A 46,193-nucleotide genomic window follows, 5' to 3' on the forward strand; every position below is an offset into this window, starting at 1 on the left:
CCGCACGCAGGGGGAGGTGGAGACGGACAGTGCCGCCCCCGGGCCCGGGAGGGCTCGGGGGCGGCACCGGTGTCGGTGTGCAGGTCGCCTCTCGGCGAGTGGCACGACGCGGCTCCAGCCGAACGGTATTCCGCGAAGGCAATTAGGTGAGGCCCGGGGACACTGGACACACCGACACCTGACTCAACCGGGGACCCGCCGCCGGTGTTCCGACCCGCGCCATGACCGCCGTCACAGCCCCGGCGACCACTTCCGCGCGCGGCCCGGCGACGTTTCACCGGTTCGGACGCGGGTAGCTGACCGTCGTGACCGACGACGCACCCGTGACGGACGCGCCCGTGGTCGAGGAGCCGGACATCCGGCGCCTCGACGACCTCCTCGAGGATCTCTACCACGGCCAGGAGCGGATCAGTCAGGCGGACATCTACCGCCGGGCCGTCGCCGCCGAGCTTCCCGCGCAGCTCCTCACCCGCATGGCCGCCCTGCCCGAGGGCGAGTACGCCGTGGACGAGGTGGCCGACCTGCTCGGCGGTTCGGTCACCTGACGCCAGGGGGCCGGGACCGGCACGGCCCCGGCGGGCCGTGACGACCCGTCGTGGGGCGAGACCGCCGCCCACCCGTCCCCCGGGGGCGGACGGCCTTCCGCACCGGAGGCCGACGAGCAGTGAGGAGAGCGAGATGTCCCACCACGAGGAAGAGCACGAGAAGCTGCCGGCACTCGGTCAGCCCCCCGAGGGCCGGGACACCCTGCCGGAGCCCGACTTCGCCAACGAGCACGACCGCACCGCGGTCGACCGGGACGTCATCACCGGGGCGGACGCCGACGAGCGCGAGCCGGAGGCCTCCCGCGGCTGGGCCGGCCAGGACCACGGCACGACCCCGACCTGAGGACAGCCACGACGAAGGGGGCCGGCCCGAGCGCCGGCCCCCTCCGTCGTACGTCGTCAGTCCTCGTCGTGGTCGCCGCCCTCGGCGGCCTGCTGGGCCACCGCGTACGCCATCTGGAGGAAGTCCGAGGCGGCCACGGCGGTCAGCGCGGTCGCCACCAGACGGGTGAGCCGGGGGGCGAGCACCAGGCCGCCGGTGAACCCGGTGGCGACCCAGACGGCGAGGCAGAACGGGCAGCTCAGCAGCTCCCCGATCGCGTGCCGGGTGGAGCTGCCCTGGTCACGGACCTGCTCCATCACCTCGCCGCTGCCGATCGGCTTGTCGTACCGGGTGAACGGCGCCCGTAGGGGGCTCGTCACCGCGTCCTTCGTCAGCAGCCGGCTCAGCTTGTGGGTGGCGATGCTCAGCAGCACCACGTCGGCCGGGGCGGGACGCTCGGGGACCGGACGGCCGGTCGCCCTGACCAGACCGGCGATGCCGGCGGTCACCCCGGCGTAGGTTCCCATCGCCGCCAGGTACCCGCCCAGCGGTCGGTGTTCGTGCGGCGCGTACGCCTGGCGCAGCCGCGCCACCTTCTCCTTCAGGGCGGTCACCCGGTCTCCTCGATCCTCTCGGGTGCGGTCCGGCTCAGCCGGCCTGCAGGTTGTCGGCCACCTCGCGGGCGAGACTGTCCAGCGCCTCGTCGGCCAGCCGCTCGGCGTCCGGCCCGCCGGTGAGGTCGAGCCGCGTCCGGGCGCCACCGGCCTGGGCGGGCTCCACCAGGATCTCCGCCGACCAGTCCTCGGCGGCGCTCCAGCGGGCCCGCAGTTCCTCGGCGCTGACCTCGTCCGCCGGGCTGCCGTCGGCCCGCAGCGGCTCGGGCAGCCACGCCGACGCCCGCGCGGGGTCGGTGGCGGTGTTGAACACGACCTCCGGCGGCGCGGACATCCCGCGCTCGGCGGACGCCATCAGGCGTCCCGCAGCCGGCTCGGGTCGACCTCGCGGCCGGGGTGCCGGGCGAGGTACTCGGTCTCCAGCTCGGCGGTGCGCCGCAGGTGGTTGGCGAGCGCGGAGTCCGCCGCGTGGCGCAGGGTGTCCAGGCGGGTCCGGTGCAGGCTGTGCATCTCCCGGATCAGGTCCTCGTCGGCCAGCTCGGCGGGGTCGACGCCGAGCAGCTCGCCGTCGGGCGGATCCGCCTCGCCGGAGGCCCTGTCGTGGACATGGTCGCCGTCCCACTCGGGCATCCGCTGCTCCGGGCTGCCGAAGTCGTCCTGCCGTACCGATCCCGTCATGATCGACCCCCTGCTCTGGTTTGGGCTCGCGTCTAGACGGATGCCCACACCGGCAGGCACCAAACCCCACCCGCACCTACGACGCCGCGTCGGAGACCCCGGCGGCCCCCGGTACTCTCGATGCCATGAAACGGCTCTGGACCCCGGCGTGGATCGCGCGCCACGTGGCCATGGTCGTGCTCGTCACCGGTTTCCTGGCGCTGGGCTGGTGGCAGGTCAGCCGGGCCGCCGCCGGCAACGCGATCAGCTGGGGCTACGCGGTCGAGTGGCCGATCTTCGCGGGCTTCGTGGTCTTCGTCTGGTGGCGTGAGGTCCGGCACACCCTGCGCGGGCCGGCGGCGCCGGCCGACGCGCAGGGAGAAACGTCGAGCGCCGCCGGGACGCGACCGGCCGACGCCCCGCAGGCCGCCGCGACGCGCCCGGTCGTACGCCGACCCGTGCGGGTCGCCCGCGGGTCCGCGGCTGCCGGCGGCGGCGAGGACGGCGACCTCGTCGCCTACAACCACTACCTGCAATGGCTGAACGACAACCCGGGTGCCAAGCCCGGTGACTACCCCGGCTGAGGCCGGACGCGAAAGGACGGACGACGGTGGGCGCAGCCCTGACCCGGTACCGAGTCATCGCCTGGATCGTCGGCGTGGCACTGATCCTGCTGGTCGTGATCGGCATGCCGATGAAGTACGGCTTCGACGACCCGATCCTGGTGGAGACCGTGGGCCAGGCGCACGGCTTCCTCTACATGCTCTATCTGGTGGCCGCCTTCGACCTGTCCCGCCGGGCCGGCTGGCCGCTGAAGCGGATGGTCCTGGTGATGCTGGCCGGCACGGTGCCGTTCGTCTCCTTCTACGCGGAGCGCCGGGTCAGCTCCTGGGTGACGGCGGAACAGTCCGAGCGCACCCCGGAGCCGGTCGCCGGCTGACGCCGGTCACCGGGCGGGCCGCCACGGGTCGACCGAGGCGAGCGGGTCCTCCCAGCCGCCGTACCGGTTCATCTCCCGGGCCCGGCGCAGGGCCCGGGTGACCTGGCCGAACTGCCGCTCGTCGTCGCTGCTGAACAGCAGCACCCGGTCGCCCCGGCGCCGGCCCCACAGCTCGTACGCGGGCGGCCGCCACCGGTCCCCCACCAGCGCGACCAGCACCGGCAGCAGGAACACCAGGCCCAGGACGAGGTACGCCCCCGCGGTGAGCCGTTGCAGCCCGCCGGTGAAGCCGAGCAGCAGGCCGACGCCGCCGATCATGGCGCCGGTGACCAGGACGGCCCGTACGGCGACGCGGTCGTGCGGGCCGCGGCCGGTCTGCAGGTGGGTCAGCTCGGTGACCTGCCAGCTGTTGCGGCCGACGGTGAAGCGGTCGACCGTCACGATGATCCCGGGTCGGGCGTAGAGGAGGGTGTTCTTCTGCGCGGTCGTCCGCGATGACCGCGTCTGTCGGGTGGCGCCTTGAGGGTTCACGGTTCTACCTCCCGCGGCTGGTGCCGGGTCGGCTCCCGTCGACGGTCTCGCATCGCCGGTCGACGGGATTCCCGGCTGCGCGCTTCATTGTGTGGCGCACGTGCCAGCCCGGACGGCGATTTCGGCTCGCGTCCGAGGGCTGCGGTCGGGTGGCCCGCCGGTTCCGACCGCCATGTCGGTCTTGTCGGTCATAACGGCTCACGTTCCGACGGCATACGCCGACAACGACGAACGGCACGGATCGCCCGATCGCCGACAATAGCCGTCGCCCGCCGCGGCGAGCCGGAGGAGTCGATCACGCGCCGCACCCGTCGTGATCCACAATTTCCGTCACTCGGCCAACATTCGACCCTGCTTCAACTGCGCATCACTCCTGCCCCGGGATAGGTTGTCCCGGTCGGCCCGGTCGAACGCCGTCCACCCGGACGGCACCGGCCCGGTGCCGTCGGGGGCGTCAGCAGCCCGCGGCGGCCGATGGGAGAGGAGCCTTCCGCTCTTGTCGTCCCTCAGGAACACGCTGCGCGCCCTGGCGGTCGCCGTGGTGTCGGCCACGCTGCTCGCCCCGGCGATACCCGCCCGGGCCGAACCGTCCCCCGCCGAGCTGACCCGGCGGATCGAGAATTCCTCCTCCCAGCTGGAGCACGTCGTCGAGGCGTACAACAAGCTCCGGGAGGAGATCAAGACCAACCAGGCCGCCGTCGCGCGGGTACAGAGCCGCATCGGTCCGCTGGAGCAGGAGACCGAACGGAGCCGGGCGGACGTCGGCGAGATGGCGGTGACCGCGTACAAGACCGGCAACAACCTGAGCACCGCGGAGGCGCTGCTGCGTCCCGGCGGCGCCGACACCCTGCTCGACCGGCTGAGCATGCTCGACCAGCTCACGCGGCAGCGGCAGGCGAAGATCTCGAACTTCACGGGCAACCAGCGCCGGCTGCTCGACGAGAAGACCCGGCTGGAGGTCACGCTGGGCCGGCAGGCGGCGCAGGCCCGCGAGATGACCGCCACGAAGAAGCGGATCGAGGGCGACCTGGCCGAGCTCTACGAGCTGCGCCGGCAGGCGTACGGCCGGGCCACCGAGAAGCCGGCCGCCCGGTCCGACAGCGCGAAGGAGGCGCCGACGGTCTCCGGCAAGGCCGGCGTCGCGGTGCGGTACGCGTACGGCGCGCTCGGCAAGCCCTACGTCTGGGGCGCCGACGGGCCGAACGGCTACGACTGCTCGGGCCTGACCTCGGCGGCCTGGCGGGCGGCCGGCAAGTCACTGCCGCACAACACCCGGATGCAGTGGGGCGCGGTGGCCCACATCAGCCGCAGCGAACTGCGCCCCGGCGACCTCGTCTTCTACAGCGGGCTCGGGCACGTGGGCCTCTACGTCGGCGGTGGTCAGGTGATCGACGCGCCGAGCGCCGGGCGCAACGTGCTCAAACGGGGCATGAACCTGATGCCCATCCAGGGCTACGGTCGGGTCCGCTGACCCACCCGCAACGCGAACGGCCGGCGTCCCCCTATCGGACGCCGGCCGTTCGCGTTGTTCCTACCCTGCTCAGGCCGCCTGTAGGCCCTCGGCCCGGGCCAGCTCGCGGAGCCGACCGAGCGCCTGGATCTCCAGCTGCCGGATCCGCTCCCGGGAGAGCGAGAACCGCGAGGCCACCTCGGTGAGGGAGTGCTCCCGGCCGTCCTCGAGCCCGTAGCGGGCCCGCATGATGCCGGCCGAACGGTCGTCGAGGTGGTTGAGCAGACCCTCGATCCGCTGCCGCTCCAGCCCCGTCAGGACGATCTCCTCCGGCGACGGCGCGTCGCTGTCGGCGACCAGGTCACCGAGGTTGGTGTCGCCGTCGTCGCCCACCGGGGTGTCCAGCGAGACGGTGTCCTGCGACCAGCGGACCAGCTCGTTGACCCGCTCGACGGTGACCCCGAGGGACGCCGCGATCTGCTCCGGCTCCGGGTCGCTGCCCAGCTCACGGGTGAGCTGCCGGGCCACGTTGCGCATCCGGTTGACGTCCTCGACCAGGTGCACCGGCAGTCGCACGGTGCGCTCCTGCTGGGCGATCGCCCGGCTGATCGCCTGGCGGATCCACCAGGTCGCGTAGGTGGAGAACTTGTAGCCGCGCACGTAGTCGAACTTCTCGACCGCCCGCACCAGGCCGGTGTTGCCCTCCTGGATCAGATCCAGCATGGGCATGCCCGAACGCACGTAGCGGCGGGCGATCGACACGACCAGTCGCAGGTTGGCCCGGATGAACAGGTCCTTGGCCCGCTCGCCCTCGGCGACCAGCCGCTCCAGGTCGTCCCGGTCGGCGCCGGCGGGGACGCGGTCCGCACCGAGCAGGTGCTCGGCGTAGAGGCCGGCCTCGATGGCCTTGGAGAGGTCGACCTCCTTGGCGGCGTCCAGCAGTGGCGTCCGGGAGATCTCGTGAAGGTAGACGCCGACCAGGTCGCGCTCCTCGGCAACCTCGTCGGTTCGCATGCCGATGTTCTTGTCCACGTTGCCCACGGTCCCCTCGCTCGCGCCGGTTGCCCGGTTCCTTGCCATCCCCACGTCCATCAGCCCTCCCCCGTAACCCGCTGTGCCCACCGGTGCTGACACCTACACAACAGTTGAGACGCGCCGGGGATTCCATGTCGTGAGTCGAAAGTGTCACGAATGCCTGATAATCCGCTGAGAGCGCGGTCCATGTTTGCTGTCAGCACCCCGGGTGGCGGCTCTCCGATGGGCACCACGCCAGGGGCGGCGGATCGACGTGTCGCCGTGTCCCGGTCCATGGCAGCACCGCCCCGCCCGCAGACGCAGCGACCCGGGTCACCGTCGGCCTGCGATCCTGGTCACTGCGGAGTCACGCACGGGTGGACCGGTCGGTTCATCCACGCCCGTGGTAATACCCCACCCCCCGGTGAACAATCCGCACCGCGGACCCGTGCCCGTACGTGACGGGGATCGCAGGGCGGGTGTGGCGGGGGCAGGGTGTGGGATCGACTCAGGAGGCGAGCAGGGCCAGGGCGCCGCGGACCTGGCCGGCGGAGCGGGAGAGGGCGGCCCGCGCGGCGGACACCTCCACCCCGGAGACGAGCGAGACCAGCGCCACCTTCATGTCCCCGTCGGCCTCGTTGAGGGCCCGCCGGCAGATCTCCTCCGAGCAGCCTGTCGCCTCGATCAGGATCGAGATCATCCGGCCCCGGAGCTTGGCGTTGGTGGCGACCATGTCGATCATGAGGTTCGAGTAGACCCGGCCCAGCCGGACCATCACGGCCGTGGAGAACGTGTTCAGCACCAGCTTCTGCGCGGTGCCCGCCTTCATCCGGGTCGACCCGGTGACGACCTCCGGTCCGGTGTCCACCCCGATGAAGACGTCCACCGACCGGGCGGCCTGCGCCTCCGGGTTGGCACAGAGCAGCACGGTCGAGGCCCCCTTGGCACTCGACGCGGCGAGCGCCCCCAGGACGTACGGTGTGCGTCCGCTGGCGGCGAGCCCGACCACCAGGTCCCCGGCCCGTACGCAGTCGGCGGCCTCCGCAGCGCCGCCCCGGTCGTCGTCCTCGGCGTCCTCGACCGCCCGCCACATGGCCTCCGGCCCGCCCGCGATGTGGGCGCAGAACCAGTGCCGGGGCGAGTTGAAGGTGGGCGCCAGCTCGGCGGCGTCGAGCACGCCGAGCCGGCCGGAGGTGCCGGCGCCGAAGTAGTGCACCCGGTGCCCGCCGCGCAGGGCGGTCACCGCCAGGTCCACCGTCGCCGCGATCTCGTCGAGGACGGCCGCGACGGCGCCGGGCACCCGCCGGTCCGCCTCGTTGATGACCGTGAGCACGTCCCGGGTCGACATGAGGTCGAGGTCCGCGCTGAGCGGGTTGCGCCGCTCCGTCGGCGCGCCGACCCGGATCACCGGCCGGGCCGTCACCGGGGTCGTCACCTCGTGGGGTTCCACCGCGCCCGCCGTCATGCCCGCCTCCGTCCCGGGCCGACCCGGTGCGACCGGACCGCCTCGGCTGTCGCTTCGAGGGCCTTCCTGGCCCGGGACCGGTTGCGCGCGGCCACCCCGACGAAGAGGCAGTCGACGACGGTGAGCTGGGCCAGCCGGCTCGCCATCGCGCCCGAGCGGTAGGTGGTCTCGCGGGCGGCCGTGGTGAGCACGAAGTCGGCCACCTCGGTGATCGGCGACCGGGGGAAGTTGGTGAGCGCCACCGTGGCCGCCCCCCGGGCCCGCGCCTGTTCCAGCACCTCGATCACGTCGGAGGTGGTGCCGGTGTGCGAGATGCCGACCGCGACGTCGCCCCGCCCGAGCAGCGCGGCCGACGTCAGCGCGGTGTGCACGTCCGGGAAGTAGAAGGCGGTGCGGCCGATGCGGTGCAGCTTCTGCTGGAAGTCCGAGGCGACGAAGCCGCTGGCGCCCGCCCCGTAGACGTCGATCCTGCCGGCGCCCGCGATGGCGTCGACGACCTGCTCGCAGATCGCCGGGTCGAGCTGCTCGGCCGTCTCCTCGACGGCCCGCGCGTCGTTGAAGGCGATGGTCGCGATGATCTGGGCGAGGTCGGCCCCGGGCGGGATGTCGCCGCCGACGACCCGCGCGTCGGGCGGCTCGATCCGGCGGGCGGCCTCGGCGGCGAGCCGGATCCGCAGCTGCGGGTAGCCGTCCATGCCTACCGATCGGCAGAACCGGATGACGGTCGCCTCAGATGTCTCGGCGGCGGTGGCGAGGTCGGTGATGGTCCGACGCGAGGCGGCGGCCGGGTCGGCGACCACCAGCCGGGCGACCCGCTGCTCGGCCGGCGACAACGACGGGAGCAGGCCGCTGATGTGGACGATAAGCCCACCCGGCTCGTGACTCGCAGAAATCTTCGGACTCTTCGCCACGGATGAAACTTACTTTCACGAGGCGTGAGCGTCAACCATGACTGCGCGTATTGAGGAAAGTACCGCCCGCCCGGACATGCCGTTTCGTCCAGCGTGCCATCCGTACCGCCCAGCGTGCCATTCCACGGAGGACGTCGCCTCCCCCGCCGGACCTGCGTGGAGAGGCCGCCCGGTCGCCGCCGGCCCGCACTCGGCCCCGTACGGACGATGCCATCACGCCGCCTCCCGCGGCGCCCCGTCACGAGGCCGGATCCCGGGCAGCCGGCCGGAGGTCCGTCGGCTCAGGCGCTCAGCCGGCCGATCGCGACCGGTTCCGCGCCCGGCGGCGCGGGCACGACGGCGGACCGCACGTCCCGCCCGTCGGGCGCCCGGCCGTCGCGATCGTCGGTCGGCCGGCCGTCGCGACCGTCGGCGGACGACGCCAGCCAGCCCGCCAGGTGGGCCTGGATCAGCCGGGAGACCTCCTCCGGCGGGCGCCCGGCGTCCACCACGACGAAGGTCGGATACTCCGGCAGGGTCCGGTACGCGGTATCGGCGGCGGTCAGGTAGCGCATGCTCTCGTGGTCGGTGCCGCGCTGCTCGATCCGCCGGTACGCCTCGGCGGGATCGACGGTCAGCAGGAAGGTCAGCTGCGGTCGCGGGAACATCCGGTAGCCGGCGCGGGCCAGCCGCTCCCAGCGCTGGCCCCCGTGCGCCCGGATGCTCGCGTACTGGCAGGCGGAGTAGCGGTCCATCACCGCGACCCGGCCGGTGGCCAGGCAGCTGAGCAGGGCGAGGGCGATCGCCAGCCAGCGGAGCACGGACTCCACCGCCAGCATGCCGCTGCGCCCGACGAGGCGCTGTGCGTCCGGACGGCCGAGGCGGTGCGCGAGGCGGCCCAGCCAGCGCCGCCCGCCGGCGTTGCGGTGGTAGGTGGCGGGGCGGCCCGCCGCGGTGAGCGCGTCGGCGAGCCGGTGCGCCTGGGTGGTCTTGCCCGAGCCGTCGATGCCGATCAGGGCGACGGCGCGCAATCGGGCCCTGCCGCGCCGCGCCCCCGGTGATCTGGACACTCTGCACAGGCTATCCGACCCACGCTCGCGTACCCGGAGATTTGTGCCGTGTCCTCCCGGTTGACCCCGACCGTGCCACCTGCCAGGTGTGGCCCGCCGGGATGCCGGGTACCGGAGTTGGATCAGCCGCCCACCACCATCGACGGGAGACGCCAATGGCAGAGCGCGGGGACGAGAGCCTGGTGCACACGTTGAAGAAGGTCGCCGCCGTGCTCAAGCAGGAAGAGATTCCCTTCGCGCTCGGGGGCAGCTTCGCGGTGTACGCCCACGGCGGTCACTCCAGCGACCACGACGTCGACTTCCTCATCCGGGAGGTCGACGTGGAACGGTCCCTCGAGGCGCTGGTCGCGGCGGGCTTCACCGCCGAGCGGCCGCCCGAGGACTGGCTGGTCAAGGTGTTCGACGACGGTCGCATGGTGGACCTGATCCACCGGCCGATCGAGACGCCGGTCACGGAGGAGACGTTCGCCGACACGGTCGTGCGGCCGGTCGACGCGATCCACATGCCGGTGCTCTCGGCCAGCCAGCTCATGGTGCACAAGCTGCTGAGCTTCTCGCAGCACTACTGCGACTTCGCCCGGGGCCTGCCGCTGGCCCGTTCCCTGCGGGAGCAGATCGACTGGGAACGGGTACGCAAGGAGACGCAGCACTCCCCGTACGCGGAGGCGTTCCTGGTGCTGCTGGACCGGCTGGAAGTGGTGCCGCACTCCGGCACCGGCGAGGGAGAGGGGACACCGTGACCGAGCACCGCGACGTCGCCACCGGACCGCCCGACGAGTACGTCGAGGCGGAGATCCACCGGCTGCTCGCCGAGGACCCGGACGTGGCCGAGCAGGGGATCACCGTGGTCCGCCGCGAGCGCGGCCTCGTGCTCTACGGCGAGGTCGAGAGCCCGCACCGGCGCGAGGAGATCCTGCGCCGGGTGGCCGAACGCTTCCCCGACGTGCCGGTCACCAGCGACATCGGGGTGATCCGCGCGCAGGCGCCCACGGAGATCGAGCAACTGCCCTGAGGAGGTTCCATGGTGATCCGGATCGCCGCCGTGGGCGACGTGCATCTGGACGAGGACGTGGTCGGCCGGTTCCGGCCGGCACTGGACGAGCTGCCCGAGCACGCCGACGTGCTGTTGCTCGCCGGCGACCTGACCCGGCACGGGACGGAGTCGGAGGCCCGGTGCGTGGCCACCGAGTTCGGCGGGCTGGGCGTGCCGGTGGTGACCGTGCTGGGCAATCACGACCACCAGTGCGACCAGGTGCCGCAGGTGGTCAAGGTGCTCGAGGACGCCGGGATCACCGTGCTGGAGGGCGACGGCGTCGTGCTGGACTGCGCCGGCGGCCGACTGGGTGTGGCCGGGGTGAAGGGGTTCGGCGGGGGGTTCGCCGGCCGCTGCGCCAGCGACTTCGGCGAGCCGGAGATGAAGGCGTTCGTCCGGACCACCACCCAGAGCGCGGACGCCCTGTCCGCCGCCCTGCGGGGACTGGAGTGCGACGTGCTGGTGGCGCTGACCCACTACGCGCCGGTGCCCGACACGCTCGCCGGTGAGCCGCTGGAGATCTACCCGTTCCTGGGCTCGTACCAGCTCGGGCAGGCGATCGACTCGGCGCCGACCGCGCTGGCCCTGCACGGGCACGCGCACGCCGGCTCCGAGCGGGGCACCACGCCCGGCGGGGTACGCGTCCGTAACGTCGCCCACCCCGTGATCAAGCAGGCGTACAGCGTCTTCCACCTGGGCGACCACCTCGATCACGCACAGGTTTCCGGCGTCGGCGGGTCGGGTATTCAGCAAACATGGAGCTGATTCTCTGGATTCTCGCAGTCGTACTCGTGGTCGCCGGCATCCTCGCGCTGTTCCGGCGGCAGATCCTGTGGGGCATCGTCCTCATCGTGGTCGGCCTGCTCGTCGGGCCGGGTGGTGTGAGCATCTTCAATTGACGAGGCGGCTACAGGCCGCCGTTCAGGACCCACCGGGGTCGTCGTGACCGGAACTCCGTCCTCCCGACAGGAGCATCCGGACACGACGACCCCGGTGTCGTGCCGGCCGGAGGGTGACCGCGGGTTTACCGTCCACCTTCAGCGGACATATCTCGACCATGGAGATGTCCAGGAGTGCGGAACGGACCGGCGGGGCCCGGCAGTGGTGGGCGCTGCTCGGCTTCGGGGCGGCGGTGTTCGTCGCCGCGGCGATCGGCGGGCTCGGCGTGCAGGGCACCTCGGCCGAGTACGTGAGCCTCGAACAGCCCGCCTGGGCTCCCCCGTCCTGGCTCTTCGGACCGGTCTGGAGCCTTCTCTACGCGATGATCGCGGTGGCCGGCTGGCTGGTCTGGCGGCGGGTCGGCTTCGGCCCGGCCCTCTGGGCGTGGATCGCCCAGCTGGTGCTCAACGCCGTCTGGACGCCGCTCTTCTTCGGCGCCGGCCGCTACGGGCTGGCGTTCGCCGAGATCCTGGTGATGTCGGTGGCGATCGGCGTGACGGTCGTGCTCTTCCGCAAGGTGTCCCGCCCGGCGACCCTGCTGATGCTGCCCTACTGGGCGTGGGTCACCTTCGCGGCCGCCCTCAACTTCGCGATCTGGCGCCTGAACAGCTGAGCGCCATCTGGCGCCGGAACGGCTGAGCCGGGCGACTGAGCACACGACGACGGAACGGGGCCCCGGCGCGCAGCCGGGGCCCCGTCACCCGTTCAGCAGCGGGGTACGCCGGGGATGTAGCCGTCGGAGCCGGTGTAGACGTAGGAGTCGGAGATGAAGCGGCCGGAGCCGATCCGGTCCCAGATCGTGCTGGTGCCGTAGGTGCCGGTGACGCTGGTGCCGCTGGTCTGGCACTGGATGGTCACCCGGGCGCCGTCGGCGACCGTGCCGACGGCGGCGTAGCCGGTGCCGGGGCCGGACCGCACGGTCAGCGCGATCCCGCTGGTGGTGTTGACCGTGCCGGAGCCGGCGCTGCTGCCGCAGCCGTTGTCGCTGGAGTAGTTCTTCGTGCCCCAGTAGAGGGCGAGCGCGCCGTTGAACCGCACCTGGATGTCGGCGCCGTTGAGCCGCTGCTCGTAGTGCAGGTGCGGGCCGGTGGAGCCGCCGGTGCTGCCGACCCAGCCGATGACCTTGCCGTAGCCGACCGCCTGGCCCACGGAGACGTTGAAGCCGTTCAGGTGGGCGTAGTAGGTGTGGTAACCACCCGCGTGGCTGATCCGGACGTACTTTCCGTAACTGGTGCCGCCGAGATCCGTGACCCGGTCGACGGTGCCGGGCGCGCTCGCCACCACCGCGTCACCGAGGTCGTCGGTGCGGTTGAAGTCGAGCGAGTACGCAGGGCTGTGGTTGGTCCGGGTCTGACCGGACCAGGACTGCCCGCACGGGAACGGGACCTTGAACGTGGGGGCCGCCATCGCCGGGGCCGCCGGGACGACCAGCGCGCCCACAGCCAGCAGACCGGCCGCCAGCAGGCCCAACCAGCGCTTGCCCATCCAACACCTCCTATGTCGAAATCCTTCGATCACTGACCTCCAGAGTGTCAGAAAATGACATCGATGGAAAGGGGTCGAATTCCCGTGTGGGAGCGTGCCCAACAGGGGGTTTACGGGTTTCCGGATTGTTACTCGCTCGTGTCCGGATAGGGGTGGACCAGGCCAGATGCAAGCGCTTACATGTGGTGACGCCCATCGGACCGGCGCGGGTTCGATCCCTGACGCGCCGGCAAGGAAGGAGAACGGCATGGCGTTTGCCAGATCACGCCAGGCTCTCGCGATCGCCGGCGTGCTGGGGCTGGCGCTGAGCGCCACCGCCTGCGGCACCGGCGACGACAAGAAGAGCGACACCGCGGGCTCCGCGGAGTGCGCCGCATACGAGAAGTACGGCGACATCGACGGCAAGAAGGTCAAGATCTACTCGTCGATCCGGGAGATCGAGGCCGACCGCCTCGCGGAGTCCTGGAAGCAGTTCGAGGACTGCACCGGCATCAAGATCGACCACGAGGGCAGCGGCGAGTTCGAGGCGCAGCTCAACGTCCTGGTCGACGGCGGCAACGCCCCCGACCTCGCGTTCATCCCGCAGCCGGGTCTGCTCAAGCGGTTCGTCGACTCGGGCAAGCTCAAGCCGGTCGGCGCCGAGACGAAGAAGATGGCCGAGGAGAACTACCCGGCCGACTGGCTGAAGTACAGCACCGTCAACGGCCAGTTCTACGGCGCCCCGCTCGGCTCCAACGTGAAGTCCTTCGTGTGGTACTCGCCGAAGACCTTCAAGGAGAAGGGCTGGACGGTCCCGACCAGCTGGGACGAGCTGATCAAGCTCAGCGACCAGATCGCCGCCACCGGCACCAAGCCGTGGTGCGCCGGCATCGAGTCGGGTGAGGCCACCGGCTGGCCGGCCACCGACTGGATCGAGGACCTGATGCTGCGGACGCAGACCCCCGAGGTCTACGACCAGTGGGTCACCCACGGCATCCCGTTCAACGACCCGAAGGTCGCCGAGGCCCTCGACAAGGCCGGCACCATCCTCAAGAACGAGAAGTACGTCAACGGCGGCTTCGGCGGCGTGAAGAGCATCGCCACCACCTCCTTCCAGGAGGCCGGCGTGCCGATCACCACGGGCAAGTGCGCGCTGCACCGGCAGGCGTCCTTCTACGCCAACAACTGGCCGGAGGGCACCAAGGTGGCCGAGGACGGCGACGTCTTCGCCTTCTACTTCCCGGCGATCGACGCCAGCAAGGGCAAGCCGGTGCTGGGCGGCGGCGAGTTCGTCGCGGCCTTCAACGACCGCCCCGAGGTCCAGGCCGTGCAGACCTACCTCGCGTCCGGCGAGTACACCAACAGCCGCGCCAAGATCGGCGACTGGGTGTCGGCCAACAACAAGCTCGACCTGGCCAACGTCCCCAACCCCGTCGACAAGCTCTCCGTGCAGATCCTCCAGGACAAGTCCAGCGTCTTCCGCTTCGACGGCTCGGACCTGATGCCGGCGGCCGTCGGCTCCGGGACGTTCTGGAAGGCCATGGTGCAGTGGATCAACGGTAAGGACACCGCGACCGTGCTCCGGGACGTGGAGAGCGGCTGGAAGTGATCTGACCGGTGGGCCGGTCCGCGGGGACGCGGGCCGGCCCACCGGCCGGTCAAGGACCTGGGAGGGTCGATGGAGTTCGACTTCGCTGCGGAACAGCCGAAGTTCCTCATGCTGATGTACGGGCTGGTCGCCTTCGTCGCGGTGGTGGGCGGTCTGCTCCTGCTCCTCGACGTGGTGCCGGCCTGGTTCGCCCGCCGCCGGGAGGCGCAGCTCGTCGCTGCCTCCGCGAGCGGCGCCCCGATCCCCCGCCGGCGCAAGCCGCGCGAGGGTGTCTTCGCGCTTTTCTTCCTGCTACCCACGCTGCTGCTGCTCGCCATCGGGCTGGTGGTCCCGGCCGTCCGCACCGTGCTGCTGTCGTTCATGGACCAGGGCAGCAACGACTGGGTAGGGCTGCGCAACTACGGCTGGATGTTCTCCGAGGACTCCATCGTCCGGGTGTTGCTCAACACTCTGATCTGGGTGCTCCTCGTCCCGCTGGTGGCCACCACGTTCGGCCTGGTCTACGCCGTGCTGGTGGACAAGGCCCGGTTCGAGGCGGTCGCCAAGTCGCTGATCTTCCTGCCGATGGCGATCTCCTTCGTCGGCGCCAGCATCATCTGGAAGTTCGTCTACGCCTACCGGGGCGACGGGCAGGAGCAGATCGGTCTGCTCAACCAGATCGTGGTCAGCCTCGGTGGCGAGCCGAAGCAGTGGCTGCTCGACTCACCGCTGAACACGCTGCTGCTGATCGTGATCATGGTCTGGATCCAGGCCGGTTTCGCGATGGTGGTGCTCTCCGCCGCGATCAAGGCGATCCCCGCCGACATCGTGGAGGCCGCCCGGCTCGACGGGGTCACCCCGTGGCAGATGTTCTGGCAGATCACCATGCCGAGCATCCGGCCGGCGCTGATCGTGGTCGTGGTGACGCTGTCGATCGCCACCCTCAAGGTCTTCGACATCGTCCGGACGTCCACCAACGGCAACTACGACACCAGCGTGATCGCCAACGAGATGTACAACCAGGCGTTCCGCTACGGCGAGAACGGGCAGGGCTCGGCGCTGGCGGTGTTCCTGTTCGTCCTGGTGATCCCGATCGTGATCTACCAGATCCGCAACATCCGTCAGCAGCGGGAGGGCTGAGATGACCACCGCGACGCCCACCGTCGCCGCCGGCACCCAGAAGACCGGCGGCCGGGGCACCAGCACCGCCGGGCGGGTCCGCAGGCGGCTGAACAGCCGTACCGCGACCGTCGTCTCGATCGTCATCGCGGTGTTCTGGACCATCCCCACCTTCGGCCTGTTCGTCTCCTCGATCCGGCCGGAGGACGAGATCAAGAGCAGCGGGTGGTGGAACTTCTTCACCAGCCCGTCGTTCACCCTCGAGAACTACCAGGAGGTGCTGTTCGGGCGCTCCTCGTCGTCCGGGCAGCTCGCCAGCTACTTCATCAACTCGCTGGCGATCACCATCCCGTCGGTGCTCTTCCCGATCGCCTTCGCGGCCCTGGCCGCGTACGCGCTCGCCTGGATCAACTTCCGGGGCCGGGACTGGCTCTACGTCGCGATCTTCGCGTTGCAGATCGTGCCGTTGCAGATGGCCCTGGTGCCGCTGCTGAAGTTCTTCTCCACCGGCGTCACCGTCGGCGGGGTCACCGTCCTGCCGGCCTGGGACCTGGTCGACGAACAGAAGTTCGCGCAGGTGTGGTTCGCGCACACCTGCTTCGCGCTGCCGTTCGCCGTCTTCCTGCTGCACAACTTCATGTCGCAGCTGCCCGGAGAGCTGATGGAGTCGGCCCGGGTCGACGGGGCCACCCACCCGAAGATCTTCCGCAGCATCGTGCTGCCGCTGATCACCCCGGCGCTGGCCGCGATCGGCATCTTCCAGTTCCTCTGGGTCTGGAACGACCTGCTGGTCGCGCTGATCTTCGCCGGTGGCGGCGACGAGACCGCCCCGCTCACCGTCCGGCTGGCCGAGATGGCCGGCACCCGGGGCAACGAGTGGCAGCGGCTCACCGCCGGCGCGTTCGTCTCGATCGTCGTACCGCTGATCGTCTTCCTGTCCCTCCAGCGCTACTTCGTGCGCGGCCTGCTCGCCGGCAGCGTCAAGGGCTGAGGCGTCTCCGCCGCCGCCGGTGACCCGGCGGCGGCGGAGCTGCACGGAGCGGGGGGTAGCGTGACGAGGATCGATGATGTCGCACGCCTGGCCGGGGTCTCCACCGCCACCGTGTCCCGGGCGCTGCGAGGGCTGCCGACGGTCTCGGCCGCGACCCGGCGCCGGGTGCTCGCGGCGGCCGAGCAACTGGAGTACGCCGTCTCGCCGAGCGCCTCGCGGCTGGCCGGCGGACGCACCGGCACGGTCGCCGTCGTGGTCCCCCGCATCACCCGGTGGTTCTTCGGCACCGTCGTCGAGGCGGTCGAGGACATCCTCCAGCAGTCGGGCTACGACCTGCTGCTCTACAACCTCGGCGGGCGGGAGCAGATCCGTCAGCGGGTGCTGCGCACCGCCAACCTGCACAAGCGCGTCGACGCGATCATGCTGGTCGCCACGCCGCTGCGGCCCGCCGACCTGACCGCCCTGACGAAGCTGAAGCTGCCCGGGGTGACCATCAGCTCCGGCACGGTGGTGCCCGGCTGGCCCTGCGTACGCATCGACGACGTGGGCGTCGCGCGGACCGCCACCCGGCACCTGCTCGACCTGGGGCACCGGCGGATCGCCCACATCTCCGGCGACCCGGACGACGAACTGGCCTACACCACCCACCTCGACCGGCGGCGCGGCTACCGGGAGGCGCTGCGCGACGCCGGGCTGGTCCCCGATCCCGAGCTCGACGTGGAGTCACAGTTCACCATCAGCGGCGGCACGCGGGCCACCGAGGAGTTGCTCCGGCGCGGCGACCCGCCGACGGCCATCTTCGCGGCCTGCGACGAGATGGCGATGGGGGCGATGACCGCGCTGCGCGACGCCGGCCTGCGGGTGCCGCAGGACGTCAGCGTGATCGGCGTCGACGACCACGACCTGGCCAGCGTCCTCGGGCTGAGCACGATCGCCCAGCCGGCGGCGGAACAGGGCCGGCTCGCCACGCGGATCCTGCTCGACCCGCTGCACGGCCGGGCCATGCCGCCGGGGAGCACCCCCTACCTCGACACGCCGGGATCACCGGTGATCCTGCCCACTCGGCTGATCGTGCGTGAATCGACCGCACCACCCCGGGCACACTAACGGGAACCGGCGACGCCCGGCAGCATCCGACCGTCCGGCTCGACACACGGGAGAAGGCCCTGAACAGCAACCCGACGCACCAGGACACGCCTGCCGGCCCGGCCACCGGTTGGTGGACCAGGGCCACCATCTACCAGGTCTACCCGCGCTCCTTCGCCGACTCCGACGGCGACGGGATCGGTGACCTGCCCGGCATCACCGCCCGCCTGGACCACCTCGTGGAACTGGGCGTGGACGCGCTCTGGCTGTCGCCGTTCTACCCGTCGCCGCAGGCCGACGCCGGGTACGACGTGGCCGACTACCGGGACGTGGACCCGCTCTTCGGCACCCTCGCCGACGCCGACCGGCTGATCGCCGGGGCGCACTCGCGCGGGCTGCGGGTCATCGTCGACCTGGTGCCCAACCACACGTCGTCGGCGCACGAGTGGTTCGCCGCGGCACTCGCCGCCGCCCCCGGCAGCCCGGAGCGCGACCGCTACGTCTTCCGTGACGGCCGGGGGCCGGACGGCGCGCAGCCCCCGAACGACTGGCAGAGCGTCTTCGGCGGGCCGGCCTGGACCCGCGTCGACGGGGCCGACGGCCACCCCGGCCAGTGGTACCTGCACCTGTTCGACTCGGGTCAGCCCGACCTCAACTGGGACAACCCCGAGGTCCGGGAGGAGTTCCTGGAGGTGCTCCGGTTCTGGCTGGACCGCGGCGTCGACGGCTTCCGCGTCGACGTGGCGCACGGCCTGATCAAGCAGGCCGACCTGGCCGACTGGCAGGAGCCGCAGGAGATCCTCTCCGGTCAGGAGATCGACAAGCCGCGCCCGCCCATGTGGGACCAGGAGGGCGTGCACGAGATCTACCGGGACTGGCGGCGCGTGCTGGACGGCTACCCCGACGAGCGGGTCCTGGTCGCCGAGGCGTGGGTCGAGCCGGCCGAGCGACTGGCCCGGTACGTCCGCCCGGACGAGATGCACCAGGCGTTCAACTTCGAGTACCTGCTGGCCGCGTGGACCGCCCCGGCCCAGTACGCGGTGATCACCCGCTCGCTGGAGGCCACCGACGCCGTCGGCGCCCCGACCACCTGGGTGCTCTCCAACCACGACGTGGTCCGGCACGCCTCCCGGCTGGGGCTGCCGATCGGCGAAAAACGGCCCAACGGCATCGGCATCGGCGACCCGCAGCCGGACGCCGCGCTCGGCCTGCGCCGGGCCCGGGCGGCCACCCTGCTGATGCTCGCCCTGCCCGGCTCGGCCTACCTCTACCAGGGCGAGGAACTGGGCCTGCCGGAGCACACCACGATGCCCGACGAGGCCCGGCAGGACCCGACCTGGGCGCGCAGCGGTCACACCGAGCGGGGTCGCGACGGCTGCCGGGTGCCGATCCCGTGGGAGGCCGACGCCCCCTCGTACGGCTTCGGGCCGACCGACGCGAGCTGGCTGCCGCAGCCGTCGCTCTGGGCGGAGTTCGCCCTGGACCGGCAACGGGACACGCCCGGCTCGACGTACGAGCTGTACCGGACGGCGCTGCGGCTGCGCCGCGAGCACCGGCTCGGCGAGGGCCCGCTGGAGTGGCTCGCCTCCGGCGACGAGGTGCTCTCGTTCCGCAACGGGGGGCTGACCGTGCTGACCAACTTCGGCGACGCCGCCGTGCCGCTGCCCGCCGGGTCCGAGCTGGTGCACGCCAGCGCCCCGCTGGACGCCGACGGCGCCGTGCCCACCGACGTGACGGTCTGGGTCCGCCCGGCCTGACGGGTGAGCAAGGGGCACCTTCCCCAACGCTGTGCGTGGGGAAGGTGCCCCTCGCTTACAGCCGTTCGGCGCGGTCGTGCAGCAGGTCCCGGACGTCGTCGATGTCGCCCGGCGAGGTCCGCGAGGCCAGCCAGTACATGACGCCCGTCGGGATGAAGAAGAGCTGGAAGGCCGCCAGCCCGACGGCGTAGTTCAGCGGCGGCGGAAAGGCCGCCCGCAGGCCGTGGAAGGCCACCCCCACCAGCCCGTTTCCGGCCGCCCGGCCGACACCGTTGACCAGGTTGCCGAGGCTGTAGACGGTGCCCCGGTGCTCGGGCGGGTTGACGTCGGCGATCAGGGCGAACCAGTTCGGCGAGTTCGCCGAGGTGAGCGCCAGCGCCACGACGGCGGTGAGCAGGCTCAGCCCGACCGTCGGCTCGGTGAACACGCTGGTCAGCACCGCCCGCACCACCGCGCCGGCGCCGGCGCCGTCCGGCACGTCGATGCGTACCGGCACGAAGAAGAGGACCAGGTAGAACGGCAGCGCCGCGAGGATGCCGACCGCCGCGACCAGGGCCCGGCCCCGGGGCGTACGCCGTTGCAGCACGTCGCCGACCAGCCCGCCCACGATGGAGAGCACCCCGCCGAGCTGGAACAGGGTGGCGAAGACGCTGCCCACGACCACGGCGGTGGCGGCGGAGTAGCCCTGCTCCTCGGCCCGCTGGGCGAAGAGCACCGGCAGCCAGACCAGCGACCCGAAGGCAGCCTGGGCGGTGAGGCCCTGGAGGATCAGCCAGCGGTTCGTCCGCCGGCCGAGGATCTTCGGCAGGTCCGCCCGGCTGATCCGGTAGTCGTACTCGGCGCCGGTGGCGAGCGCGTCGGCCAACTCCGGCTCGCTCTGCCCGCGCCGGATGTCGTAGGTGAACAGGTAGGCGACGGTCGCCACGACGCCGACCACGGTCAGCAGCAGGAACGGGCGTCGCCAGTCGGCGGCCCCGAGGAGCCCGCCGACCAGCGTGCCGGCCAGCGTGCCGACGCCCTGCGACAGCCCCCAGAAGCTCATCACCAGCCCCCGGCGGCGGGGCGAGATCAGGTCGGTGACGACCGAGAAGCCGACCGACCCGACCGCACCCAGGCCGACCGCCGCCAGGATCTGCGCCGCCAGGAAGGCGGGATAGTTCGCCGCGACCGCGCTGCCGCCCGTGCCCAGCGCCCAGATGAGGGTGCCGACCATCAGCAGCGGCTTGCGGTTCGCGCGGTCGCCCACGTACGCCCAGCCCACCGCGGCGACCGCGCTGGCCAGGAAGCTCACGGCGGTGACCAGGCCGAGCAGCCGCTGCGGCACGTCGAAGGCGGCGGAGATGGGCCCGTACAGCGGGGGCACCAGACCGATCGCCACGTTGTCCAGCGAGGCGAGCAGCACGAAGACCACGACGCTGTAGAACCGGTGCGTGGGCGTCCCGCCCCGGGCCCGCGCCGGCCCGCCCCTGGTCAAGGTCATGTGCGGCAGCCAACCAGGATCAGGTCACGAGCGGGTGACGACGCGCGGGCGCGCCGGGGCGCTCAGAGATAGCCGCCGATCGCGGGCGGGGCGGTGGGCGCGGCCAGCGTGCCCGCCCGCAGCGCGTACAGCTCGGCGAGGGTCGCGCCCTGGGGCGGCACCCCCGCCGCCGTGCCCAGCCACCCGGTCGCCTCCCCGTACGACAGCGGGCCCACCTCGATGCGGGCCAGGCAGCGACCCGGGCGGACCACCGCCGGGTGCAGCCGGGACAGGTCCTCGTTCGTGGTGATCGCGACGAGCACGTCGCGCCCCTGCCCGAGCAGCCCGTCGGTGAGGTTGAGCAGCCGGGACAGGGCCTGCCCGGCGGCCTGCTTCGCCTCGCCCCGGATCAGCTCGTCACAGTCCTCCAGGATGAGCAGCCGCCACCGGCGGCCCGTCCCCGGCTCGCCGTCCTCGTCCCCGACCGCCACCTCGGACAGGTACGCCGTGTCCGCGAAGAGCACGTCCGGGTCGAGCACGGCGTCGACCTGGCACCAGTCGCGCCACTGGCGGGCGAGGGCGCGCAGCGCGGTGGTCTTTCCCGTCCCGGGCGCCCCGTGCAGCAGCACCAGCCGGCCGGAGAGGCGCTCCGGGGTGGTCGCCATCAGCTCGTCGAGCGCGTCGCGTGCCGCGGCGGCGTAGTTCGGCCGGATCGCCGCCCACTCCGGCGCGGCGATGGAGCGTACGTCGCGCTGGCTGCCCCGGCGGGGGTTCTGGTGCCAGAAGCCGATCCGGCCGGCGCCCGGATCCTCCGGTTCGGCGGCGCCGTCGACGATCCGGTCCAGGGCCGGCCGGCCCACCTCCTCCGAGACCGCCGTGACCGTCACCTCCGCGCCGCGCCCCTTCCAGGTGACCACCCGGGCCGTCCAGCCGTCGCCGGCCAGCAGGCGGGACAGCTGGCGGTTCTCCACCGCCGTGCGGAGCAGTCGCCCGTCCGGGGCGGTCAGCGGCGCGTCGGGGCGCACCCGGGAGAGCCGGACGGTGTGCGACCACGGGTGGCGGCCGGTGACGAAGTCCGCCAGGACCAGCGCGTCGATGACGTCGCAGGGGGTGTCCGCGTCGTCGTACTGGAGCATCGAGGGAATGCCGGTGCCGGGTGCCTCGTCCGCTTCGGGGGTGGTTCGCATCCGTCGATGATCGCGAGCCGGGGCGCGCCCGTACAGTCCTTTACCCCGCCACGGCGTCGACCCGGTCGAGGAAGTGCTCGCGGGCGGCGGCGTACCGCTGCCGGATGGCGGGGACGGGGGCGGCGGCGTACTCCTCGGTGCCGTGGACGGACCACGTGGGGGGCGCCGCGCCGCCCAGGGCGACCCACGCGGCCTGGCGGGCGGCGCCGTCGGCGACGTACTCGCCGGGCGGCGGGACGACCACCGGCACGCCGAGGACCTGCGGCGCGATGCGGCGCACCGCCGCCGAGCGGGCGCCCCCGCCGACCAGGATCACCCGGCGCACGGCGGCGCCCTGGGCGGTGAGCGCGTCGAGGCCGTCGGCGAGGGCGCAGAGCAACCCCTCGACGGCGGCGCGCGCCAGGTGGGCGGCCGTCGAGGTGCGCAGGGTCAGCCCGTGCACGGCCCCGGACGCCAGTGGCCGGTCGGGCGTCCGCTCGCCCTCCAGGTAGGGCACCATGACCAGCCCGTCCGCGCCGGCGGGGGCGGAGAGCGCCAGCCGGGCCAGCTCGTCCAGGTCGACCCGGAGCATCGCCGCCGCGGCGTCGAGCACCCGCGCGGCGTTGAGCGTGCAGACCAGGGGCAGGAAGCGGCCGGTGGCGTCGGCGAAGCCGGCGACCGTGCCGCTCGGGTCGGCGGCCGGGGCGTCGGCGACGCTGAACACGGTGCCGGAGGTGCCGATCGAGACGACGACGTCGCCCGGGCCCGCGCCGACGCCGAGCGCGGCGGCGGCGTTGTCCCCGGTGCCGGGGCCGAGCACCGCCCCACCGGCGGGCAGGCCCGGCAGGGCGTCGGGGCGTACGGCGCCCGCCGGCTCCGCCGGGCCGAGCACGGTCGGCACGTGCGGCCGCCGGCCGAACGCCCGCTCCAGCAGGTCGAGGCGGTAGTCGCCGGTGGCCGGGGACCAGTAGCCGGTGCCGCTGGCGTCGCCCCGGTCGGTGCGCAGCGCCGGCAGGCCCGGCGCGCCCGCCAGCCGCCAGGTCAGCCAGTCGTGCGGCAGGCAGACCGCCGCCACCCGGGCCGCGTGTGCCGGCTCGTGCCGGGCCAGCCAGCGCAGCTTGGTGACGGTGAAGCTGGCGACCGGCACGCTGCCCACCGCGTCGGCCCAGAAGCGGCGGCCGGCCTCCCCGCCGCCGGCCTCCTCGACCAGCTCGGCGGCGGCCCCGGCGGAACGGGTGTCGTTCCACAGCAGCGCCGGCCGGACCACGTCGCCCGCCTCGTCGAGGCACACCATGCCGTGCTGCTGGCCGGCGACGGAGACCGCCGCCACGTCGGCCAGCCCGCCGGCGGCGTCGACCGCCGCGCCCAGCGCGGTCCACCACGCCGCCGGGTCGACCTCGGTGCCGTCCGGGTGCGGCGCCCGGCCCTGCCGGAGCAGGGCGCCGGTCTCCGCGTCCCGGACGACGACCTTGCAGGACTGGGTCGAGGAGTCGACCCCCGCGACGATCGGCATCTCCGGCGGCCTCAGCGGGCGCCGAGCAGGTGCTCGACGGCGAGCTGGTTGAGCCGGACGAAACCGAAGCCCTTCGCGGCGGCCCCGTCGACGTCGAACTCCTCGAACGCGGAGCGGTCGGCGAGCAGGTCGGCGTAGCCCTCGCCCGGCGCCAGCGTCGGCGTGCCCAGGTCGGCGACCCGGCTCGCGGCCAGCGCCTCGGCGACCTCCGGGTCCGCCCGGAACGCCGCCGCCCGTTCCTTGAGCAGCAGGTAGGTGCGCATGTTCGCCGCCGCCGACGCCCAGACGCCGGTCATGTCCTCGGTGCGCGAGGGCTTGTAGTCGAAGTGCCGGGGGCCGTCGTAGGCAGGCCCGCCGCCGGGGCCGCCGTGCTCCAGCAGGTCGACCAGGGCGAACGCGTTCAGCAGGTCGCCGTGGCCGAAGACGAGGTCCTGGTCGTACTTGACGCCGCGCTGGCCGTTGAGGTCGATGTGGAACAGCTTGCCCTGCCAGAGCGCCTGGGCGATGCCGTGGGCGAAGTTCAGGCCGGCCATCTGCTCGTGCCCCACCTCCGGGTTGAGCCCGACCAGCTCGGGGCGGGCCAGGGTGGAGATGAAGGCCAGGGCGTGCCCGACGGTGGGCAGGAGGATGTCGCCGCGCGGCTCGTTCGGCTTGGGCTCGATGGCGAAGCGCAGGTCGTAGCCGGAGTCGACGACGTACTGGCAGAGCAGGTCGACGGCCTCCCGGTAGCGGTCCAGCGCGGCCCGGACGTCCTTGGCGAGGTCGTACTCGGCGCCCTCCCGGCCGCCCCACATCACGAAGGTGCGGGCGCCCAGCTCGGCGGCGAGGTCGACGTTGCGCAGCACCTTGCGCAGCGCGTAGCGCCGGACGTCGCGGTCGTTGCTGGTGAAGCCGCCGTCCTTGAAGACCGGGTGGGTGAAGAGGTTGGTGGTCACCATCGGGACCGCCAGGCCGGTCTCGTCGAGCGCCTTGCGGAAGCGGGCCACGTGCTGGTCGCGGGTGGCGGCGTCCGCGCCGAAGGGCACCAGGTCGTCGTCGTGGAACGTGATCCCGTACGCGCCGAGTTCGGCGAGCCTGTGCACCGCCTCGACCGGGTCCAGCTCGGGGCGGGTGGCGTCGCCGAACGGGTCGCGGGCCTGCCAGCCCACCGTCCAGAGGCCGAAGGAGAACTTGTCGGCGGGGGTGGGACGGGGTGCCATGGCAGACCTCCGAGGTGTCGTCCGCTATTTGTTCAGTGGTTGAATTATTTGGCGGGCCTGTGGCAGTGTCAAGGGGTGACCCGACCCGACGCCCCGCCCGGACCGGTGCGGCAGGGCAGCCTGCGCGAGTGGAACCTCGCCGTGGTGCTCGGCCGGATCGCCGCCGCCGACCGCCCGCCCTCCCGGGCCGAGCTGGCCGCCGGCACCGGCCTCACCCGGGCCACCGTCTCGGCCGTGGTGGAGGACCTGCTCGCCGGCCGGTTGGTCGCCGAGTCGGAGCCGACGCCCCGGACCGGCGCGGGACGGCCCTCACGGGGCCTGGTGCTCGCCACGGACGGCCCGGCCGGGCTCGGCCTGGAGGTCAACGTCGACTACCTGGCCGCCTGCGTGGTCGACCTCGCCGGCCGGGTCCGCCACCACACCGTGCACCGCGCCGACCTGCGGCCCGTCTCCCCCGCCGAGGCGCTCGCCCGGCTGGCCGACCTGGCCGCCCGCGCCCGCGCCGACGCCGCCCGCGAGGGGCTCACCCTGGCCGGCGCCGCCCTCGCGGTGCCCGGCCTGGTCGACGACGCCGGCCTGGTCCGTCTCGCCCCGAACCTCGGCTGGCGCGACGTGCCCGTCCCCGCGCTGCTCGCCGAGGGGCCGCCGCTGACCGCGCACGTCGACGGCGTACCGCCGCTGGTGGTCGACAACGAGGCCAACCTCGCCGCGCTGGGCGAGCTGCACGCCGGGCCGGCGGGTCGGGCCAGCTTCCTGCACATCTCCGGCGAGGTCGGCATCGGCGCCGGGATCGTGCTCGACGGAGCCCTGTTCCGGGGCGCACGCGGCTGGAGCGGGGAGATCGGTCACCTCCCGATCCGGCCCGACGGCCCGCCCTGCCGGTGCGGCGGGCGGGGCTGCCTGGAGACGTACACCGGTCAGGAGGCGATCCTCGCCGCGGCCGGCCTCGCCGGCGCGGACCTGCCGGCGGACACCGCGACGACCCGGCTGGCCGAGCTGGCCGGGGCCGGCGACCCGGGCGCGCTGCGGGCCCTGGCCGAGGCCGGCACCGCCCTGGGGGTCGCCGTCGCCGGCGTGGTGAACCTGCTGGACCTGGACACCGTGGTGCTCGGCGGCGGGTACGCCCCGCTGGCGCCGTGGCTGCGCCCGCCGGTGCTCGCCGAGATCTCCCGGCGGGTGCTCACCGCGGCCTGGTCGCCGGTCACCGTCCGCCCGGCGTCCCTCGGCGCCGCCGCCGCGGCCGTCGGCGGGGCCGGCTCGGTGGTACGCCGCATCCTGGCGCGCCCGGCCGGCTGGCTGGCCCGGGCGGCCTGAGCCGGATTCCCCCGGGGGCGGCGTCGCCCCGCCTCGGTACGCTTGCCCCGAGGCAACGACCCCCATCCGAGGAGAGCACGACCAGCATGCGCACAGGTCGACCGACCGGGGCGCCCGGCGAGCGGCGGTGACCACCGTTCCCGGGGGCGGTGGCACGCGCCCGGCCGACGGCGGGCAGCCCGCCCGCTTCCGCTCCGGCCTCTCCCCCGACCCCGCGCGCCCGGTCGACTCCCGGCTGACCCGGGAGGTGCTCGACGGGCTCACCGAGGCGGTCGTGACGGCCGACCGGGCGGGGCTGGTGACCCTGGTCAACGCGATGGCGACCGCCCTCCTCCCCGAGCTCGTGCCCGGCACCGACCTGCGCACCTGTCCGATACCAGCCATGGCCCGGTCGGTGAGGGCCGGGGCGGACAGCTTCGACGCCGAACACGGCGGTCGCCGGCTGCGGGGCGTACGACGCGACCTGGCCGACGGGCGGCACGCCTGGTACGTGCGGGACGTCACCGAGGAACACGCGCGCACCGAGGCGCTCGGTGTCGAGCGGTCCCGGACGACGTTCCTCGCCCAGGCCGGCAGCCGCCTCGGGCTGTCGCTCCAGCGCGAGCAGACGCTGCGGACCGCCACGACCCTGCCCGTCCCCTACCTGGCCGACCTGGCCATGGTGGTCCACCTGCCGCCCCCGCCCGCGGAGGGCCAGCCGCACTGGATCCGGTACGACGGGGTCGATCCCACCCCGGCGACCGGGCTGGCGACCTGGTCGCTGACCGGCTCGCTGCCCGGCCTGGCCGAGGCGCTGGCCGGGCACCCGGCCAACCCGGCCCCGTGGCCGGACCAGGAGACGGCCGGCCTGTCCTCCGTGCTTCCGCCCGGCTTCGGCCGGCCCGGCACCGTGCTGGTCAGCCCCATGCGGGGCGCCGGACGCACCACCGGAGCCCTGGTGCTGGTCCGTCGTGCCGGGCGGGCCGGCTTCGCCGGGCGCGACGTCGAGCTGGCCCGGGAGTTCGCCGCCCGCGCGGGCGCGGCCCTCGGCGCCGCCGAACTCTACGGCGAACAGGTCCACCTGGCGCGGGTGTTGCAGAACAGCCTGCTCCCGCCCGACCTGCCGGCCGTGCCGGGCGCCACCCTCGCCGGCGGGTACCGGGCGGCCGGGGACCGGCTGCGCATCGGCGGCGACTTCTACGACGTCTTCCCCATCCCGGGAGGCGCGATCTTCGCCCTCGGGGACGTGGCCGGCAAGGGCGTCGGCGCGGCCGTCCTCACCGGGCGGGTCCGCCAGTCCCTGCGGACCCTGCGCCTGGTCGAGCAACGGCCGCTGGAGTTGATGCGGCTGCTCGACCAGGCGCTTCTCGACTCCCCGGACGCGGCCCGCCGCAGCCAGTTCACCACCCTGCTGCTCGGCACCCTCCACGCCGCGCCCGGCGGCGGGTGCACCGTCCGGATCGCCGGCGGCGGCCACCCGTCCCCGCTGCTGGTCCGGGCCGACGGTGAGGTCGCCCCGGTCGCGGTCGGCGGGATGCCGGTGGGCGCGCTGGCCACCGCCCGGTTCGCCGAGGCGGAGCTGTGCCTCGGCCCCGGCGAGCTGCTGCTCGCGTACACCGACGGGGTCTTGGAGGCGCGCGGCGGCCCCGGCGGCCAGGAGATGTTCGGCGAGGAGCGGCTGCGCGCGGCGCTGGCCTCGGCCGCCGGGTTGGCCCCGGCCGCGCTGGTCGACCGGCTCCTCGACGCCGTCGACGAGTGGCTCGACGGGCAGAGCCAGGACGACATCGCGATGTTGGCCGTCGCGGCGGCAGCGCCCTGACCGGCCGAACCGTCGCGGCCGGGTGTCCGCCGGCCACGCCCGATCCTTCGGCGAACCCCGTCGACGCGGGGAACCCGTGTGCCCGCTCCGGCCGGGTCAGGCCGTCCTGGCCACCCGCGGCCCGTTCCCCGGCTGCTCCTGCGCCGGTAGGCCGACCGGGCGCTCCCGCGGCACCGCCGGCCAGGGGCCGGCCGCCTCGACGGACTGCACGGAGGCGTTCCGGTGCCGTGCCGCCTCGTCGAACTCCCGCATGCCCCGCAGGAGAGCCTGCCGCCCCTCGGCGGTCATGTCGGCGAGGATCGCCGCGAGCTGCTGGCGCCGGTCGTCCCGCAGCTCGGCGAGGAGCCGGCGGGACTCCGGGGTCAGGTGCAGCGAGATCTCCCGCCGGTCGAACCGGCCGGGCTCCCGTTCCAGCATGCCCGCCGCCACCAGGCGGTCGCAGAGCCGGCTGGCGGAGGAGAGCAGCATGTCGAGCCCGGTGGCCAGGCCGCGGAGGTTGATCCCCTCGTGCTGCTCGACCAGCATGATCGCGCGCAACTGCGCGCCGGAGACGCGACTGGTCGTCCGCTCCCGCGCGGCCTCCCAGACCGTCAGCAGGGCGTCGGCCACCGCGTCGAGCTCGACGGCCATACTCGTCTCGGGTCCGGAGGGACCGTGCACATCCGCCATGGTGGGCCCGAGACTACTCCGAATCCCCAAGTCTGGGCTCGTGACGAGGGAGCGATGATGAGCGAACCGGTCAACCGGGCACGGCAGGTCCTCAACGAGGCGCCCGCCGACCTGCTGCTGGACCGGATCGCCGACGTCCTGGCCGCGGACTACGGGATCGCCCGGGTGGAACTGCTCCAGGTCGACTACCGGCTGGCGGCGCTGCTGCCGCTCGTCGGGGACGAGCCCGTCACCGCGCCGGGGCACCCCGCCTGGCGCTGCTTCGACCACCAGGCCCCGATCGTCGCCGACGACACCGGATACCTTCCGGTGTCCATGCGCGGGGAACGCCGCGGCGTGCTGGTCGTGACCCCCGTGCCGGCCCGGCCGGCCGCGCTCGACGAGCTGACGGAGATCGCCACCACGCTCGCCCACGAGATCGCCGCGGTCACCCCGGGCACGGACGTGTACCGGTCCGCACGGCGTAGCAGGCGGCTCACCCTCGCCGCCGAGATGCAGTGGGAGATGCTCCCGGGCCGCAGCCGGACCCGCCCGTCGTTCAGCCTCGCCGGACAGCTGGAACCGGCGTACGCGGTGCGCGGCGACAGCTTCGACTGGTCCGACGACGGCAGCCGGGTCTGGTTGGCGACCATCAACGGCACGGGCGAGGGGGTGGCCGCCGCGATGCTCACCTCGCTCGCCACCCACGCGCTGCGCAACGCCCGCCGGTCCGGGCTCGCCCTCGCCGACCAGGCGGCCCTCGCCGACCAGGCGGTCTACGACCTGCACCGGGGAGACCAGCACCTCGCGGTGCTGCTGATGGAGCTGGACCTGCGCTCGGGGCTGCTCACCGTGGTCGACGCCGGGTCGCCCCGCCTCGTGCTGCTGCGCGACGGGCAGGTCCGGGAGCTGCCGCTGGAGGCGCAGTTCCCGCTCGGCATGTTCGAGGCCACCGACTACCGGGAGCAGCACTTCGAGCTGTGCCGCGACGATCGGCTCTTCGTGGTCAGCGACGGCGTCATCGAGGCCACCGGGCAGGACGTCCGGTACGGCGAGACCGCGCTCGACCGGTTCCTGCGCCGGACCGGACCGATGGAGCCGCTGGACGCCGTCCGCTCGCTGATCGGCGACCTGCGCGCGTTCGTCGCCGGCGACCTGACCGACGACGCGGTGGTGGTGTGCCTGGACTGGACGGGCCCGCAGGACTGAGCGGCCGGCCGCTCAGTACGCCCCACGGCTGTTGACCACCGCGCCGAAGGTCTTCCAGAGGATCGTCAGGTCGGCCGCGAGCGACCAGTTCTCCACGTAGTAGAGGTCGAGCCGGATGCCGTCCTCCCAGCTCAGGTCGGATCGGCCGCTCACCTGCCAGAGCCCGGTCATGCCCGGCTTGACCAGCAACCGGCGGGCCACGTCGCCGTCGTAGCGGGCCACCTCCGAGGGCAGCGGCGGTCGGGGGCCGACCAGGCTCATGTCCCCGAGCAGGACGTTGACCAGCTGCGGCAGCTCGTCCAGCGACCACTTGCGCAGCAGCCGCCCGATGCGGGTCACCCGCGGGTCGTCGCGCATCTTGAACATCAGGCCGTCGGTCTCGTTGCGGACGGCCAGCGCGGCCAGCAGGGCGTCGGCGTTGACCACCATGGTGCGGAACTTGTAGACGCCGAACTCCCGCCCGCCCTGCCCGACCCGGGTCTGCCGGAACAGCACCGGCCCCCGGCTGTCGACCTTGATCGCCAGCGCGACGACGGCCAGCAACGGCAGCAGCAGCGTGAGGGCGACCGACGAGACGGCCCGGTCGACGAAGCCCTTTACCAGCTTGCGGGCCCCGCGGAACTCGGGCGCCTCGACGTGGATCAGCGGCAGGCCGGCGACCGGCCGGGTGTGGATGCGCGGGCCGGCGACGTCGGTCAGCGCCGGGGCCACCACCAGGTCGATGCCGGTGCCCTCCAACTGCCAGCCCAGCCGGCGCAGGCGGGTGGCGGTCAGCTCGCCGGAGGCGGTCACCGCGACGGTGTCCGCGCCGATGGCGGTGGCCGCCTCGGGGATGCCCCGGAACGAGCCGACCACCGGCACGTCGCCCAGCCGCTGCGCGACCGGGGCGAGCAGCGCGTCCGGGATGCAGGCCCCGACCACCTGGTAGCCCGCGTACGGCTCGCGCCGCAGGGTGTGCACCAACTCCAGCACGTGCGCGGTGTCGCCGACCACCAGCACCTTGCGCGACCAGCCGGCGCCCTCGGAACGCGCCCGGTGCAGCCGCTTGCGGGCGGCGAACCGGGCCACCTCCAGGCCGAGCATGCCGACGGCGAACGAGATGCCGAGGAATCCCCGGGAGACGCCCACGTCGGCGATGTAGCCGGCGATCGCGATGCCACCGGCGAGGCGCAGGCTGGCGGTGCCGACCCGCCGGTACTCGTCGGCGCCGTAGCCGAGGACGCGGTCGTCGTAGCAGCGCAGCACCCGCAGCGAGACCAGCCAGGCGAGGACCAGCCCGGGGGCGACCAGAACGTACGGGATCTTCGATCCGCCGGGGGCGTCGTCGCCGAACCGGGCGACGTACCCGACGAGCACGGCGAGGGTCAGGACGGTGGTGTCCAGCACCACCAGGGAGCGGACGTAGGCACGCTCGCGGGTGCGGGCCGGCCCTGGCCGCGGTTCGTCCGGTCTCGACGACGTGCTGGCGGGGGTCAACAGCGTCGCTGAGGTCACCGGCCCTCCCCACTTCGGTCGCCGACGGCCCGTACGCCGGGCCCGGGTCGCGGGCCGGCCGTAGGGGCACCAGGACATCGTGCCCCGACAACCCCGCTCGCCGATTGCTTCGGACGCATTACCGTCACTACTTTCCCCGAGGAACCCCTTGCGGGGAAAGGGCCCACGGCACCGGATCCCGTGCGGCGGGTGCGCCCCGCGCTGCGTTGCGGCTCAGGCCGGGGCCTTGCGCAGCGCGATCGCCTTGAGGAAGATGTCGCCGATCTTGGTCGGGTCCTCGGTGACGAAGGCGCCTCCGCCGGTGACGTCGGTGATCGACTTCAGCTCGGCCTTGCTCACGTCGCTGCCGATACCGATGATCACGACCTGCACCGGCCGCTCCGGGTCCTTGAGCTTGTTCAGCTCGGCCAGCAGCTTCTGCTGCGTGATGCCGTCGGAGTCCTCGTTCTTGCCGTCGGTGAACAGCACGATCGAGTTGACCCGGCCGGGCTCCCAGTTGTCCTGCACCTCTTGGTACGCCGCCAGCACGGTGTCGTAGAGGCCGGTGTCACCATTCGACGAGCGGATCGAGCCCAGGGACTGCTCCAGCTTGCCGCGCTGGCGGGACAGCGGCCCGATGGTGAGCAGTTCCCGATGGTCGCGGGCGCCCACCAGCTGCGTGGAGAACGTCCAGAGACCGATCGACCAGGAGTCGTCGAAGAGGTTCAGCCCGCGCCGGGCCGCCTCGACGGTGACCTGCTGCCGGGTCGCGTTGCCGGCGTTGGCCACCTTCTCCTTCATCGACCCGGAGACGTCGATGACTGCGAGCATCCGGCCGGACTGGGTGGCGATCGACCAGCTGGAGACGGCGCGCTCCATGGCCTGCGGGTCGAGCCCGCCCGGAGCCGATCCGCCGCCGTTGGCCGGCGGGGCGGGAGCGCCGCCGGCCGGGCTGGGCGCGCCCTGCGGCGCGTCGAAGCCCGCGCCCCAGTTGCCGTCCGGCGCGCGCAGCGACCGGCTCGCCAACTGGTCACGGAAGTCGTCGGTGACGAGCACCTCGTAGAGCACCCTCGCCGCCGCCGCCTTGGCCGGCTCGATGCCGGGCAGCACCGCGTACGGGTAGTCCAGCGGCGCGGGCGCCGGCTCCAGGTAGAGCGCGGCCAGCGGCACCGGCGGCTTCTTGCTGTTGTACTGGATCACGTCCTCTTCCGAGAGCGCCGCCGCACCCAGGCTGCTCGCGATCGTCGTGGGATCCGAGGCGGTGGGGAACCGGGCGAGCAGGTCCGGCCGCAGCGCCGAGCGGTCGGTGGCGAGCGCCCGCAGCGCGGCCACCTTCTCCTTCTCCGCGTCGGGGCCGCCGGAGGCGCTGGCGGCGGCCGTCAGCGAGAGCAGGCCGGACAGGCCGGCGGCGTCGCGGGTCGGCTCGACGATCCCGGTGCGCAACGGCTTGTCGCTCTGCACCTGCTGCAGGAGCTGGGTCCAGCTGAACTTCTTCTGCGGCCAGCCGAGCCGCGTGGCGATCGGCACCGGCATCGCCACGACCACCGGGCTGCGGGCGATGGACGCCCCGTTGCCCGGCTCGAAGGCGGTGGCGCCACCGGTCTTGAGCCGCAGCAGCCACGTGGAGGAGTCGGGCACCCAGACGTCCGGGCTGACCGAGGTGCCGCTGGCCTGCCCCACGCCGGCCAGGGTGACGCCGTGCTTGGCGGCGACCGTCGCGGCCACGTCGACCGGATCGGACGCCGTGACGTTCACCGCGATGCAGGTGCCGCCCACGGCGGCACCGTCCTTCACCCACCGCGCGGCGGCGGCGTCGACCGCCGGGGCGAGCTCGGCCGCGACGGCGACGGACAGCTCGGTACGGCCCGAGCAGTTCGGTTGCGCCAGCTGCTGGTAGCCGAACCAGCCGCCGGCCGTGACGGCGAGGACGCCCACGGCAGCGGCGGCGGTGGCTGCGTGGAAATTCGTACGCATGCGATGGCGGCCTGCTGACACGGTGACCATCTTGCGGACCTGTCGGGACGACTGCCACGGGCCGTTCGGACGAAAGTTACGCAGAAGAAATAGTTGATCACCGAATTGCTACGGTGCGTGGTTATGCCGCCCCGTGGCGTCGATGTCGCGGACATGTTGGCTGGTCAGGGCACCACACAGGTGGGGGACGTCACAGCCACCGGCTCCCCGACCGGAGCCGGGACGCCGGTGCCCGCGTCCACCCGGAAGACCCGGATCATGTCGGCCCGCTCGTCGGCGACGTAGAGGTGCTCGCCGGCCAGGGCGAAGTGCCGCGGCCACTCCCCGCCCGTGTCCACCTCGGCGACCAGCTCCGGCAGCTCGCCGGCCACGGCGAAGACCGCGACGGTGCCCACTCCCCGGTTGGCGACGTAGAGGAAGCGTCCGTCCGGGCCGACCGCGATCTCCGACGGCTGGACGGGCCCGGTGCGGTCGCTGGCCTCGACGCGGCCCCGCTGGTGCAGCGCGCCGTCGCCGGTCAGCTCGTAGGCGGTGACCGAACCGTCCAGCTCCCCCGCCACCCAGCAGCGCCGCCCGTCCGGGTGCCGGGCCAGGTGCCGGGGACCGACGCCGGCGGCCGTGCGCACCCGGGGTGCCCGGGGTACCAGCCGGCCGGAGGCCGCGTCCAGGTCGTAGCGGTAGATCGAGTCGGTGCCCAGGTCGACCGCGAGCAGCGGGCCCTGGCCCGGATCGGGGTTCACCATGTGGGCGTGCGCGCGTTCCTGGCGCTCCCGGTCCGGCCCGTGCCCCTCGTGCTGCACCAGGTCGCTGCGCTCGCCGGGGGCGCCGTCGGGGTCGAGCGGGAACACCGTCACGCTGCCGCCGCCGTAGTTGGCCACCACGAGGTGGCCGCCGTCCGGGACGACCGCCAGGTGGCAGGGCTCCGCGCCCCCGGTGGGCCGGGTGCCGAGCGGGGTCAGCTCGCCGTCGGCGCCGACGCGGAAGGCGCTGACCTGCCCGTCGGGCAGCTCGTTCACCGCGTAGAGGACGGGCAGCCGCGGGTGCCGAGCCAGGAAGGAGGGCGAGGGGGTGACCGCGACGGTGCCGAGCGGGGTCAGCTCACCGGAGACGGGGTCCCGCCGCGCCGCGACGATGCCGGCGGCCCGGCCCCCGCTGTGCGCCGTGTAGCCGCCGATGTGGACGATCTCGCCCTGACCTGTCACCGCGTCCGCCTTCCGCCGATTCCTCCGTCGATCCCACCAGCGTTCCCACTGGGCCGCCCGCTTAGCCCCGAAACCCCCACCGAATCGTGGCGGCCCGCCGGCAGACGCCCGCCGGGCCGCCGCCGGCTCAGGCCGCCGGGACGGGCTCGCCGCGCTGCCGGGCCACGTGCTCGACCAGCGCGATCAGCACCTCCTTGCCGGACTGCCGGTCCCGCGCGTCGCAGAGCACCAGCGGCACGTCGGGGTCGAGGTCCAGCGCCTGGCGTACGGACTCCAGGCTGAACCGGCGGCCGCCGTCGAAGCAGTTGACCCCCACGACGAACGGGACGCCCCGCTGCTCGAAGTAGTCGATCGACGGGAAGCAGTCGGCCAGTCGGCGGGTGTCGGCGAGCACCACGGCCCCGAGCGCGCCGAACGCCAGCTCGTCCCAGAGGAACCAGAACCGGTCCTGGCCCGGGGTGCCGAAGAGGTAGACCTGGAGGTCGTCGTTGATCGTGATCCGGCCGAAGTCCATCGCCACCGTGGTGGTCGACTTCGCCTCTACGCCGGAGAGGTCGTCGGTGCCGATGCCGGCACCGGTCAGCACCTCCTCGGTCTGCAACGGCCGGACCTCGCTGAGCGCGCTCACCAGCGTCGTCTTGCCGGCGCCGAACCCCCCGGCGATCAGGATCTTCAACGCGAGCGGGATCCGGGATTCGGATCCGGTCCGGTCATAGCGCACGGAGTCCACTGACCACCGCCTTGAGGATGTCGTCGTCGGGCAGGTATGCGGCGGCCGTCGGCTGGTGCACCGCGACCAGCCCGCGCGACAGCAGGTCGCCGAGGAGCACGCGGACCACGCCCACCGCGAGGTCGAGGTCGACCGCGAGCTCCGCGACGGGGACCGGTCGGGCGGCCAACTCCACCAGGCGCCGGTGCTCGGGGTGCAGCTCCGGGTGGACGGTCGGGTCGGCGGCCGCCTCGGCCAGCACGTACGCGACCAGGTCGAAGCCGACCGCGCCCGAGCGGACCCGGCCGCCGGTGAGGGTGTAGGGCCGCACGACCGGGCCGGCGTCGTCGTCGAGCCACTCGTGCTGCGGCCCGGGCGAGTCAGCCCGCATCGGCGGTCCCCGCCGTCGTCCGGGCCGGGGCGCTGAGGTACTCCCCGACCCGGGTGACGAGCATCGCCATCTCGTACGCCACGAGGCCGATGTCCGCGTCCGCGTCGGCGACCACGGCCAGGCAGGCGCCCTGCCCGGCCGCGGTGACGAAGAGGTACGCGGACTCCATCTCCACCACGGTCTGCCGGACCGCCCCGCCGGCCACCTGCCGGCTCGCGCCCCGGGCCAGGCTGGAGAAGCCCGACGCCAGCGCGGACAGGTGCTCGGCGTCGGCACGGTCCATCCCGGCGGAGGCGCCCATCAGCAGCCCGTCCGCCGAGAGCACCACCGCCTGTCGGGCGGGCGGCACCCGTTCCACCAGCTCGTCGAGCAACCAGTCGAGATCGGCGCTCTGCCTAGTCGGATGCATCAGGCGTCCCTCTCAGTCGCGGTCCTGGGTTCGGTGTCCACCGGCTGCTCGGCCGGCGTCGGGTTCGGGTCCGCACTCGGCGGGTCGGCCGGCGTCGGGCTCGGGTCTGCACGAGGCGGGTCCGGCCGGTCGGCGGCGGGCGCGGCCTGTCGCGGGGTCGTCCCGGTGGCCGCCGCGCGGCCACGGGCGGTGCCGGCCTGGAGGGCGGACATGATCCGCCGTGCCTCCTCCGGGCTGCGCGGGGCGGGACTGGCGATCACCGGCTGCCGCAGCGTCGGGCCGTCCAGCGCGGACCGCCGCCCCGACGCGTCCCCGGCGGAGGAGTGCTCCCCGGTCGTGTCCGGGTGCCGGGGCCGGACCGCCGGAGGCCGGCGGCGTACCCGACGGGGCAGCCCGTCGATCTCCCCGACGGCCTCGACCGGGGCGGGACCGCCGGCATCCGCCCCACCCGGGGCCGAACCGGGGGCCGCGCCGGCCGGGGCCGGCCGCGCGGGGCCCGTGCCGGCGTGCGCGGAGCGGGAGGCGGCCGGAGCCCCGGTGGAGGGTGCCGTGGCGGGCCCGGTGGAGCGGGCCGGGCGGGGCAGCGTGCCCAGCCGGCTCGCCCGGGCGAGCCGCCGCTCCTCCGACGTCGAGGCGGGCCGGGGCGCCACCGGCGGGCCGCCGGTCGGGGGCAGAGAGGGCTCGTCGGTGACCAGGTCGGCGGGGATGAGCACCACAGCGGTCAGCCCGCCGCCGTCGGACGGGCGCAGCCGCACCCGGACCCCGTGCCGGGCGGCGAGGCGGGCCACCACGAAGTGTCCGAGGCGGGCGGTCTCGGAGGGCTCGAAGTCGGGCGAGCGGGCCAGCCGCCGGTTCGTGTCCTCCAGCGCGGCGGCGGACATGCCCAGGCCCCGGTCGGTGACCTCCACCGCGTAGCCGTTCGCCACGTGCTGCCCGGAGACCTCGACCCGGGTCTTCGGCGGCGAGAACGCGGTGGCGTTCTCGATCAGCTCGGCGAGCAGGTGGATCACGTCGCCGACGGCCCGCCCCAGCACGCCGGCGGGTGCCACGGTGGTGATGTCGACCCGGTCGTACGACTCGACCTCGGAGATCGCGCCCCGGACCAGGTCGACCGTCGCGACCGGGTTGCGCCAGCCCCGCCCGGGGGCCGCGCCGGCCAGGATGACCAGGTCCTCGGCGTGCCGCCGCAGCCGGGTGGCGAGGTGGTCGACGCGGAACAGCTCCGCCAGCTCGTCCGGGTCCTCGGTGTGCCGCTCCATCCGGTCGAGCAGCGCGAGCTGCCGGTGCACCAGCCCCTGGCTGCGCCGGGCGATGTTGAGGAACACCTCGTTGAGGCCCCGGCGCAGGGTCACCTCGTCGACGGCCGACTGCACGGCGGTGCGCTGCACCGCGGTGAACGCCCGCGCCACCTGGCCGATCTCGTCGCCGCCGTACTCCAGCGGGGGCGCCTCCCGGGCGACGTCGACCTGCTCGCCCCGGCGCAGCCGGGCCACCACGTCGGGCAGCCGGTGCTCGGCCGTCTCCAGCGCGGCCGTGCGTACGCCGGAGAGCCGGTGCGCGAGGCTGCGGCCGACCCGCAGCGACACGAGGACCGAGACCACGACGGCGGCCAGGCCCAGCAGCCCGGCGGCGCCGAGGCGGACCAGGATGCGCACGGCCGACGGCACCGACCGCTCGGCGAGCCCGTCGGCCTGCGCCAGCTCGAACTCCCGCAGTGCCTGCTGCACCGCCTGGTAGTTCTCCTGCCAGGCCCTCGGGTCCACTGTCGGCCGGGTGGCGGAGCCGGCGCCCACCAGCTCGTCCTGCATCGCCCGCAGCCGGCCGAAGGTCGCCCCCTCGGTCAGCCGTTGGAACGCGGCGCGCTCGGCGTCCGGCAGGTCGGCGATCGCCGTCTCGGCGAGGAACCGCTGGTTGCCGACGGTCTGCACCAGCTGGAGGTGCTCGCCGTCGGCGAACCGGCCGGCGGTGAACGCCCCGGCGAGCAGGGCGTCGGTCTGCCCGAGCAGCTCCCGGGACCGGCCGAGCCCGGTGACGGCCAGGGCCTGCCGGTTGAGGTCCCGGTCGGGCAGGTTGGCCATCGCCGAGAACGCCTGGAAGGCCGAATTGATCATTCCGCTGTAGAGCCCGACCGCGCCGGCCCGGTCCACCGCCCGCCGGTCGATGAACCCCCGCCCGGCGGGCAGCGCGTCCAGCGCGGTGACCAGCTGGTCGAGCCGGGCGTCGAGGATGTCGTCGGCGGCGTCGCGCAACTCCTCCCCGCCGACCCGCCGGCGCAGCTCCGCGATCGCCCGGTCGGTCCGCTGCCGCTGCTCGGCGAGCCCCGGCGCGTCGCTCTCGCCCGCCAACTGCACCACCGAGAGCCGGCGTTCCCGTTGCAGCTCGGCCACCACCGTCTCGCCGGGACGGCCGAGGTCGTAGAGGAGCGTCCGGGCGGCGAGCAGATCGAGGGCGGGCCCGAAGGTGAGCGTGGTGGCGAAGATCCAGAGTGCCAGCAGCGCGGTCACCGGCACGACGACCAATGCGGTCAGCTTCGAGCGGATCGGCCAGTCGCGGGTGTTCAATCAGACCTCGCCCGAAAGGTGTGGCTGCGGGGGCGCCGGCGCCGGCCGGGCAGCGTCGCGGTCGGACTGTTCCGGCCCGCGGTGCCGGGCAGGTCCGGCTGACGCCTTGGGCAGGATACGTAATCCTCGCCCGATGCACTACCGTCCGTCGCGCCGGGCCTACCGGACGAACGTCCATGATCGACGAACGCCCCGCCGGGGGCCGGCGGGGCGTTCGTGGGTGGTACGGATCAGGCGTCGACGGAGATGCCGAGGCCCTCGGCGACCCGGCGGCCGTAGTCGGCGTCGCACTGGCTGAAGTGCCAGACCATCTTCTCCTGGATGTGCTTGTCGCACTGGGCCAGCAGGGTGGTGAGGTTGAGGATCAGGTCGTCCCGCTCCCAGTCGGCCATCTCGCGGTAGCGCCGGCCCGCCTGGGCGTAGTTGTTCTGCCGCTCGATCGGGGCCTTCATGACCTGGCCCGAGACGAACGGACGGTACTCCCGGTAGGACTCGTCGGCCTCCCGGAGACCGGCGACCGAGGACGGCTCGAAGTTGATGTGCGGGTTGGCACCGCGGTCGTCCACCCCGTACGACATCTGGCCGCCGGTCTGGTTGGTGCTGACCCGCACGTCCTCGCGCGGCCGGTTGACCGGCAGCTGGAGGTAGTTCGGGCCGACCCGGTAACGCTGGGTGTCCGAGTAGGAGAACGTCCGGCCGATCAGCATCTTGTCGTCGGAGAAGTCGATGCCGTCGACCAGCACGCCGGTGCCGAAGGCGATCTGCTCGTTCTCGTTGTGGTGGTCGGTGATGTTGCGGTTGAGCGTCATCATGCCGACCGGCAGGTAGGGGAAGTCCTCCGCCGGCCAGATCTTGGTGTCGTCGAGCGGGTCGAAGTCCAGCTCCGGGTGCTCGTCGTCGCTCATCACCTGGACGTTGAGCTCCCACTTCGGGTGGTCGCCGCGCTCGATCGCCTCGTAGAGGTCCTTCGAGGCGTGGCCCAGCTCGGTGGCCTGGATGGCGTCCGCCTCGGCCTGGGTGAGGTTGTGCTCGCCCTGCTGGGACAGCCAGTGGAACTTGACCAGCACGCCCTCGCCCTCGGCGTTGACGAGGCGGTAGGTGTTCACCCCGGAGCCGCGCATCGTCCGGTAGTTCTTCGGGATGCCGTACGGGGAGAAGAGCCAGGTCAGCATGTGCATCGACTCGGGCGTGTTCGACATGAAGTCGAAGATCCGGTTCGGCTCCTGACGGAAGGTGACCGGGTCCGGCTTCAGCGCGTGGATCACGTCCGGGAACTTGATCGCGTCGCGGATGAAGAAGACCTGGAGGTTGTTGCCCACCATGTCCCAGTTGCCGTCCTCGGTGCGGAACTTGACGGCGAAGCCGCGCGGGTCGCGCGCCGCCTCGGAGGAGTCCCGGCCGCCGATGACGGTGGAGAAGCGGATGGTCACGGGCGTCTTGTTGCCCCTGGTCTGGAACAGCTTGGCCCGGGTGTACGTCGACGCCGGCTGGTCGCCGATCGTCCCGTACGCCTCGAACTCGCCGTGCGCGACGAAGCCGCGGGCGTGCACCACCCGCTCCGGGATGCGCTCCCGGTCGAAGTGGCTGATCTTCTCCAGGAAGTGGTAGTTCTCCAGCGTCGCCGGGCCGCGCGAACCGACCGTCCGCTGCTGCTGGTTGTTGTGCACGGGGTGACCCTGACGGGTGGTGAGGATCGGCCTGTTGGCCTGCGGGTCGCTCATGGCTCTCCTCCGGTGGTCGTGGTCGTCCCGCCCAGCTCGTACCGGGCCGGTCCGCCGGCCGGGGCGAACCGGCGCAGCAGGATCCGACCGGCATCACCCCACCCAAGCGCGTTTTCTGGAACGAGTCAAGTTTTGGCGGCCGGTCACGCTGTGTGACTCGTCATGCCGCGGCGGGGAATCAGCGGGGGTCGGGTCCGCCGGGCAGCGGGGTCGGGTTCGTCAGGAAAGTGCACCGGAACGGGATTGGCGGGCAGTGAGCGGAGGGAATACCACCTGACGAAGGAGGAGCCATGTCGCCCACGCAGATAGTCGTCATCGTTCTCGTCGTGCTGGTGATCGCGGCCGTAGCCGTGGCCGCCCGGTCGTACGCCCGCCGCCGCGCGCTGCGGTCGCGGTTCGGTCCCGAGTACGACCGTGCCGTCGCCGAGCAGGACAGCCGGACCGCCGCCGAGCGGGAACTGCGGGAGCGGGAGCGCCGCCACGCGGAGCTCACGCTGACCCCCCTCGCCCCCGAGTCCCGGGCCCGGTACTCCGCCGCGTGGGAGGAGCTCCAGGTCCGCTTCGTCGACTCCCCCGCCGAGACCGTGGGTGAGGCGGACGAACTGGTCACCCGGCTCATCGCGGAACGTGGCTACCCCACCGGCGAGTTCTCCGACCAGATCGCCCACCTCTCCGTCGAACACGCCCGCACGCTGGGCCACTACCGCGACGCCCACGACATCCACCTGCGCAACTCCCGGGGCGAGGCGAGCACGGAGGAACTCCGCCAGGCCGTCGTCCACTACCGCGCCCTCTTCGCAGACCTGCTCGGCGAGGAGCCGGTCGGAGCCCGACCGTCCGAGCAGCACGACCCGGACAGCCAGCACGACGTCACGAGCCGCTAGGAGGATGACCATGCGCCAGGAAGAGCAGCGGGTGGGCAACGAGCACCCCGAGGCCGTCCGCTCCGAGCCGGTGCCGGTGCCGCCTCCGGGCGACCGGTCCGGCCGGGCCGACGTACCCGAGGACGTCCTCGACGACCGGGGCACCTTCGACGATCCGGCGGTCGCCGACCGCGACCGGACCGGCCGCAACCGGACCGGCCGCGACGACGACGAGCCGTCGCGCGACCGGGACGCCGGCCGGGCCCGGCCGGACGACCGGGACGCCGACCGCGACCGGGGCGGGTTCCACGAGCCGGGGCCGGTGCCGACCGCCTTCGGGGCCACCAGCGTCGGCGGCGCGGTCGCCGCGTCCGCCCTGGCCAGCCCCCTGCCGGAGGACGAGCCCGACCCGCGTACGGAGTCGACCGCGCGCCCGGGCGACGGTGCCGTGGGCGGCCCCCGGGAGGGCCGCCGGGCGGACCCGACCGCCGAGTTCCACCGTTCCGTCGGGCTCGGCGACGACCGTTCCGACGACCGGCAGGACCGCCGGGACGGCGCCGAGGTGCTGCCGCCGGACGCCGCAGACGGCCGTCCCGAGCGCCGGGCCGACGTCACCGGGTGGGCCGGCGACCCGGAGGGCGGCGCGGCCGGGGCTGCCGGGTACGGCAGCGCCACGCCCACGATGGTCGACCCGGACGCCGAGCACGCGCCGGCCGGGCGGGCGGCCACCGGGGAACTGGGGGTCGCCGGCACCGACCGGCCGGCGGGCGCGACCGTGGCCGCCGAACCGGCCAGCCTCTTCGACCCGGCGACGGCGCAGGGCTTCCGGGACCGCTGGCGCAACGTCCAGCTGCGCTTCGTGGACGATCCCCGCGCGGCGGCCGGGGAGGCCCAGTCGCTGGTCGACGAGGCCATCCAGGCGCTCTCCTCGGCGCTGTCCGCGCAGAAGAACAAGCTGGGCGGCTGGCAGGACGCCGGCTCCGCCGACACCGAACAGCTCCGGATGGCCGTCCGCCACTACCGCGACTTCCTGGACCGGGTGCTCGGGCGCTGACCCCGGTTCCCCACAGGCGCCCCCGGCCGACCGGCCGGGGGCGCCTCCGCGTCCGGACCCCGCTGTCGGCGGCCGCCCTCCGACACCTCCGGTGAGGGCCGTCCCGTCCGTGCCTTCCGGGGTCGGGAAGCAGGGTGCGGGCGGGTTTGGCCGCCGCAGGCGTGAAACTGCGCGTTCGGGGTAATTGCCCGCGCACACTCATCGGGCACGGACGGTCGACGAAGGGTTACCGGGATGGACGGCGATGGCCTGCGGCTGAACATGAACGTCCTGGACTACGGCATCCTGGCGCTCTACTTCGTCACGGTGCTCGGTGTCGGTTTCGCCGCCCGGCGGGCCATCCGGACCAGCGTCGACTTCTTCCTCTCCGGCCGCTCGCTGCCCGCCTGGGTGACCGGCCTGGCCTTCGTCTCGGCCAACCTCGGGGCGTTGGAGATCATCGGCATGGCCGCCAACGGCGCCCAGTACGGCGCGATGACGCTGCACTACTACTGGATCGGCGCCGTGCCGGCGATGGTCTTCCTCGGCATCGTGATGATGCCGTTCTACTACGGCTCCAAGGTCCGCAGCGTGCCCGAGTACCTGCGACTGCGCTTCAACCGCCCCACCCACCTGCTGAACGCGCTCAGCTTCGCCGTCGCCCAGGTGCTCATCGCCGGCGTGAACCTCTACGCCCTGGCACTGATCATGCAGGCGCTGCTCGGCTGGCCGCTCTGGGTCGCCATCGTGGTCGGCGCGCTGATCGTGCTGGCGTACATCACCGTGGGTGGGCTCTCCGGGGCGATCTACAACGAGGTGCTCCAGTTCTTCGTGATCATCGCGGGCCTGCTGCCGATCACGATCCTGGGACTGGTCAAGGTGGGCGGGGTGTCCGGCCTGATGGACGCGGTGCGCGAGTCCAAGCTGGGCGAGGCGGGGCTGCACACCTGGCAGGACACCGGCGGCACCGACAACCCGCTCGGCGCGCACTGGATCGGGATCGTCTTCGGGCTCGGCTTCGTGCTCTCCTTCGGCTACTGGACGACCAACTTCGCCGAGGTGCAGCGCGCGCTGTCGGCCAAGAACATGAGCGCCGCCCGGCGGACGCCGATCATCGCCGCGTACCCGAAGCTGCTCATCCCGGTGGTCACGGTGATCCCCGGCCTGGTCGCCCTGGTGACGGTGCAGGGGCTCGGCGCGGAGAGCGGCGACCTGGTCTACAACAACGCGATCCCGCTGCTGATGCGTGACCTGCTGCCCAACGGCGTGCTCGGGATCGCGGTGACCGGCCTGGTCGCGTCGTTCATGGCCGGCATGGCGGCGAACGTGAGCGGCTTCAACACCGTGTTCACCTACGACATCTGGCAGCAGTACGTGCGGCGGGACCGCCCCGACGACTACTACATCCGCATCGGCCGGTGGGCGACGGTCGGCGGCGTGCTGGTCGGCATCGGCACGGCGTTCATCGCCGCCGGCTTCAGCAACATCATGAACTACATCCAGGCGCTGTTCTCGCTGTTCAACGCGCCGCTGTTCGCCACCTTCATCATCGGCATGTTCTGGCGGCGGATGAGCGCGGCGGCCGGCTTCCTCTCCCTGCTGCTGGGCACCCTGGCGGCGCTGGCCACCTACCTGCTCTACAAGGCCGGGGTGGTGCACTTCAACTCCGACCTGGAGGAGAGCTTCTGGGGCGCCGGCATCGCGTTCGTCACGGCGGCCGTCGTCGCCGCCGTCGTCACCCCGTTCACCGCGAAGAAGCAGGACGAGGACCTGCGCGGGCTGGTCTACGGCATGGGCGCCGTCGACGTGAAGGGCGACCTGCTGACCGGGGACGCCGTCTGGTGGCGCTCCCCGGTGCTCCTCGGCCTGATCGCGGTGGCGCTGTCCCTCCTCCTCTACGTGCCGTTCTTCTAGGAAGGGGCGCTCGGCCATGAGCATGGAAAACCTCAACCCGCACGGGCACGACCGGTCGGTCGAGGCCACCGAGGAGGCCCGCCGCCGTTCGGCCGCCGCGCGGCTGTTCGACATCCGCCGGGTGATCGGTGGCCTCTTCACCGCGTACGGGGCGATCGTCACCCTGATCGGCGTCTTCGACGGCGATTCCGCCGTGCAGAAGGCGCAGGGGGTCCGGATCAACCTCTGGGCGGGTCTCGGCATGCTCGCCTTCGGCGTGCTGATGCTGCTCTGGCAGTGGCGCAATCCGGTCGAACCGCCGGAGACCCCCGACGAGGAGCGCTGAGCCGCCCCGCCGACACCCGGCATGGGCACCGCCCCGCCGGGTACGCAAGCAGGATCAGGAGACCACCTGGCGACAGGAGGGCAGCGACATGACGGATCGTGACCGTGACCGACCGCTAGAGGAGAGCCCGGAGGTGGCCGCGGCGGTCGAGGACGACACCGGCATCCCGCAGCTGAGGACCGGCGGCGGCGCCGACCGCGACACTCCGTCGTTCACCGGGGACCGGTCGGGCGGCGACGAGCTGATCGGCGACCCGTACGCCGCCGGCACCGGCGCGACCGGCACCGGCACGGGCGCGGCCCCGGACGACATCCGTACCGGGGCGGAGCAGCCCTGGGAGCCGGAGGACCTGGTCGCGGCCCGGGGGCAGGACGTCACGCCGGAGAACGTCGAGCGGGCCCGCCGGGACCTGGCCGAGCTGGGCCGCGCGGCGATCGAGAAGACGGTGCCCTGACCGGCGTACGCGAGGGGCCCCCGGCCCGACCGTCGGACGGTCGGACCGGGGGCCCGGGGAACCTGCCGCTGGAGCGCCTCACCTACTGCCAGCGGCGGGTGGGCTCCAGTCTCAGAGCGCCGGGTACGCGTTCTGCATGAGCTGCGTGAACTGCGCCGGGAACCAGGCGCCCGAGATCGGGGCGTCCGGCAGGGCGCCGCTCATGCTGTTGCCGTTGCGGGCGTTGCCGGTGTAGGTCGGGTCGCACATCCGGTCGAAGCCCTTGCCCTCGTTGTTCGGGATCTCCTTGCTGGAGCCGTCCGACTCGCCCGGGGGCTTCACCCAGACGTAGGCGTCGATGCCCGGCTCCGGCGCGGCCTTCGGGCGCTCGCCCAGGCCGGCCCCGGCCTGGTTGCACCAGTTGCCGGCGTGGATCCGACGGTCCACCCGACCGCCGTTGACGTACGTGTCCACGTTGGTCGTCGCGCCCGGGCCGGTGGGCCGGGCGGTGCCGCCCCAGCCGTTGCGGGACGTGTCGATCAGCATGCCGATCTTCGAGTCGAAGCCCTTGGCGACGAGCTCGTTGCGGAACGCCTGGGCGAACGAGAGCTCGTCCACGTAGAAGTTCCAGTCGATCCACTTCGACTGCCGCACGCTGCTGCCGTTGACGTTGTCGGTGATCTTGATGTACGGCTCACGCAGCGCCGAGTAGTTGGCGGTGTTGACGATGAAGCCGTGCACGTTGTTCACGTTGCTGCCGGAGGCGACGGCGGCGTCCTTCAGGATCTGCGCGGTCGGGCTGAAGTTGCTGTCCCAGCCGATCCAGCCGTGGTGGGCGGCGTCGATGTAGTTGTAGACGTTGCCGATCGCGCCCAGCTTCGACAGGGCGTACCCGACGCCGTTGACGTAGGCGCCGTTGGCCTTCACCGTGTCGCACATCGCGGTGCCGCCGGGGTTGCCGGAGGTGTTGGTCACCAGGTTCGGCAGCGAGTCGATCTCGATGATGTTGACGATCCGCAGGCTGGCGTACTTCGGGTCGGCCTGGATCGCGGCGATCGGGTCGATGTACTCGGCCTTGTACCGGGGCAGCTCGTGAGCCTGCAGCTCACCGTTCGAGGCCAGCGCGGCGCAGTCGCGGCCGGGCAGGTTGTAGATGACGAACTGGATGTAGTTCGCCCCCTGCTCGAGCGCCTTGTCCAGGTGGTTCCGGACGCCCATCGCGCCGTTGGAGCTGCTGTCCGGGGTGCCGTTGATGGCGGCGATCCGGTCGATCCAGACGGCGGTCGGGTTGTTCGACACCCGGCTGCCGCCGGAAACGGACTCGGCCTTGGCCTTCCACTCCGGGTTCACGTACCCCTTGGCGTTCAGGTACGGGTTGTCCACCCGCTGACCGGGGGGCGGCGT

General features: G+C 73.1%; 46 protein-coding genes. 23 read left to right on the forward strand and 23 right to left on the reverse strand.

The genetic code is table 11. The annotated features are described in order from the left end of the window. Positions 1-296 precede the first annotated feature (296 nt). Both F6X68_RS05710 and F6X68_RS05715 read left to right on the forward strand, forming a co-directional pair. Positions 297-545 (forward strand): hypothetical protein, encoded by a 249-nt coding sequence (locus F6X68_RS05710; protein ID WP_192581295.1) that lies wholly within the window; start codon positions 297-299, stop codon positions 543-545. A 133-nt stretch (positions 546-678) separates the two neighbouring features. Next, positions 679-888, forward strand: coding sequence for a hypothetical protein (locus F6X68_RS05715; RefSeq protein WP_132239399.1), 210 nt, complete (start codon positions 679-681; stop codon positions 886-888). A gap of 56 nt (positions 889-944) precedes the next feature. Here the strand turns inward: F6X68_RS05715 and F6X68_RS05720 are convergent, their stop codons facing one another. The 3 genes from F6X68_RS05720 to F6X68_RS05730 are packed head-to-tail and all read right to left on the reverse strand — an operon-like array spanning position 945 to position 2,162. Continuing rightward, positions 945-1,481 (reverse strand): DUF1360 domain-containing protein, encoded by a 537-nt coding sequence (locus tag F6X68_RS05720; protein WP_132239401.1) that lies wholly within the window; start codon positions 1,479-1,481, stop codon positions 945-947. A 34-nt stretch (positions 1,482-1,515) separates the two neighbouring features. Next, positions 1,516-1,836: a hypothetical protein gene (locus F6X68_RS05725; protein ID WP_151453281.1), complete on the reverse strand. Its 321-nt coding sequence runs from the start codon at positions 1,834-1,836 to the stop codon at positions 1,516-1,518. Next, on the reverse strand, positions 1,836-2,162 hold the full coding sequence (locus F6X68_RS05730) for a DUF6158 family protein (protein WP_132239489.1): 327 nt from the start codon (positions 2,160-2,162) through the stop codon (positions 1,836-1,838). Before F6X68_RS05730 ends, F6X68_RS05725 begins: the two co-directional genes overlap by 1 nt. A gap of 122 nt (positions 2,163-2,284) precedes the next feature. On the opposite strand from F6X68_RS05730, the gene F6X68_RS05735 reads away from it, so the two are divergent. Then, entirely contained in the window at positions 2,285-2,722 is a 438-nt protein-coding gene (locus F6X68_RS05735; protein ID WP_151453282.1) for a hypothetical protein, read from the forward strand. 26 nt (positions 2,723-2,748) lie between these two features. Next, positions 2,749-3,078, forward strand: coding sequence for a DUF3817 domain-containing protein (locus F6X68_RS05740; protein WP_091628654.1), 330 nt, complete (start codon positions 2,749-2,751; stop codon positions 3,076-3,078). 6 nt (positions 3,079-3,084) lie between these two features. Here F6X68_RS05740 and F6X68_RS05745 read toward each other — a convergent pair whose 3' ends face one another. Then, a complete protein-coding gene (locus F6X68_RS05745; protein ID WP_151453283.1) occupies positions 3,085-3,609 on the reverse strand; it encodes a DUF6232 family protein in 525 nt (174 codons plus the stop codon). Positions 3,610-4,105: 496 nt separating this feature from the next. Between F6X68_RS05745 and F6X68_RS05750 the strand changes: the two genes are divergently transcribed. Continuing rightward, positions 4,106-5,080 carry a C40 family peptidase gene (locus F6X68_RS05750; RefSeq protein ID WP_151453284.1) on the forward strand — a complete coding sequence of 325 codons (975 nt, stop codon included), beginning with the start codon at positions 4,106-4,108 and terminating at the stop codon, positions 5,078-5,080. Between the two features lie 69 nt (positions 5,081-5,149). On the opposite strand, the gene F6X68_RS05755 is transcribed toward F6X68_RS05750, so the two are convergent. The 4 genes from F6X68_RS05755 to F6X68_RS05770 form a co-directional block, all read right to left on the reverse strand. Further along, entirely contained in the window at positions 5,150-6,139 is a 990-nt protein-coding gene (locus tag F6X68_RS05755) for an RNA polymerase sigma factor RpoD/SigA (RefSeq protein WP_192581293.1), read from the reverse strand. Between the two features lie 442 nt (positions 6,140-6,581). Beyond that, positions 6,582-7,538 (reverse strand): N-acetylmuramic acid 6-phosphate etherase, encoded by a 957-nt coding sequence (murQ, locus tag F6X68_RS05760; protein WP_151453286.1) that lies wholly within the window; start codon positions 7,536-7,538, stop codon positions 6,582-6,584. Then, positions 7,535-8,449, reverse strand: coding sequence for a MurR/RpiR family transcriptional regulator (locus F6X68_RS05765; RefSeq protein ID WP_151453287.1), 915 nt, complete (start codon positions 8,447-8,449; stop codon positions 7,535-7,537). Before F6X68_RS05765 ends, murQ begins: the two co-directional genes overlap by 4 nt. Positions 8,450-8,730: 281 nt before the next feature. Beyond that, the gene (locus F6X68_RS05770; RefSeq protein WP_151453288.1) at positions 8,731-9,498 is read right to left on the reverse strand and encodes a dTMP kinase; all 768 of its coding nucleotides are present in this window, start codon (positions 9,496-9,498) and stop codon (positions 8,731-8,733) included. Positions 9,499-9,599: 101 nt separating this feature from the next. On the opposite strand from F6X68_RS05770, the gene F6X68_RS05775 reads away from it, so the two are divergent. From F6X68_RS05775 to F6X68_RS05790, 5 genes are all read left to right on the forward strand, one after another. Continuing rightward, on the forward strand, positions 9,600-10,238 hold the full coding sequence (locus F6X68_RS05775; protein ID WP_132239419.1) for a nucleotidyltransferase: 639 nt from the start codon (positions 9,600-9,602) through the stop codon (positions 10,236-10,238). Then, positions 10,235-10,510: a hypothetical protein gene (locus tag F6X68_RS05780; RefSeq protein ID WP_132239421.1), complete on the forward strand. Its 276-nt coding sequence runs from the start codon at positions 10,235-10,237 to the stop codon at positions 10,508-10,510. The genes F6X68_RS05775 and F6X68_RS05780 overlap by 4 nt, the downstream gene beginning before the upstream one ends. Before the next feature lie 9 nt (positions 10,511-10,519). After that, a complete protein-coding gene (locus F6X68_RS05785) occupies positions 10,520-11,296 on the forward strand; it encodes a metallophosphoesterase (RefSeq protein WP_151453289.1) in 777 nt (258 codons plus the stop codon). After that, complete coding sequence (locus tag F6X68_RS33400; RefSeq protein WP_007464364.1) at positions 11,287-11,430, forward strand: GPGG-motif small membrane protein; 144 nt, start codon at positions 11,287-11,289, stop codon at positions 11,428-11,430. Before F6X68_RS05785 ends, F6X68_RS33400 begins: the two co-directional genes overlap by 10 nt. Positions 11,431-11,588: 158 nt before the next feature. Further along, positions 11,589-12,083 carry a TspO/MBR family protein gene (locus tag F6X68_RS05790; RefSeq protein WP_151453290.1) on the forward strand — a complete coding sequence of 165 codons (495 nt, stop codon included), beginning with the start codon at positions 11,589-11,591 and terminating at the stop codon, positions 12,081-12,083. Between the two features lie 92 nt (positions 12,084-12,175). On the opposite strand, the gene F6X68_RS05795 is transcribed toward F6X68_RS05790, so the two are convergent. Beyond that, complete coding sequence (locus tag F6X68_RS05795; protein ID WP_151453291.1) at positions 12,176-12,955, reverse strand: peptidoglycan DD-metalloendopeptidase family protein; 780 nt, start codon at positions 12,953-12,955, stop codon at positions 12,176-12,178. Positions 12,956-13,202: 247 nt separating this feature from the next. Between F6X68_RS05795 and F6X68_RS05800 the strand changes: the two genes are divergently transcribed. From F6X68_RS05800 to F6X68_RS05820, 5 genes are all read left to right on the forward strand, one after another. After that, positions 13,203-14,543 (forward strand): ABC transporter substrate-binding protein, encoded by a 1,341-nt coding sequence (locus F6X68_RS05800; protein WP_151453292.1) that lies wholly within the window; start codon positions 13,203-13,205, stop codon positions 14,541-14,543. Between the two features lie 69 nt (positions 14,544-14,612). Continuing rightward, positions 14,613-15,662, forward strand: coding sequence for a carbohydrate ABC transporter permease (locus F6X68_RS05805; RefSeq protein WP_151453293.1), 1,050 nt, complete (start codon positions 14,613-14,615; stop codon positions 15,660-15,662). Position 15,663: 1 nt separating this feature from the next. Beyond that, complete coding sequence (locus tag F6X68_RS05810) at positions 15,664-16,632, forward strand: carbohydrate ABC transporter permease (RefSeq protein WP_151453294.1); 969 nt, start codon at positions 15,664-15,666, stop codon at positions 16,630-16,632. 60 nt (positions 16,633-16,692) lie between these two features. Continuing rightward, positions 16,693-17,739 (forward strand): LacI family DNA-binding transcriptional regulator, encoded by a 1,047-nt coding sequence (locus F6X68_RS05815; RefSeq protein ID WP_151453295.1) that lies wholly within the window; start codon positions 16,693-16,695, stop codon positions 17,737-17,739. A gap of 59 nt (positions 17,740-17,798) precedes the next feature. Beyond that, the gene (locus tag F6X68_RS05820; protein WP_151453296.1) at positions 17,799-19,475 is read left to right on the forward strand and encodes a glycoside hydrolase family 13 protein; all 1,677 of its coding nucleotides are present in this window, start codon (positions 17,799-17,801) and stop codon (positions 19,473-19,475) included. 55 nt (positions 19,476-19,530) lie between these two features. On the opposite strand, the gene F6X68_RS05825 is transcribed toward F6X68_RS05820, so the two are convergent. From F6X68_RS05825 to xylA, 4 genes are all read right to left on the reverse strand, one after another. Continuing rightward, positions 19,531-20,955 carry an MFS transporter gene (locus tag F6X68_RS05825; RefSeq protein ID WP_151453297.1) on the reverse strand — a complete coding sequence of 475 codons (1,425 nt, stop codon included), beginning with the start codon at positions 20,953-20,955 and terminating at the stop codon, positions 19,531-19,533. Positions 20,956-21,017: 62 nt separating this feature from the next. Beyond that, positions 21,018-22,121 carry a DUF5925 domain-containing protein gene (locus F6X68_RS05830; protein ID WP_192581294.1) on the reverse strand — a complete coding sequence of 368 codons (1,104 nt, stop codon included), beginning with the start codon at positions 22,119-22,121 and terminating at the stop codon, positions 21,018-21,020. Positions 22,122-22,161: 40 nt separating this feature from the next. Further along, a complete protein-coding gene (xylB, locus tag F6X68_RS05835; RefSeq protein WP_151453298.1) occupies positions 22,162-23,613 on the reverse strand; it encodes a xylulokinase in 1,452 nt (483 codons plus the stop codon). Positions 23,614-23,624: 11 nt separating this feature from the next. Next, positions 23,625-24,812 (reverse strand): xylose isomerase, encoded by a 1,188-nt coding sequence (xylA, locus tag F6X68_RS05840; protein WP_151453299.1) that lies wholly within the window; start codon positions 24,810-24,812, stop codon positions 23,625-23,627. Between the two features lie 75 nt (positions 24,813-24,887). Between xylA and F6X68_RS05845 the strand changes: the two genes are divergently transcribed. Both F6X68_RS05845 and F6X68_RS05850 read left to right on the forward strand, forming a co-directional pair. Continuing rightward, complete coding sequence (locus F6X68_RS05845) at positions 24,888-26,126, forward strand: ROK family protein (RefSeq protein WP_225852012.1); 1,239 nt, start codon at positions 24,888-24,890, stop codon at positions 26,124-26,126. A 127-nt stretch (positions 26,127-26,253) separates the two neighbouring features. Beyond that, positions 26,254-27,924: a PP2C family protein-serine/threonine phosphatase gene (locus F6X68_RS05850; RefSeq protein WP_225852013.1), complete on the forward strand. Its 1,671-nt coding sequence runs from the start codon at positions 26,254-26,256 to the stop codon at positions 27,922-27,924. A gap of 96 nt (positions 27,925-28,020) precedes the next feature. On the opposite strand, the gene F6X68_RS05855 is transcribed toward F6X68_RS05850, so the two are convergent. Beyond that, complete coding sequence (locus F6X68_RS05855) at positions 28,021-28,554, reverse strand: MarR family transcriptional regulator (RefSeq protein WP_151453300.1); 534 nt, start codon at positions 28,552-28,554, stop codon at positions 28,021-28,023. A gap of 96 nt (positions 28,555-28,650) precedes the next feature. On the opposite strand from F6X68_RS05855, the gene F6X68_RS05860 reads away from it, so the two are divergent. Continuing rightward, positions 28,651-29,781, forward strand: a complete 1,131-nt coding sequence (locus F6X68_RS05860) for a PP2C family protein-serine/threonine phosphatase (RefSeq protein ID WP_151453301.1) — start codon at positions 28,651-28,653, stop codon at positions 29,779-29,781. A 12-nt stretch (positions 29,782-29,793) separates the two neighbouring features. Here the strand turns inward: F6X68_RS05860 and F6X68_RS05865 are convergent, their stop codons facing one another. The 8 genes from F6X68_RS05865 to F6X68_RS05900 all read right to left on the reverse strand — a co-directional run bounded on the left by F6X68_RS05865 (position 29,794) and on the right by F6X68_RS05900 (position 40,221). Beyond that, entirely contained in the window at positions 29,794-31,275 is a 1,482-nt protein-coding gene (locus F6X68_RS05865; RefSeq protein WP_151453302.1) for a sugar transferase, read from the reverse strand. 213 nt (positions 31,276-31,488) lie between these two features. Next, positions 31,489-33,249: a substrate-binding domain-containing protein gene (locus F6X68_RS05870; RefSeq protein WP_151453303.1), complete on the reverse strand. Its 1,761-nt coding sequence runs from the start codon at positions 33,247-33,249 to the stop codon at positions 31,489-31,491. 143 nt (positions 33,250-33,392) lie between these two features. Further along, on the reverse strand, positions 33,393-34,430 hold the full coding sequence (locus F6X68_RS05875) for a lactonase family protein (RefSeq protein WP_151453304.1): 1,038 nt from the start codon (positions 34,428-34,430) through the stop codon (positions 33,393-33,395). A 127-nt stretch (positions 34,431-34,557) separates the two neighbouring features. Further along, positions 34,558-35,160, reverse strand: a complete 603-nt coding sequence (locus tag F6X68_RS05880; protein ID WP_151453305.1) for an ATP/GTP-binding protein — start codon at positions 35,158-35,160, stop codon at positions 34,558-34,560. Then, positions 35,141-35,530: a DUF742 domain-containing protein gene (locus tag F6X68_RS05885; protein ID WP_151453306.1), complete on the reverse strand. Its 390-nt coding sequence runs from the start codon at positions 35,528-35,530 to the stop codon at positions 35,141-35,143. Before F6X68_RS05885 ends, F6X68_RS05880 begins: the two co-directional genes overlap by 20 nt. Further along, entirely contained in the window at positions 35,520-35,939 is a 420-nt protein-coding gene (locus F6X68_RS05890; protein ID WP_151453307.1) for a roadblock/LC7 domain-containing protein, read from the reverse strand. Before F6X68_RS05890 ends, F6X68_RS05885 begins: the two co-directional genes overlap by 11 nt. Next, on the reverse strand, positions 35,939-38,500 hold the full coding sequence (locus F6X68_RS05895) for a nitrate- and nitrite sensing domain-containing protein (protein ID WP_151453308.1): 2,562 nt from the start codon (positions 38,498-38,500) through the stop codon (positions 35,939-35,941). The genes F6X68_RS05890 and F6X68_RS05895 overlap by 1 nt, the downstream gene beginning before the upstream one ends. A gap of 230 nt (positions 38,501-38,730) precedes the next feature. Then, positions 38,731-40,221: a catalase gene (locus F6X68_RS05900; protein WP_151453309.1), complete on the reverse strand. Its 1,491-nt coding sequence runs from the start codon at positions 40,219-40,221 to the stop codon at positions 38,731-38,733. Between the two features lie 290 nt (positions 40,222-40,511). On the opposite strand from F6X68_RS05900, the gene F6X68_RS05905 reads away from it, so the two are divergent. The 5 genes from F6X68_RS05905 to F6X68_RS05925 all read left to right on the forward strand — a co-directional run bounded on the left by F6X68_RS05905 (position 40,512) and on the right by F6X68_RS05925 (position 44,810). Continuing rightward, on the forward strand, positions 40,512-41,105 hold the full coding sequence (locus tag F6X68_RS05905) for a hypothetical protein (RefSeq protein ID WP_151453310.1): 594 nt from the start codon (positions 40,512-40,514) through the stop codon (positions 41,103-41,105). A gap of 10 nt (positions 41,106-41,115) precedes the next feature. Continuing rightward, entirely contained in the window at positions 41,116-42,138 is a 1,023-nt protein-coding gene (locus F6X68_RS05910; RefSeq protein ID WP_151453311.1) for a hypothetical protein, read from the forward strand. Positions 42,139-42,372: 234 nt separating this feature from the next. Continuing rightward, positions 42,373-44,031 (forward strand): sodium:solute symporter family protein, encoded by a 1,659-nt coding sequence (locus F6X68_RS05915; protein ID WP_151453312.1) that lies wholly within the window; start codon positions 42,373-42,375, stop codon positions 44,029-44,031. Positions 44,032-44,047: 16 nt separating this feature from the next. Continuing rightward, the gene (locus F6X68_RS05920) at positions 44,048-44,356 is read left to right on the forward strand and encodes a hypothetical protein (RefSeq protein ID WP_151453313.1); all 309 of its coding nucleotides are present in this window, start codon (positions 44,048-44,050) and stop codon (positions 44,354-44,356) included. Positions 44,357-44,444: 88 nt separating this feature from the next. After that, entirely contained in the window at positions 44,445-44,810 is a 366-nt protein-coding gene (locus tag F6X68_RS05925) for a hypothetical protein (protein WP_151453314.1), read from the forward strand. Positions 44,811-44,921: 111 nt separating this feature from the next. On the opposite strand, the gene F6X68_RS05930 is transcribed toward F6X68_RS05925, so the two are convergent. Next, on the reverse strand, positions 44,922-46,193 hold a 1,272-nt coding region (locus F6X68_RS05930; protein WP_151453315.1), incomplete at its 5' end, for a glycoside hydrolase family 6 protein.

This window comes from Micromonospora sp. AMSO12t (assembly GCF_008806585.1).
GTDB lineage: Bacteria > Actinomycetota > Actinomycetes > Mycobacteriales > Micromonosporaceae > Micromonospora > Micromonospora reichwaldensis.

What these genes read in the sequence shown, in the direction of transcription:
- F6X68_RS05715 (WP_132239399.1), top strand. Translation starts at nt 679, where the DNA reads ATGTCCCACCACGAGGAAGAGCACGAGAAGCTGCCGGCACTCGGTCAG.
- F6X68_RS05725 (WP_151453281.1), bottom strand. Translation starts at nt 1,836, where the DNA reads ATGGCGTCCGCCGAGCGCGGGATGTCCGCGCCGCCGGAGGTCGTGTTC.
- F6X68_RS05735 (WP_151453282.1), top strand. Translation starts at nt 2,285, where the DNA reads ATGAAACGGCTCTGGACCCCGGCGTGGATCGCGCGCCACGTGGCCATG.
- F6X68_RS05755 (WP_192581293.1), bottom strand. Translation starts at nt 6,139, where the DNA reads ATGGCAAGGAACCGGGCAACCGGCGCGAGCGAGGGGACCGTGGGCAAC.
- murQ (WP_151453286.1), bottom strand. Translation starts at nt 7,538, where the DNA reads ATGACGGCGGGCGCGGTGGAACCCCACGAGGTGACGACCCCGGTGACG.
- F6X68_RS05775 (WP_132239419.1), top strand. Translation starts at nt 9,600, where the DNA reads ATGCCGGGTACCGGAGTTGGATCAGCCGCCCACCACCATCGACGGGAG.
- F6X68_RS05785 (WP_151453289.1), top strand. Translation starts at nt 10,520, where the DNA reads ATGGTGATCCGGATCGCCGCCGTGGGCGACGTGCATCTGGACGAGGAC.
- F6X68_RS33400 (WP_007464364.1), top strand. Translation starts at nt 11,287, where the DNA reads ATGGAGCTGATTCTCTGGATTCTCGCAGTCGTACTCGTGGTCGCCGGC.
- F6X68_RS05790 (WP_151453290.1), top strand. Translation starts at nt 11,589, where the DNA reads ATGGAGATGTCCAGGAGTGCGGAACGGACCGGCGGGGCCCGGCAGTGG.
- F6X68_RS05795 (WP_151453291.1), bottom strand. Translation starts at nt 12,955, where the DNA reads ATGGGCAAGCGCTGGTTGGGCCTGCTGGCGGCCGGTCTGCTGGCTGTG.
- F6X68_RS05800 (WP_151453292.1), top strand. Translation starts at nt 13,203, where the DNA reads ATGGCGTTTGCCAGATCACGCCAGGCTCTCGCGATCGCCGGCGTGCTG.
- F6X68_RS05805 (WP_151453293.1), top strand. Translation starts at nt 14,613, where the DNA reads ATGGAGTTCGACTTCGCTGCGGAACAGCCGAAGTTCCTCATGCTGATG.
- F6X68_RS05810 (WP_151453294.1), top strand. Translation starts at nt 15,664, where the DNA reads ATGACCACCGCGACGCCCACCGTCGCCGCCGGCACCCAGAAGACCGGC.
- F6X68_RS05825 (WP_151453297.1), bottom strand. Translation starts at nt 20,955, where the DNA reads ATGACCTTGACCAGGGGCGGGCCGGCGCGGGCCCGGGGCGGGACGCCC.
- F6X68_RS05830 (WP_192581294.1), bottom strand. Translation starts at nt 22,121, where the DNA reads ATGCGAACCACCCCCGAAGCGGACGAGGCACCCGGCACCGGCATTCCC.
- xylB (WP_151453298.1), bottom strand. Translation starts at nt 23,613, where the DNA reads ATGCCGATCGTCGCGGGGGTCGACTCCTCGACCCAGTCCTGCAAGGTC.
- xylA (WP_151453299.1), bottom strand. Translation starts at nt 24,812, where the DNA reads ATGGCACCCCGTCCCACCCCCGCCGACAAGTTCTCCTTCGGCCTCTGG.
- F6X68_RS05855 (WP_151453300.1), bottom strand. Translation starts at nt 28,554, where the DNA reads ATGGCCGTCGAGCTCGACGCGGTGGCCGACGCCCTGCTGACGGTCTGG.
- F6X68_RS05860 (WP_151453301.1), top strand. Translation starts at nt 28,651, where the DNA reads ATGAGCGAACCGGTCAACCGGGCACGGCAGGTCCTCAACGAGGCGCCC.
- F6X68_RS05885 (WP_151453306.1), bottom strand. Translation starts at nt 35,530, where the DNA reads ATGCGGGCTGACTCGCCCGGGCCGCAGCACGAGTGGCTCGACGACGAC.
- F6X68_RS05890 (WP_151453307.1), bottom strand. Translation starts at nt 35,939, where the DNA reads ATGCATCCGACTAGGCAGAGCGCCGATCTCGACTGGTTGCTCGACGAG.
- F6X68_RS05900 (WP_151453309.1), bottom strand. Translation starts at nt 40,221, where the DNA reads ATGAGCGACCCGCAGGCCAACAGGCCGATCCTCACCACCCGTCAGGGT.
- F6X68_RS05905 (WP_151453310.1), top strand. Translation starts at nt 40,512, where the DNA reads ATGTCGCCCACGCAGATAGTCGTCATCGTTCTCGTCGTGCTGGTGATC.
- F6X68_RS05910 (WP_151453311.1), top strand. Translation starts at nt 41,116, where the DNA reads ATGCGCCAGGAAGAGCAGCGGGTGGGCAACGAGCACCCCGAGGCCGTC.
- F6X68_RS05915 (WP_151453312.1), top strand. Translation starts at nt 42,373, where the DNA reads ATGGACGGCGATGGCCTGCGGCTGAACATGAACGTCCTGGACTACGGC.
- F6X68_RS05920 (WP_151453313.1), top strand. Translation starts at nt 44,048, where the DNA reads ATGAGCATGGAAAACCTCAACCCGCACGGGCACGACCGGTCGGTCGAG.
- F6X68_RS05925 (WP_151453314.1), top strand. Translation starts at nt 44,445, where the DNA reads ATGACGGATCGTGACCGTGACCGACCGCTAGAGGAGAGCCCGGAGGTG.